The 55,913-nt window shown below is 61.8% G+C and carries 56 protein-coding genes and 3 pseudogenes (2 of these 59 only partly in view); 33 read left to right on the top strand and 26 right to left on the bottom strand.

The features are described 5' to 3' along the window. The 7 genes and pseudogenes from GNZ13_RS31330 to GNZ13_RS31300 all read left to right on the top strand — a co-directional run. A pseudogene (locus GNZ13_RS31330) lies at positions 1–763 on the top strand (alpha/beta fold hydrolase) (its annotated part extends 77 nt beyond the left edge of the window); the annotation flags it as partial. 137 nt (positions 764–900) lie between these two features. Continuing rightward, entirely contained in the window at positions 901–1,470 is a 570-nt protein-coding gene (locus GNZ13_RS31325) for a methyltransferase family protein (RefSeq protein ID WP_172171805.1), read from the top strand. Positions 1,471–1,479: 9 nt separating this feature from the next. Then, positions 1,480–2,820: a glycosyltransferase gene (locus GNZ13_RS31320; RefSeq protein ID WP_172171803.1), complete on the top strand. Its 1,341-nt coding sequence runs from the start codon at positions 1,480–1,482 to the stop codon at positions 2,818–2,820. Next, entirely contained in the window at positions 2,817–4,430 is a 1,614-nt protein-coding gene (locus tag GNZ13_RS31315) for a DHA2 family efflux MFS transporter permease subunit (protein ID WP_172171801.1), read from the top strand. The genes GNZ13_RS31320 and GNZ13_RS31315 overlap by 4 nt, the downstream gene beginning before the upstream one ends. A gap of 10 nt (positions 4,431–4,440) precedes the next feature. Then, positions 4,441–5,481, top strand: coding sequence for a glycosyltransferase family 2 protein (locus tag GNZ13_RS31310; protein WP_172171799.1), 1,041 nt, complete (start codon positions 4,441–4,443; stop codon positions 5,479–5,481). An 8-nt stretch (positions 5,482–5,489) separates the two neighbouring features. Beyond that, the gene (locus GNZ13_RS31305; RefSeq protein ID WP_236002270.1) at positions 5,490–7,031 is read left to right on the top strand and encodes an efflux transporter outer membrane subunit; all 1,542 of its coding nucleotides are present in this window, start codon (positions 5,490–5,492) and stop codon (positions 7,029–7,031) included. After that, positions 7,032–8,270, top strand: a complete 1,239-nt coding sequence (locus GNZ13_RS31300) for an HlyD family secretion protein (protein WP_172171795.1) — start codon at positions 7,032–7,034, stop codon at positions 8,268–8,270. Between the two features lie 31 nt (positions 8,271–8,301). Here the strand turns inward: GNZ13_RS31300 and GNZ13_RS31295 are convergent, their stop codons facing one another. The 3 genes from GNZ13_RS31295 to GNZ13_RS31285 all read right to left on the bottom strand — a co-directional run bounded on the left by GNZ13_RS31295 (position 8,302) and on the right by GNZ13_RS31285 (position 11,001). After that, positions 8,302–8,844 (bottom strand): hypothetical protein, encoded by a 543-nt coding sequence (locus GNZ13_RS31295; protein WP_172171793.1) that lies wholly within the window; start codon positions 8,842–8,844, stop codon positions 8,302–8,304. A 97-nt stretch (positions 8,845–8,941) separates the two neighbouring features. After that, positions 8,942–9,589, bottom strand: coding sequence for a response regulator (locus GNZ13_RS31290; RefSeq protein ID WP_172171791.1), 648 nt, complete (start codon positions 9,587–9,589; stop codon positions 8,942–8,944). Positions 9,590–9,591: 2 nt separating this feature from the next. Continuing rightward, the gene (locus tag GNZ13_RS31285; RefSeq protein ID WP_172171789.1) at positions 9,592–11,001 is read right to left on the bottom strand and encodes a cache domain-containing protein; all 1,410 of its coding nucleotides are present in this window, start codon (positions 10,999–11,001) and stop codon (positions 9,592–9,594) included. A gap of 274 nt (positions 11,002–11,275) precedes the next feature. On the opposite strand from GNZ13_RS31285, the gene GNZ13_RS31280 reads away from it, so the two are divergent. Further along, positions 11,276–11,473 carry a DUF3311 domain-containing protein gene (locus tag GNZ13_RS31280; RefSeq protein WP_172171787.1) on the top strand — a complete coding sequence of 66 codons (198 nt, stop codon included), beginning with the start codon at positions 11,276–11,278 and terminating at the stop codon, positions 11,471–11,473. Continuing rightward, positions 11,470–12,951, top strand: coding sequence for a monocarboxylate uptake permease MctP (gene mctP / locus GNZ13_RS31275; RefSeq protein ID WP_172171785.1), 1,482 nt, complete (start codon positions 11,470–11,472; stop codon positions 12,949–12,951). Before GNZ13_RS31280 ends, mctP begins: the two co-directional genes overlap by 4 nt. Positions 12,952–13,341: 390 nt before the next feature. Here the strand turns inward: mctP and motB are convergent, their stop codons facing one another. Both motB and motA read right to left on the bottom strand, forming a co-directional pair. Beyond that, entirely contained in the window at positions 13,342–14,331 is a 990-nt protein-coding gene (motB, locus tag GNZ13_RS31270; protein ID WP_172171783.1) for a flagellar motor protein MotB, read from the bottom strand. Positions 14,332–14,345: 14 nt separating this feature from the next. Next, complete coding sequence (gene motA / locus GNZ13_RS31265; RefSeq protein WP_172171829.1) at positions 14,346–15,203, bottom strand: flagellar motor stator protein MotA; 858 nt, start codon at positions 15,201–15,203, stop codon at positions 14,346–14,348. Between the two features lie 415 nt (positions 15,204–15,618). Here motA and GNZ13_RS31260 point away from each other — a divergent pair, with 415 nt between their 5' ends. Then, positions 15,619–16,632 (top strand): hypothetical protein, encoded by a 1,014-nt coding sequence (locus GNZ13_RS31260; RefSeq protein ID WP_172171781.1) that lies wholly within the window; start codon positions 15,619–15,621, stop codon positions 16,630–16,632. Between the two features lie 74 nt (positions 16,633–16,706). Next, positions 16,707–18,116: a DUF2252 domain-containing protein gene (locus GNZ13_RS31255; RefSeq protein ID WP_172171779.1), complete on the top strand. Its 1,410-nt coding sequence runs from the start codon at positions 16,707–16,709 to the stop codon at positions 18,114–18,116. Positions 18,117–18,235: 119 nt separating this feature from the next. Here the strand turns inward: GNZ13_RS31255 and GNZ13_RS31250 are convergent, their stop codons facing one another. Next, positions 18,236–19,093, bottom strand: coding sequence for a polysaccharide deacetylase family protein (locus GNZ13_RS31250; protein ID WP_172171777.1), 858 nt, complete (start codon positions 19,091–19,093; stop codon positions 18,236–18,238). Positions 19,094–19,331: 238 nt separating this feature from the next. Here GNZ13_RS31250 and GNZ13_RS31245 point away from each other — a divergent pair, with 238 nt between their 5' ends. The 7 genes from GNZ13_RS31245 to GNZ13_RS31215 all read left to right on the top strand — a co-directional run bounded on the left by GNZ13_RS31245 (position 19,332) and on the right by GNZ13_RS31215 (position 24,834). Beyond that, positions 19,332–20,096 (top strand): SDR family oxidoreductase, encoded by a 765-nt coding sequence (locus GNZ13_RS31245; protein ID WP_172171775.1) that lies wholly within the window; start codon positions 19,332–19,334, stop codon positions 20,094–20,096. Between the two features lie 166 nt (positions 20,097–20,262). Beyond that, on the top strand, positions 20,263–20,502 hold the full coding sequence (locus tag GNZ13_RS31240) for an oxidoreductase-like domain-containing protein (RefSeq protein ID WP_172171773.1): 240 nt from the start codon (positions 20,263–20,265) through the stop codon (positions 20,500–20,502). A gap of 50 nt (positions 20,503–20,552) precedes the next feature. Then, complete coding sequence (locus tag GNZ13_RS31235) at positions 20,553–21,422, top strand: NAD-dependent protein deacetylase (protein WP_172171771.1); 870 nt, start codon at positions 20,553–20,555, stop codon at positions 21,420–21,422. 47 nt (positions 21,423–21,469) lie between these two features. Beyond that, a complete protein-coding gene (locus GNZ13_RS31230) occupies positions 21,470–22,075 on the top strand; it encodes a pyridoxamine 5'-phosphate oxidase family protein (protein ID WP_172171769.1) in 606 nt (201 codons plus the stop codon). 12 nt (positions 22,076–22,087) lie between these two features. Next, on the top strand, positions 22,088–22,738 hold the full coding sequence (locus tag GNZ13_RS31225; protein WP_172171767.1) for a DUF938 domain-containing protein: 651 nt from the start codon (positions 22,088–22,090) through the stop codon (positions 22,736–22,738). 103 nt (positions 22,739–22,841) lie between these two features. Then, on the top strand, positions 22,842–24,251 hold the full coding sequence (gndA, locus tag GNZ13_RS31220; protein WP_172171765.1) for an NADP-dependent phosphogluconate dehydrogenase: 1,410 nt from the start codon (positions 22,842–22,844) through the stop codon (positions 24,249–24,251). 265 nt (positions 24,252–24,516) lie between these two features. After that, entirely contained in the window at positions 24,517–24,834 is a 318-nt protein-coding gene (locus GNZ13_RS31215) for a DUF4148 domain-containing protein (protein WP_172171763.1), read from the top strand. A gap of 133 nt (positions 24,835–24,967) precedes the next feature. On the opposite strand, the gene GNZ13_RS31210 is transcribed toward GNZ13_RS31215, so the two are convergent. The 5 genes from GNZ13_RS31210 to phaP form a co-directional block, all read right to left on the bottom strand. Then, entirely contained in the window at positions 24,968–25,738 is a 771-nt protein-coding gene (locus GNZ13_RS31210; RefSeq protein ID WP_172171761.1) for a DUF2968 domain-containing protein, read from the bottom strand. A 173-nt stretch (positions 25,739–25,911) separates the two neighbouring features. Next, positions 25,912–26,232, bottom strand: coding sequence for a hypothetical protein (locus GNZ13_RS31205; RefSeq protein ID WP_054041885.1), 321 nt, complete (start codon positions 26,230–26,232; stop codon positions 25,912–25,914). 306 nt (positions 26,233–26,538) lie between these two features. Then, positions 26,539–26,811, bottom strand: a complete 273-nt coding sequence (locus GNZ13_RS52890) for a hypothetical protein (RefSeq protein ID WP_236002269.1) — start codon at positions 26,809–26,811, stop codon at positions 26,539–26,541. Between the two features lie 105 nt (positions 26,812–26,916). Then, positions 26,917–27,246 (bottom strand): hypothetical protein, encoded by a 330-nt coding sequence (locus GNZ13_RS31200; RefSeq protein WP_172171759.1) that lies wholly within the window; start codon positions 27,244–27,246, stop codon positions 26,917–26,919. 492 nt (positions 27,247–27,738) lie between these two features. Continuing rightward, the gene (gene phaP, locus GNZ13_RS31195; RefSeq protein ID WP_172171757.1) at positions 27,739–28,320 is read right to left on the bottom strand and encodes a phasin family protein; all 582 of its coding nucleotides are present in this window, start codon (positions 28,318–28,320) and stop codon (positions 27,739–27,741) included. A gap of 231 nt (positions 28,321–28,551) precedes the next feature. Here phaP and GNZ13_RS31190 point away from each other — a divergent pair, with 231 nt between their 5' ends. Beyond that, on the top strand, positions 28,552–28,890 hold the full coding sequence (locus GNZ13_RS31190; protein WP_172171755.1) for a hypothetical protein: 339 nt from the start codon (positions 28,552–28,554) through the stop codon (positions 28,888–28,890). Between the two features lie 70 nt (positions 28,891–28,960). On the opposite strand, the gene GNZ13_RS31185 is transcribed toward GNZ13_RS31190, so the two are convergent. After that, on the bottom strand, positions 28,961–29,479 hold the full coding sequence (locus GNZ13_RS31185; RefSeq protein ID WP_172171827.1) for a hypothetical protein: 519 nt from the start codon (positions 29,477–29,479) through the stop codon (positions 28,961–28,963). 284 nt (positions 29,480–29,763) lie between these two features. Here GNZ13_RS31185 and GNZ13_RS31180 point away from each other — a divergent pair, with 284 nt between their 5' ends. From GNZ13_RS31180 to ltaE, 3 genes are all read left to right on the top strand, one after another. Beyond that, complete coding sequence (locus tag GNZ13_RS31180) at positions 29,764–30,474, top strand: lysophospholipid acyltransferase family protein (protein ID WP_172171753.1); 711 nt, start codon at positions 29,764–29,766, stop codon at positions 30,472–30,474. Between the two features lie 288 nt (positions 30,475–30,762). Further along, positions 30,763–31,527: a peptidoglycan DD-metalloendopeptidase family protein gene (locus tag GNZ13_RS31175; RefSeq protein WP_172171751.1), complete on the top strand. Its 765-nt coding sequence runs from the start codon at positions 30,763–30,765 to the stop codon at positions 31,525–31,527. Positions 31,528–31,703: 176 nt separating this feature from the next. After that, positions 31,704–32,711, top strand: coding sequence for a low-specificity L-threonine aldolase (gene ltaE, locus GNZ13_RS31170; protein ID WP_172171749.1), 1,008 nt, complete (start codon positions 31,704–31,706; stop codon positions 32,709–32,711). Between the two features lie 71 nt (positions 32,712–32,782). On the opposite strand, the gene GNZ13_RS31165 is transcribed toward ltaE, so the two are convergent. Further along, a complete protein-coding gene (locus GNZ13_RS31165; RefSeq protein WP_172171825.1) occupies positions 32,783–34,150 on the bottom strand; it encodes an MFS transporter in 1,368 nt (455 codons plus the stop codon). 750 nt (positions 34,151–34,900) lie between these two features. On the opposite strand from GNZ13_RS31165, the gene GNZ13_RS31160 reads away from it, so the two are divergent. After that, complete coding sequence (locus GNZ13_RS31160; protein ID WP_172171747.1) at positions 34,901–37,354, top strand: glycogen/starch/alpha-glucan phosphorylase; 2,454 nt, start codon at positions 34,901–34,903, stop codon at positions 37,352–37,354. A gap of 96 nt (positions 37,355–37,450) precedes the next feature. Here GNZ13_RS31160 and GNZ13_RS31155 read toward each other — a convergent pair whose 3' ends face one another. The 3 genes from GNZ13_RS31155 to GNZ13_RS31145 all read right to left on the bottom strand — a co-directional run bounded on the left by GNZ13_RS31155 (position 37,451) and on the right by GNZ13_RS31145 (position 39,718). Then, on the bottom strand, positions 37,451–38,566 hold the full coding sequence (locus GNZ13_RS31155; RefSeq protein ID WP_172171745.1) for a hypothetical protein: 1,116 nt from the start codon (positions 38,564–38,566) through the stop codon (positions 37,451–37,453). A 264-nt stretch (positions 38,567–38,830) separates the two neighbouring features. Further along, positions 38,831–39,184 (bottom strand): hypothetical protein, encoded by a 354-nt coding sequence (locus GNZ13_RS31150; RefSeq protein WP_172171743.1) that lies wholly within the window; start codon positions 39,182–39,184, stop codon positions 38,831–38,833. Positions 39,185–39,328: 144 nt separating this feature from the next. Then, positions 39,329–39,718 (bottom strand): DUF6232 family protein, encoded by a 390-nt coding sequence (locus tag GNZ13_RS31145; protein ID WP_172171741.1) that lies wholly within the window; start codon positions 39,716–39,718, stop codon positions 39,329–39,331. A gap of 159 nt (positions 39,719–39,877) precedes the next feature. Here GNZ13_RS31145 and GNZ13_RS31140 point away from each other — a divergent pair, with 159 nt between their 5' ends. Together GNZ13_RS31140 and GNZ13_RS31135 are read left to right on the top strand one after the other, a co-directional pair. After that, entirely contained in the window at positions 39,878–40,129 is a 252-nt protein-coding gene (locus GNZ13_RS31140; protein ID WP_063499892.1) for a hypothetical protein, read from the top strand. Next, positions 40,119–40,442, top strand: coding sequence for a type II toxin-antitoxin system HicB family antitoxin (locus GNZ13_RS31135; RefSeq protein ID WP_172171739.1), 324 nt, complete (start codon positions 40,119–40,121; stop codon positions 40,440–40,442). The genes GNZ13_RS31140 and GNZ13_RS31135 overlap by 11 nt, the downstream gene beginning before the upstream one ends. Before the next feature lie 136 nt (positions 40,443–40,578). On the opposite strand, the gene GNZ13_RS31130 is transcribed toward GNZ13_RS31135, so the two are convergent. Further along, on the bottom strand, positions 40,579–41,742 hold the full coding sequence (locus GNZ13_RS31130) for a porin (protein ID WP_172171737.1): 1,164 nt from the start codon (positions 41,740–41,742) through the stop codon (positions 40,579–40,581). Positions 41,743–42,041: 299 nt separating this feature from the next. On the opposite strand from GNZ13_RS31130, the pseudogene GNZ13_RS31125 reads away from it, so the two are divergent. Beyond that, positions 42,042–42,167 (top strand): annotated as a pseudogene (locus GNZ13_RS31125) (metal ABC transporter substrate-binding protein); the annotation flags it as partial. 193 nt (positions 42,168–42,360) lie between these two features. Here GNZ13_RS31125 and GNZ13_RS31120 read toward each other — a convergent pair. Together GNZ13_RS31120 and GNZ13_RS31115 are read right to left on the bottom strand one after the other, a co-directional pair. Continuing rightward, on the bottom strand, positions 42,361–43,476 hold the full coding sequence (locus GNZ13_RS31120) for a succinylglutamate desuccinylase/aspartoacylase family protein (protein WP_172171735.1): 1,116 nt from the start codon (positions 43,474–43,476) through the stop codon (positions 42,361–42,363). A gap of 319 nt (positions 43,477–43,795) precedes the next feature. Beyond that, the gene (locus tag GNZ13_RS31115) at positions 43,796–44,578 is read right to left on the bottom strand and encodes an ABC transporter substrate-binding protein (protein ID WP_172171733.1); all 783 of its coding nucleotides are present in this window, start codon (positions 44,576–44,578) and stop codon (positions 43,796–43,798) included. Between the two features lie 692 nt (positions 44,579–45,270). Here GNZ13_RS31115 and GNZ13_RS31110 point away from each other — a divergent pair. The 6 genes from GNZ13_RS31110 to GNZ13_RS31085 all read left to right on the top strand — a co-directional run bounded on the left by GNZ13_RS31110 (position 45,271) and on the right by GNZ13_RS31085 (position 50,761). Next, positions 45,271–46,425: an ABC transporter substrate-binding protein gene (locus GNZ13_RS31110; RefSeq protein ID WP_172171731.1), complete on the top strand. Its 1,155-nt coding sequence runs from the start codon at positions 45,271–45,273 to the stop codon at positions 46,423–46,425. Then, on the top strand, positions 46,425–48,188 hold the full coding sequence (locus GNZ13_RS31105; RefSeq protein WP_172171729.1) for a sensor domain-containing diguanylate cyclase: 1,764 nt from the start codon (positions 46,425–46,427) through the stop codon (positions 48,186–48,188). The genes GNZ13_RS31110 and GNZ13_RS31105 overlap by 1 nt, the downstream gene beginning before the upstream one ends. Positions 48,189–48,426: 238 nt before the next feature. Continuing rightward, positions 48,427–48,735 (top strand): hypothetical protein, encoded by a 309-nt coding sequence (locus GNZ13_RS31100; protein ID WP_236002278.1) that lies wholly within the window; start codon positions 48,427–48,429, stop codon positions 48,733–48,735. Then, positions 48,732–49,100 (top strand): hypothetical protein, encoded by a 369-nt coding sequence (locus tag GNZ13_RS31095; protein ID WP_216675093.1) that lies wholly within the window; start codon positions 48,732–48,734, stop codon positions 49,098–49,100. The genes GNZ13_RS31100 and GNZ13_RS31095 overlap by 4 nt, the downstream gene beginning before the upstream one ends. A 99-nt stretch (positions 49,101–49,199) precedes the next feature. After that, entirely contained in the window at positions 49,200–49,625 is a 426-nt protein-coding gene (locus GNZ13_RS31090) for a lytic transglycosylase domain-containing protein (RefSeq protein WP_172171821.1), read from the top strand. A gap of 128 nt (positions 49,626–49,753) precedes the next feature. Next, a complete protein-coding gene (locus GNZ13_RS31085; protein WP_172171725.1) occupies positions 49,754–50,761 on the top strand; it encodes a lysylphosphatidylglycerol synthase transmembrane domain-containing protein in 1,008 nt (335 codons plus the stop codon). 46 nt (positions 50,762–50,807) lie between these two features. On the opposite strand, the gene GNZ13_RS31080 is transcribed toward GNZ13_RS31085, so the two are convergent. Both GNZ13_RS31080 and GNZ13_RS54420 read right to left on the bottom strand, forming a co-directional pair. Continuing rightward, on the bottom strand, positions 50,808–51,302 hold the full coding sequence (locus GNZ13_RS31080; RefSeq protein WP_236002267.1) for a hypothetical protein: 495 nt from the start codon (positions 51,300–51,302) through the stop codon (positions 50,808–50,810). Positions 51,303–51,338: 36 nt separating this feature from the next. Further along, positions 51,339–51,536 (bottom strand): annotated as a pseudogene (locus GNZ13_RS54420) (glycosyltransferase family 2 protein); the annotation flags it as partial. Between the two features lie 135 nt (positions 51,537–51,671). Here GNZ13_RS54420 and GNZ13_RS31075 point away from each other — a divergent pair. Continuing rightward, complete coding sequence (locus GNZ13_RS31075) at positions 51,672–51,962, top strand: hypothetical protein (RefSeq protein ID WP_172171721.1); 291 nt, start codon at positions 51,672–51,674, stop codon at positions 51,960–51,962. 9 nt (positions 51,963–51,971) lie between these two features. On the opposite strand, the gene GNZ13_RS31070 is transcribed toward GNZ13_RS31075, so the two are convergent. The 5 genes from GNZ13_RS31070 to GNZ13_RS31050 all read right to left on the bottom strand — a co-directional run. Next, positions 51,972–53,105: an alpha-D-ribose 1-methylphosphonate 5-triphosphate diphosphatase gene (locus GNZ13_RS31070; protein ID WP_172171719.1), complete on the bottom strand. Its 1,134-nt coding sequence runs from the start codon at positions 53,103–53,105 to the stop codon at positions 51,972–51,974. A 111-nt stretch (positions 53,106–53,216) separates the two neighbouring features. Beyond that, positions 53,217–53,984 (bottom strand): phosphonate C-P lyase system protein PhnL, encoded by a 768-nt coding sequence (gene phnL / locus GNZ13_RS31065; protein ID WP_172171717.1) that lies wholly within the window; start codon positions 53,982–53,984, stop codon positions 53,217–53,219. Between the two features lie 8 nt (positions 53,985–53,992). Then, a complete protein-coding gene (gene phnK / locus GNZ13_RS31060) occupies positions 53,993–54,763 on the bottom strand; it encodes a phosphonate C-P lyase system protein PhnK (RefSeq protein ID WP_172171715.1) in 771 nt (256 codons plus the stop codon). Next, complete coding sequence (locus tag GNZ13_RS31055) at positions 54,760–55,683, bottom strand: alpha-D-ribose 1-methylphosphonate 5-phosphate C-P-lyase PhnJ (RefSeq protein ID WP_172171713.1); 924 nt, start codon at positions 55,681–55,683, stop codon at positions 54,760–54,762. Before GNZ13_RS31055 ends, phnK begins: the two co-directional genes overlap by 4 nt. Further along, positions 55,680–55,913: the 3' end of a carbon-phosphorus lyase complex subunit PhnI gene (locus tag GNZ13_RS31050; protein WP_172171711.1), read on the bottom strand. 918 nt of this gene lie beyond the right edge of the window; 234 of the gene's 1,152 nt are visible here — the last part of the coding sequence; its start codon lies beyond the right edge, outside the window; it ends in the stop codon at positions 55,680–55,682. Before GNZ13_RS31050 ends, GNZ13_RS31055 begins: the two co-directional genes overlap by 4 nt.

Genomic DNA, 55,913 nt, shown 5'->3' with positions numbered 1-55,913 from the left:
CTTTGAGAGTGTCATCCTGATCAACGGCGCGCTGGCCACCACGGCGTCGTTCGGACAGACAATCAAATACCTCGGCGAACGCTATAACCCAATTTGTTTCGATTTACCTTATGCGGGTCAATCGAAAGCGCATAACGTGTGCGACTTCGTTCTTACAAAAGACGATGAAGTCGACATTCTGCTGCATCTAATAGGCTTATTCGAGCCGAGCTTCCTGTTGTCGGTGTCGTGGGGCGGGGTGGCGTCGCTGCTTGCGCTTTCGCGGGCGCGCACCAGCGTGAGGCGCGCGGTGATTGCGTCGTTTTCGCCGCGCTTGAACGAGCCGATGACCGCGTACGTGACCGCGGCACGCGACCACATCGCCGCCGGCGAAAATCTGAAGGCCGCGCAGCTGCTCAACGATACGGTTGGCCAGCATCTGCCGCGCATCATGAAGCTCTATAACTACCGCTACCTCTCTACGCTGCCACGCGACGAGCAGGACCAGGTGGCGTTTCACGTCGACCAGATTCTGGCCATCCGTCCCGAGGACTATCTGCACGAGTTTCGCAACATTGACTGCGGATTGAAATTCCTCAACGGCGAGCTCGACGACTACACCACGCCTGAGGACGCCCGTTCGCTCAGCGCGCATCTGAAGCGCGCCGAGTTTCTCACGATCGAGCAGGCCGGGCATTTCCTCGACCTCGAAGGCCGGTCCGCGCTGCGCCAGGTTCGGACGGCGATTTTCGATTACTTCGGCGCCGCGCGGGTGCAGCCGGCAGGCCGTGCGCTCGGCTGCTTCGATGCGTTCGCCGCCCGCTCGCCCATCATGCCGGGGCAGCAACCCGCTATCGCGAACGTCGCGAACGTCGCGTTGCAGGCCACCGCCGATCACTCGCTCCAACAGGTCGAACTACCGTGAATATCGCTCAGAGCATTGCCATTGTCGTGCCGTGGGCGCTGTGGCTGCTGTATTGGGTCGCAACGTCGAACCGCGTCAAGGAGACCGCGCGCAAGGAGGCGTCTTTATCGCGCACGTTGCAGTCAATTCCGTTGATTGGCGGTGGCGCGCTGATTGTGCTGCCGGACTTCAATACAGCGGCGCTGTCCGTCGATCCGCATGCGATCGGGCCGTTGCAGCTTGCCGGCTTCGCCGTGCTATTGGCCGGCCTTGCGTTTTCCGTGTGGGCGCGGCTGCATCTCGGCACCAACTGGAGCGTGTCGGTCACGCTGAAGGAGGGGCATGAGCTGGTGCGCAGCGGACCGTATGGACTGGTTCGTCATCCGATCTATACCGGCTGCCTGCTGGCGCTTCTGGGGGCCGTGCTGATCGGTGCGCAATGGCGCGGCGTGGCTGGGCTATTGCTGATTTTCGCGTCGCTGGCCTACAAGGTGCGGGTCGAAGAGAGCTGGCTGACCGGTCACTTCGGCCGGGCGTATTCGCACTATCGTCGCGACGTCGCCGCACTGATCCCCGGTCTCTTCTGAGCTACCTGAATGACGAAAGTCATCATCACCGCGATCGGCTCGGCGGGCGACGTGCATCCGTTGCTCGGCATCGGCGCGGCGTTGGCCGCGCGCGGCCACGAGATCGTTTTTTGCACCCATCCGCCGTTCGCGGAGGCTGTCTCGCGCCAGGGATTCGCCTTCGTGCCGATCGGCACCGCCGCCGAATATGAGGCAGCGATGGCGAACCCGGCGCTATGGCATCCGCGTACGTCGTTCCGTACGCTGTGGGCGGTGATTGCACCGACGCTGCGACCGCATTTCGACACGCTGGCTGCGTTGACCGATAACGACACCGTGCTGGTCGGCACGTTGTGGGCTTTTTCTGCACGGTTGATGCAGGAGCTGTATCGCGTGCCGTTCGTGTCGGTTCAGGTATCGCCGTCGACCTTGCTCTCCGCGCATGCGCCGCCGACACACCCGCGGCTGACGATTCCGCATGGCTTACCGCTGGCTGTAAAAACGGCGCTGCTGCGGCTGATCGAGCGACAAGCGCTCGACAAGGTCTGTGGCCCCGCGTTGAATGCGTTGCGTGCGGAGCTGGCGCTCGCACCGGCGCGACGCATTTTCGGCGAGTGGCTGCATTCGACCGACGGCGTGCTGTGTCTCTTTCCGGAATGGTTCGCGCAAGCTCAGCCGGATTGGCCGGCACCGCGCTGCCTCAGCGGTTTTCCGCTATTCAACGACACGAGCGTGCCCGCGCCCGATCCGCAACTCGACGCTTTTCTCGCAGCGGGCGAGCGGCCCGTGGTGTTCACAGCGGGATCGACTTTGATCGATCAGGAGCGCTATGTGAATGCAGTAAGCGCGGCGCTGATGGAAAGTGGGCTGCGCGGCATTCTTTTGACGCCGGATGCGCCGCCAGCGGACGCGGCCGCTGTTCAGGCAGGTGTGCGGGCAGATGCACCGGGCGTGCTGCTCAAGCGGCGTTACGTGCCGCTGCAGAAGCTGTTGCCGCGCTGCCGGGCGCTGGTGCATCACGGCGGCATCGGTACGGCAGCACTTGCGTATGCCGCCGGTATTCCGCAAGTCCTGACGCCATTCGCGCACGACCAGTTCGACAACGCGCAGCGGGTCGTCGCGAGCGGCTGTGGTGTGCGGCTCGATAGGCCACTGCAGCCGCAGGCTCTCTCGCGTGCATTGAAGCATGTGCTTGGCAGCCCGGCGATCGCGACGCAGTGCGGGCGCGTGCTGGACCGGCTCGCGTCGTCGCCGGATGGGTGCGAGGCGGCCGCACGTTATATCGAAGGTTTCATGCCGACCGGTGTGTGCGAGCACACCGTCGGCCGCACGTCTTCGCCGGCATTGGCAGGCAGCGGGCATAGCGTATGAGCGCCGCCACGCCGTTGCCGAAGCGCGCCGCGTCGGCCGACGCGGCGCATGGTGTCGGCCCCGGCCCGGATTCCGCCGGCGAGCGCAGCGTACCCAGCATGCGCGGCGTGCGGCTCGCCTTGCTGACGTTCGCGCTGTCGCTGGCCACATTCATCGAAGTGCTGGATTCGACGGTAACGAACGTCGCGGTGCCGGCTATTTCCGGCGGCCTCGGCGTCTCCAACAGTCAGGGCACGTGGGTGATCAGCTCGTACTCCGTGGCCGCAGCCATCGCCGTCCCCTTGACGGGCTGGCTCTCGCGGCGGCTCGGCGAAACGCGGCTGTTCCTCGGGGCGGTGATCCTTTTCACGTTGACATCGCTGCTATGCGGCGTGGCCGGCGATTTTCACCTTCTGGTGGTATGCCGGGCATTGCAGGGGCTCTTTTCGGGGCCGATGGTGCCGCTTTCCCAAACTATCCTGCTGCGGACCTTTCCGCCGGATAAGCGCGTTGTGGCACTCGCTCTTTGGGCGATGACGGTGCTGCTCGCGCCGATTTTCGGCCCGGTGGTCGGTGGCTGGATCATCGACAATTTTTCGTGGCCGTGGATCTTCCTGATCAATCTGCCGATCGGCATCTTCTCGTTCGCGGTGTGCATGACGCTGCTGCGCCCCGACGCATCCGCCGGCAAGGCGGCGCCCATCGATCTGCCAGGCATTCTCTTGCTGGTCGTCGGCGTCGGTTCGCTGCAGACGGTGCTCGATCTCGGGCACGATCGCGGCTGGTTCGATTCCCCTTTGATCCTGACGCTCGCGATCATCGCCGGGTTGGCGATCGTGTCGCTGTTGATCTGGGAGGCGGGCGAACGGCATCCAGTGATCGATCTGAACCTGTTCCGCGACCGCACGTTTTCGTTCTGTGTGCTGATCATTTCGCTTGGCATGATGAGCTTCTCGGTGGTCGGCGCGATCTTTCCGCTCTGGCTGCAGGCCGTGATGGGTTACACCGCATACCAGGCCGGACTCGCCACCGCGCCGCTCGGCGTGCTCGCACTGGTGTTCTCAATTCTGGTCGGCATTTACGCGGCCCGTTTCGACGCGCGCGTGCTCGCGACTTTCGGCTTTCTCGTGTTTGCGGCCGTGCTGTGGTGGGATGCGCATTTCACGCTGACCATGACCTTCACGCAGATCATCACGCCGGGTCTGATTCAGGGCATCGGCTTGCCGTGCTTCTTCATTCCGTTGACCGCGGCGACGCTCTCGCGCGTGTCTGACGACAAGCTCGCCGCGGCCTCCAGCCTGTCGAATTTCTTGCGCACGCTATCGGCGGCGTTCGGCACGGCAATGAGCGTCACGCTATGGGATAACCGCGCGCTGTATCACTACGACGTCGTCGCGCAGTCGGTGACGAAATCGTCCGGCAATACGCAGCGCTTCGTTCAGAGTCTGCAGGGCATGGGTATCGACGGCGCGCGCGAACTCACCACCTTGCATCACGTCGTGCAGCAACAGGCTTACATGATGGCGACCGGCGACATGTTCTACATGGCAAGCATCACCTGCCTCGTGCTCGCCGCGATGATGTGGCTCACGCGTCCGAAGCGCGGCGCGGCGATGGCTTTAGGTCACTGAGGAGCTTCCAATGACGATCCTTGGCGCATTGATCATCCTGTTTCATCCGAGTGAAGAGCAGCTCGCGCGCGCGGTGGCGATGCGCTCGGCGTGCGACCGGTTATTGGTGGTGGACAACTTGCCATTGCCGGACGCGCGTGCCGCGATGATGCTGGGCGAGGCGGGCGTCGCGTTGCTGCATCACGGTAATCGCAACGGCATTGCCGGCGCCTTCAATTGCGGTTTGAGTGCACTGTTCGACGAAGGCGTGGATGCGGTCGCGCTGTTCGACCAGGATTCCGAGGCGCCCGCCAGCTACTTCACGGTGATGCGCGACCGGTGCGCAGCGATGAATGGCCGGGCGTTTTTGGCCGGCCCGCGTATCTTCGATGAAAACGACCAACGCTTCTTGCCCGAACTCGCGACGAGCGGCCTGACGGTCGAAAGACTGTCTATACACGCCGACGCGGCGCTGCAGCGCTGCGCCTTTCTGATTTCGTCCGGCTGTGTCATTTCACGCGAGGCGTTCGCGCGGCTCGGCCGCTTCGACGAAGCGCTTTTTATCGACCACGTCGATACCGAATACTGCTTCCGTGCGCTGCTGAACAATGTGCCCGTGTACGTGGTGCCGTCACTCGTATTGCTGCATCGGATCGGCTCACGGCGCCGTCACAAACTGGGCTCTTTGGAATTGACGACGATGAATCACCCCGGTTTCCGCCGCTATTACAGCGCGCGAAACGCGATGCAACTGGCGCTGCAATATGGAATGCGCCTGCCGGTCGCAATTGTGCCGAACGTGCTGACGCTCTGGCAAATCGTGCAGATCGTGCTGCTGGAAAAAGACAAACTGGCGAAGCTCACCGCGATTGCGCTGGGCCTTTTCGATGGGTTCTTCGGGCGAATGGGGCCGCTCCAGCGGACGCGTCCGCGACTTGCGGCCAAAGTGGCTAAGATCGCCAAGGCGGCTGATGCGGCTGATGCGGCTGATGCGGTTGACTCGGTGAGGCTTGGCGAGATGAACGCTCAGGTGGCAGGAGAGCGTGCAATGCCTCTTACCCGGCACTCATGAGGCGGCCTATGCGATTTCCTCTGCCGCGCGCCTGGCCGTTGCTGCCGCTGCTGCTAATTGCAGCGGCGCTGACGGGTTGCGTGAGCGATTCGGGTCTGCACACCAACGTCAAGCCGATCAAGCCATCCGCCGACGCGCTCGCACAGAGCATCGGGCCAGGCGCGAACGGTGCATGGCCCGCGCCCGATTGGGTCAAGCGCTACCGCGATCCGCAACTGGACGAACTGACCGCCGAAGCGTTGCAGAACAGTCCCGACCTGCAGATCGCCAAGGCGAGGGTCGGCGCCGCGCAGGCGCAACTCGAACAGTTTGCTTCGCTCACCGGCCTCACCGGCACGGCGGGCGCGACGGTGAGCAAAGCCCGTTTACCGCAGCCGAATGATGCGGCCAATGTATCCGTCGGCGGCCAGCAGATTCCGGTGCAATTGTTCAACGATCCGGTGGTCTCGCCGGCCGCGTTGTTCGCCGGCTTGAGCTACCAGCTCGACTTGTGGGGCAAGAATGCCGCGCTGACTGGCAGCCTGCTGTCCACGCGAGACGCGGCACGAATCGATGCGGAGCAGGCACGGCTCACGTTGACGGTCGCGCTCGTGACGCTTTACTGCGAGCTCGACCGCGCCTTTGCGATGCAGGACATTCTGCTGCAAAAGCAACAGGCCGCGGATAGCGTCGATACGGTATTGCGCGAGCGTGGTGCGCGCGGCATCGATAACGCATACGACTCGGCCGACGCCACACTCAAGCGAAGCCGGCTCGCTTCACAGCAGGCGCTCAACGACGAGCGCATCAAACTGACCGAGTTGCAGATCGGCGTAATGACGGGGCGCGGAGCGGAGCGGGGTTTGTCGCTGCGTCGTCCGCAACTGGCTGCGGCTGCCGATGCGCCGATGCCCGCGCAACTGCCGGCGGACCTCCTGGGCCGCCGGCCCGACATCGTGGCGGCGCGTTTGCGGGCCGAAGCCGCGCTCGCCAACATCGACGCCACGCGGGCGCAGTTCTATCCCGACGTGAACCTGGTGGCCTTTGCCGGACTGACAGCCTTGACGCCCGCAGCGCTTTTCTCGCGTGCGGCGCTGACCGGCTCGGTGGGGCCGGCGATCTCCTTGCCGATTTTCGACCGGACCCGGTTGCGCGCGCAACTAGGCGGCGATTACGCCAATGTCGACGTCGCGATAGGCCTTTACAACAAGACCGTCGACGAGGCGCTCGGCGAGGTCGCGCGGCAACTGACTTCCTTGCGCACGGTCGATACGCTCGCTACCGAGCAGACCCGCGCGGTGGAAGCGGCCTCACGCATCGTCTCAATTGCAGAAGAGCGGCATCGTCGCGGTATCGGCATGCAGAAGGACGTGACGCTAGCCGACCTGTCTTTGCTCGACGAACGCGCGCAGCAGGTCGATTTGCAGGGCCGCCGCAGAATGCTGCAGGTCGCGCTGGTCGGCGCGCTCGGTGGCGGCTTCGATGTACGCAAGGTGGCCGGCGCGCCGATCTCTCACTACCAGCCGACCTTTCCCTCTCACGCACGCATCACGGATACGCACTTCGATTGAATGCACAACGATAAACAGGCACAGCAAGCTGCTGGCTGGACCGAGGGGCAGGCAAACCCGACAAACGCGGCAGGCATAGCGAGCGACGCGCACGATTCGAAGCGGGCGGCGCGCCGGCGCCGTTTTGCCGTTTTCTTCGGCGTGGTGGCGCTCGCCGGCGTGGCGTGGCTGACGTATTGGGGTTTGAGCGCACGCTTCTACGAAGAGACGGACGACGCCTACGTGGCGGGCAACATCGTGCAGATCGCCGCGCAAATACCCGGCACGGTCACCGATATTCTGGTGGACAACACACGGCAGGTGCACGCGGGCCAGCCGCTCGTCAAACTCGACGACGCCGAGGCGGCCGCCGCGTTCGCGCAGGCCAAAGCGCAACTGACGCTCGCCGTTCGACAGGTGGCGAATGCGACGATCTCGCGCAAGCTCTACGTGCAATCCATCGACGCGCGCCGCGCCGAACTCGCGTTGGCGCAACGTGCTGTGGCGGCGCGCGATCATGCGTCGGTGGAAGTGGTGTCGCCGGAGGAATTGGCGCGCGCCCGCGAAGCGGTGGCCGTCGCGCAAGCGAACCTTGCGTCAGCGGAAGTCCAGCTCGACGCCGCCCGAGCGCTCGGCGGAAAATTTCCGGTCGAAGCCAGCCCGCCGGTTCTGCAAGCCGCCGCGCAATTGCGGCTCGCTTATCGGAATCTGCAGCGCACCACCGTCGTTTCTCCCGTCGACGGCACGGTCGGGCAGCGTTCGGTGCAGATCGGCCAGCAGGTCGGGCCGGGGCTCGCACTCATGTCGATCATCCCGCTCGAGCGTCTGTGGGTCGAGGCGAACTTCAAGGAAGGCCAGATTCGCAGCATGCGCGTGGGCCAGCCCGTGCGCATCGTGTCGGATGTGTACGGCTCGCAAGTGGTGTATCAGGGGCACGTGGAAGGTTTTTCGGCAGGCACAGGAAGTGCGTTTTCGATGCTGCCCTCGCAGAACGCAGCCGGTAACTGGATCAAGGTCGTGCAGCGCGTGCCGATCGTGATTTCGCTCGACCCCATCGAACTCGCGGCGCATCCGTTGCGGCTTGGCCTCTCGATGCAGGTGTCAGTGGATACGCATGTGCGTAGCGGCCATCTGATCGGCAACGATACGCCGGCGGCCACCCAAAGTACCCGCGTTCACGATAACGTCTCGCGCGACGCCGATGCGTTGATCGCGCAAATCATTCGGGACAACAGTGACCGTGGCGGTGCCGCTGATTAGATTAGCGTTCTGCTCTACTGAGAGACTGTGGCTAGTTGCCCGGATCGACCACGGGTTTATCCGGGGCTGCAAGCGTTTTATAGGGTAGTGACGCAGCGTGCGGGTTGGTTGTGGTGTCGTCGATCACGCGATCGACGTCCGCGGTTTTCGCGAGTTCCGCGAGGAAGGTCTGTTTGTCGAAGCCCGGCGCGACGCAGCCTTGCACGTAAATGAAGCGGCGTTGCAGTATGAGCCACAGCGTCGACTGTTCGCGCCAGTGAGTGGCGTAGTTGATATTGGTCAGACGCCGTTGGACGGCGTCGGCGATTTCCGTGTCGTAGAGGTACGCGTTCGAGAGACGGCAACGGCCTTCCACCCAGCAGCTATTGCCGCGCTCGATCCGGTAATGACTGTCGTCAAGCCATTCCTGCTCAGTCTCGAGTGGGCCTAAGGGCACAGGGCAGTCGCTGATCGCTTTGGATATCTGAAGGAACGGGTCGTGGCCGCGGTTGATGCGCTGCGCTTCGGCATTAGCGTGCGTCGCGGCCATGCAGATTAGCAGACTCGCCAGTTGCTGTTGGATCAGGCGTTTCATCGTCTTGAGCTCCGGCATTTTTGAGCGAGGGGTAGACGGATAGACGGTTTTGATTCTCGGCTGCTCAGTCGAGATTATGCAGTGGCGGCTCAGTACCTCAGCGGCTCTTGCGACGATTCTCGACGGCGAACTTGATCAACTCGGCCTGACCTTCGATATCGAGCTTGCGTTTCAGATTCAGCCGATGCGTCTCTACCGTGCGCACCGACAGGTCGTTGCGTTGAGCGATCTGCTTGCTCGAAAGACCTTCCGCGAGCGCGTCGAGAATATCGCGCTCGCGCGGTGTGAGCCGCTCAATGGGCGATTGCGTGGCCGATGCCTGAATCAATCGCGCGCCCAGCCCTGCGCTGAAAAACGTCTTGCCTTCCAGCACCGCGCCGATCGCCTGGATGATTTCGGTGGCGGGTGAGTCCTTGAGCACGTAACCGCTGGCCCCCGCGCGCACCGCCTGGGTCACGTACTCGAGGTTGTCGTGCATGGACAGCATCAGCACGCGAATCGCCGGGAAGCGCTCATGAAACATGCCGGCCAGCGCGATGCCGTTCATCCCGTTCATGCCGACGTCCATCAGCACCAGATGAGGCTCCTGGGTGGCGGCGAGCGCGAGCGCTTCCTGCGCATTACCCGCTTCGCCGACGATCTCGATGTTGCGCACGGCTTCGAGCCGGGCGCGCAAACCGTCGCGTACAAGCGGGTGGTCGTCGATCAGAATTAAACGTGCTGTGGCGAGTGACATGTCGTTCATGGTCAGATTTCCTGCGAAGCTGGCGATTGAAGCGCGGACGCTGCCACTGGCACGCGTGCGGTCACAATCGTATGACCGGCTTGCGAACTGAGCGACAGCTTGCCACCGAGGGCGTCCAGCCGCTCGCGCATATTGCGCAGACCCACGCCCGCGCGTGGACTGGCCAATGCATGCGCCACATCGAAACCGCGCCCGTTATCCGAGATTGTCAGCGTGACGGCGTCGCTCGATACCTCCAGCGATAGCGCCGCGCTGGACGCATGGGCGTGCCGCACGATATTCGTCAGCGCTTCCTGGGCGATACGGAACAGCACCGTATTCACGGCTTCCGGCAAAGACGCTGCGTGGGTGTGCGCGATCTGCGTGAAACCGATCTGGATACCGGACTCGTCGCTCAACTCGCGCGTGAGCTGCTCCAGTGCGGCAGCTACGCCGAGGTCATCGAGCATTGACGGACGCAGTGCGTGAGAAATGCGGCGCACTTCGCGCAAGGTATCGCCGATACGCGCAACGCTCGTCGATAGCGCGGCTTCGGCTGCCGGCACGCGCACCTCGCTGCGCTCGAAACGCGCCAACGCCGATTCGAGCAGCAGCTTCACGGAGACCATCATCTGGCTGATGCCGTCGTGCAATTCACGCGACAGGCGCGCCCGTTCGTTTTCCTGCGAGTCGACCACCTGTTGCGCGAGCCGCTTCAGTTTTGCATCGGCACTGCGGTATTCGGTGACGTTGAGCACCAGTGCACACAATGCGATCACGGCGAGTCCGGCGAGCGCGATGGCATCGATCCACTGCATTGTGCGGTCGATGTTGGCCGCCGCGCCCTGATCGATGTGCGCGAGTGTGGCATCGACATCGTCGAGATAGATGCCGGTACCGATCATCCAGCCCCAGCGTTCGAGCGGCACCACGTAGCCCAATTTCGACGCGAGCTTGCCCGTCGACGGACGATGCCATACGTAACGCACATAACCACCGCCGCGCGAGGCCGCGGCGAGCAGTTGCTGGATCGTCGGCGTGCCTTGCGGATCGCGCAGCGCCCATAGGTCACGTCCGACGAGGTCGGGCTCGCGTGGATGCATCAGCGAGCGGCCATGCATGTCGTAGACGAAGAAGTAGCCGTCCTTGCCGAAATCCATTTTCTCGAGGATGTCGAGCGCGCGGGTGCGCAGCATCGCATCGTCGCGCGCGTTGTCGCGGCCGGCGTTGTAGAGCGGGGCGATCGCCGTGGTCGCGAGCTCGACGTAGTGTTTGAGTTCGATCTCCTTGCTGGCCATGTACGCGGCCTGGGTGGTCGCGTGCTGCGTTTCGGCGAGCGCCGTCGCTTCCCGGCGCACGCCGGTTTCAATGCTGGCGATGGCCGCCAGAAAGGGCACGATCGCCAGCAGGACAATCTTTGCTTTGAGTTTCATCGTAGACAGGGCGGCCGACGAGCTACGTAGTTTTACGTAGCCGGCTTACGTAGTTGCGCGCTTGTGAGGACGCTCACGAAGGCGAATACTACATCCCCGCGGCGTACCGCGCCTTCTGGCGTGCGTTGTTGCGGCGCACCGTGCAAAAAGCAAGCTCCGATTTTGCCGCTTATTTTGCTGCTTATTTTGCTGTTTAATATCAGGTAACCGGTTTTCCGCGTGCCCGGCCACAAGTCGTGGGGCGCGGTTTCAATAATAGACTTAGGAGACGTTTGTGGAGACCTCCCCATCTTCCGGCCGTTCATGGCTGTGGATTATCTTGCTGATCCCGTACATCGCGTTGCTGTGGTTGCCGTTCTATAACGACACGCACCCCTCGTTCGCCGGTTTTCCGTTCTTCTACTGGTATCAGTTCTTGTGGGTTCCGTTGACCTCGCTACTGATTTACGTTGTGTACCGAGGTGTCAAATGAGCGATACCAATCCCGTCAACCCGGTCGCGATGACCGTCTTTATCGCGTTCTTTGTTCTCGTCACCGTGATCGGTTTCTTTGCCGCGCGCTGGAAGCGGGGCGACCTGACCCAATTGCACGAGTGGGGCCTGGGCGGCCGCCAGTTCGGCACCGTGATTTCGTGGTTCCTGGTGGGCGGCGACTTCTATACCGCCTATACCGTGATTGCGGTGCCCGCGCTGGTGTATTCGGTGGGTGCGTATGGTTTCTTTGCGCTGCCGTACACGATCATTGTCTATCCGTTCGTGTTCGCTGTGATGCCGAAGCTGTGGAAGATCGCCCAAGCGAAGAATCACATTACGGCAGCGGACTACGTGCAGGGTGAATACGGTGGCAAGTGGTTGCCTGCTGCGGTTGCGATCACGGGTATTGTCGCGACCATGCCGTATATCGCGCTACAGCTTGTTGGTATGCAGGTGGTGATCAAGGGGCTCGGCGTGACCGGTGAAATGCCGCTGATCGTCGCCTTCGTGATTCTTGCGCTGTACACGTATGCAAGCGGCTTGCGGGCTCCGGCGATGATCGCGTTCGTCAAGGACATCATGATCTATATCGTCGTGATTGCGGCGATCTGGCTGATTCCGGCGAAGCTCGGCGGCTATGCGCATGTGTTCGATGCGGCCGACACGTATTTCAAGGCCAAGGGTGGCGCAACGGGGATCATTCTGAAGCCGACGCAGTTCACCGCTTATGCATCGCTGGCTTTGGGTTCGGCGCTGGCGGCGTTCATGTATCCGCATACGATGACGGCGGTGTTGTCGTCTTCGTCGGCTAACACGGTGCGCAAGAATGCGATTTTTCTGCCGGCTTATACGTTGTTGCTGGGGTTGATTGCGTTGCTTGGGTATATGGCGATTGCAGCCGGTGTGCATGTGAAGTCGGCGTCCGATATGGTGCCTGCGTTGTTTAATACGCTGTTTCCGTCTTGGTTCGTGGGTTTTGCGGCTGCGGCCATTGCGATTAGTGCTTTGGTGCCTGCGGCGATTATGTCTATTGGTGCGGCTAATCTGTTCACGCGGAATTTGTGGCGTCCGCTTGTCTCGCCGGATATCACGCCTGAGGCTGAGGCTTCTACGGCGAAGATTGTTTCGCTGGTCGTGAAGTTTGGGGCGCTGTTGTTTATTGTGTTTCTGCCGACGCAGTATGCGATTGATTTGCAGTTGCTGGGTGGGGTGTGGATTTTGCAGATCTTCCCGGCTATTGTGTTTTCTTTGTATACGCGGCGGCTGAATACGGCGGGGTTGTTTCTCGGGTGGCTTGTCGGGATCGTTCTAGGGACGGGGCTGGCGATTTCGCAAGGGCTTAAGCCGGTGTTTGCTTTGCATATCGGGGATGCTATCTATCCGGTTTATATTGGGTTGATCGCGTTGGCGGCTAATGTTGTCGTGAGTTTTGTTGTTTCGGTTTTGTCGCCGCGGAGGGTTGTGGCGGCGGTTTGAGGTTGATGGTTGGCTGGCGCTGTGGGGGTGGATGCCTGCGGCGTTGGCCTTTCCTTGTTTTCTTGTTGGTTTATTAGCGTCGCCCCTGTGCGGGGCAGGCGCTTACTTTCTTTGCCGCCGCAAAGAAAGTAAGCAAAGAAAGCGGCTTCACACCGCTAATTCTTAAGCGGGTCCCCTGGCTTGGAGGGGGTAGTGGTGCATCTGGAATCTGTGTTCTCGCACATTCCGCCCTAGTGACAAGGCAGTCATTCTTCCGGCGGCGCTGCGCGCGCCGATGAGTACTTCATAAAACCAGTGCTTCGTTGTACTAGTCTGGACTTGATCTGACAGCTAGTCGGAAAGCGAAGTAACGAAGCCGATCCGAACCCGCTCTCTGCCCGATAAAAAATACTACGGCGTGCTACGCGAAACACTAACCGGCTGCAAACGCCCAATCACCTCGGGAATCGCTGAACTCGCCGGCGACGTTTCATCGATCGCAGTACGGCCGCCGTCGTGGAAGAACGCGAGTTCCGCAGCCTTATTCAGTGCGAGGATACTGATGCGGCGATTGGTCGGTTCGTCGGCGACATTGCTGTTCAGCGGCAATACGTCGGCGAGCCCGCGCACCTGCAACAGCTTCTCGCCGTGCATGCCGCCGGCTACCAGTGCGCGGCGCGCGGCATTGGCTCGCTCTGCCGACAACTCCCAGTTCGAATAGCCTTCAGGCCCAGCCGTATAAGGGACCGCGTCGGTGTGGCCGGCAATCGAAATGCGGTTCTCCACGTCGTTAAGCGCGGCGCCGATCTGCGTCAGGATCGTCACGGCGTAAGGCTGCAACTTCGAACTGCCGGACGGAAACATCGGCCGGTTCTGCGAATCGACAATCTCGATGCGCAAGCCTTCATTGGTGATCGAAATGCGGATCTGATCCTTGAATGCCTTCAATGCCGGGCTCTGTTCGATCAAGGCGGTAAGCTTCTCTTTCAACTGCCGAAGCCGTGCCGCGTCCGTGGGCGCCGCGATCGGTGGGACCGTGGTCGGCGGCGTCGGCTCGGTCTGGCTCTTCCCGCCGACGCCGGGCCGGGTGTCGGAGATGTCGCGGCCGCCGCCTTGTACAACGCTCGGACGCGCCGCTGCCGTGCCCTCGTTGCCGCCGAGCAAACTCGACAGCGGGGTGTTGAAATAGTCCTCGATGCCCTGCTTGTCGTACTTCGATGTCGAGCCGAGCAGCCACATCAGCAGGAAGAACGCCATCATCGCGGTGACAAAATCGGCGTAAGCGATTTTCCATGCGCCGCCGTGATGTGTGCCATGACCGTCGCCCTTTTTCGAGCGGCGCACAATCACGGGAGCGGGTGTCTCGGCCTGCTGGGACGCGCGCGATCTTCTTTCACTCATGATGCCGCTTCCCGTCAGGCCGATTTCGGCATCTTGGTGGCGCGCACGGCGTCGTCGAGTTCCTGGAAGCTCGGACGGTCGGCGGTGAACAGCACCTTGCGGCCGAATTCGACGGCTATCGGCGGTGCGTAGCCGGAGAGCGAGGCGAGCAGCACGGCTTTCACGCACTGATAAGGTTTGGCTTCGGCGCGGCCCTTGGCATTGAGCAGATCGGCAACGGGGCCGATAAAGCCATAAGCGAGAAGGATGCCGAGGAATGTGCCGACCAACCCCATCGTATGAACCACGCCCATCACCGCAGCCACAATGCCGAATGCAGGCAAGCCGTCGGCCATTTTCTGAATCGCGTTGGCCGCGACCGACGCTTCCGCGTGATGCGTGGCCAGTTCTTCGTCCATCAGGTCCTGCACCTCAAGCACGTTCACGTTGCCGCCGGACATCATGCGCAGATAGTCGACGATAAAGTCGAGCAGATGATGGTCCTTCAACACGTGCGAATACTTCTGGAACAGCACGCTTTCTTCCGGTGCGGCGACGTCGGCTTCGAGCGACATCATGCCTTCCTTACGTGCTTTCTGAAGCAACTCGTAGAGCAACGCGATCAGTTCGAGATATTTTTCTTTCGTGTAGCCACCGCTTTTGAAGCACGAAGGAATCGCCTTGATCGTTTTCTTCAGCGTGGAGGTCGGATTGCTCACGACAAAAGCGCCGATCGCCGCGCCGAAAATGCAGAGTAATTCAAACGGCTGAACGAGGGCGGGAAGATGTCCACCCACGCCGACAAAACTACCGATGACAGAACCGATAACCACTATCCAGCCGATTGCGACAAACTTGCTTTCTCCGTTTACCTTGCGCGGCGCACGTTCGATAGAACAGGCCCTATTTCAAGGGCTATTTCGAGTACGTCACAAAATTTCCGTATGTACCGGTAAACGGCCAGATTCGCGATGTCTTAAGTGTCAGCACCCGTGGAAATTCAAATATTCACCATATGGTTAGTCCATCGAATTGGTTTCCGGTAATTTTGTCCGCATGATGGCCAGTCGTTGCAGCTGCAACCAATTGTGGAGATTCGAAGACTGGATGATTGAGGACGTCGGCGTGTGGCCGGACTATTCGGCCGGGCTATTCAAAATGCATGACATAGCATTTTTACCGAACGGTCTGCTAGCATGACAAACAATTTGTAATGACAGCCGGCTCCGGCGCTCAACGCCGCCATCTGGCTTTCGTCGAATCATGAATGCCGGCAGCAACAGCGGCCCATCCGGAGATATGAGCAGTATGCGGAATCTGAATTCTGCGGTGAGCCGCCGGCTGGCAATCCAGGCGGCCTCCAGCATTGCCGGTCTCGGACTTCTGTTCGTGTCCAACGTGGGTCACGCCCAGGAGTTTTCGTTATTCGGCGGCGGCTCGCGCGCGGGCAACACGAACACCTACACGTGGGCGATCAACTATCAGGAAGGGCTCGGGCAATACTTTGCCGCGAGCTTCACGTGGCTCAATGAAGGACACATTCCGGACCATCATCGCGACGGCCAGATGATCCAGCTATGGGGCCGCATTCCCGTGGGGAGTCCGCAGTTCGTCCTGCAGGCGGGCATCGGCCCATACCGTTACTTCGACACCACCACCGCCGTGCAAGGCGGAAGTTATTCGGACACGCACGGTTGGGGCGTCGTGTATAGCTTGCGCGCGGCGTACTACGCGTCGAGCCGGTGGCTCACGCAACTGCAGTTGAATCGCGTGCATGTGCAACGCGGGCCGGATGCCACAAGCGTGATGTTCGGCGTCGGCTATCAGCTCGATGCCCCGGGCACCCCCGGTCCGCGCGACTGGGCGAGCGGCAGCAACCACAAGGTCACCAACAACGAAGTGGCGGTGTATCTCGGCGAGACCATCATCAATTCGACCAGCTCGCCGACCGCGCTGGGTGGCGCGATCGAGTACCGTCGCGGCCTTGCGAAATACCTCGAGGTGACGGTCGGCTATCTTCACGAGGGCAGCAGCAAGGTGTCGCGCCGCGACGGTATCACGAGCCAATTGTGGGCGACCCGCGCGTTCCTCGATGACAAGGCTACGCTGGCGCTCGGCGTCGGCACTTACTACGCGATCAACGAAAACGAGAACAGCCTGACGCCAGGGCCGGGCGCCGGGAAGTTTTCCGGCCTCGTCACGATCGCGGGCTCGTATCGTTTGACCGATCACTGGGATACGCGAATCGAATGGAATCGTGTCGTGACACGTTATGATCGCGATTCAGATGTGATTTTCGGCGGTGTGGGCTACCGTTGGTGATAGCTCATCGTGCCAGCAGAAGCAGTGTTCTAGAACCGATAGTAAAGATTCCAACAAAAAAACCGGAGAAGTGCATGAGAGCCAGCACCATCGCCGAGCGGGAGGCCCGTGGCCGTGCCGCCCGCGAGCACTCGAAACGTTCGAGCCATCGTACGGTAGGCGAATTGCATCGCAACCCGATCGAGTTGCTTAAGCAAAGCAGCGAGGGGCGGGTCGAAAAGCTCGTGCCGCTGCGCTACGGGCGCATGTCTGTGTCGCCATTCACGTTCTTTCGCGGTACCGCGATCATTCAGGCACATGACCTGAGCCTGGTCCCCGACACCGGCCTCACCATGCCAATATGCGGCGACGGCCATCTGATGAATTTCGGTGGATTCGCGACGCCTGAGCGTCAACTCGTATTCGATCTGAACGACTTCGACGAAGTCGCAACGGGTCCTTTCGAATGGGACCTGAAACGCCTGACCGCAAGCCTCGTGGTCGCCGCGCGTCACATGCGTTTGAGCCGCGGCACGGCCGAGCATCTGGTGATGACCGCCGCCACCGAATACCGCGACCGCATGGCGCAATACGCGCAGTGCGGCGCGCTCGAACTCTGGTACGACCGCATCACCTTCGATCTGATGGCGGAAACGGCGCTGACGCCCGAGCGCCGCCGCATCGTGCGCCGCGGCATGGAGAAGGCGGCGGGCCGTACCCACGAAAGCCTGCTCGAGAAAATGGCCGAGTTCGACGGCAGCCGCTGGGCGATTCACGACTCACCGCCCGGGCTCTTTCATGTGCATGGCACCAATACGCTTTTTTCGCCCGATGACGACTGGTTCACCATCGGCAATTGGGAGAAGTTGATCGAGCGGACGTGGAGCGAATACCTGAAGACCTTGTCGCACGACCGGCGCGAGCTGCTCGGTCATTTCACGGCACAGGACCTGGTGTTCAAGGTGGTGGGCGTCGGCAGCGTGGGGACGCGTTGTCTCGTGCTGTTGAACGTCGATCACATGGGCAAGCCGCTGTTCATTCAGATCAAGGAAGCACGGCCATCGGTGGTCGCACAGTACTACAAGTCGCCGTCGCTCAAGCACGAGGGCGAGCGGGTGGTTCGAGGGCAGCGCATGCTGCAGGCGGCGAGCGACATCTTTCTCGGCTGGGCGAGCGGGCCCTCAGGGCGCCATTTCTACTTCCGGCAACTGCGCGACATGAAACTGTCGGCGAACATCGAGTTGTTCGACACCGACCTGCTGGAAGGTTACGCGAAACTTTGCGGCTGGATCATGGCGCGCGCGCATGCGAAGGCGAGTGGCCAGGCGATCGAAGTCAGCGCGTATATCGGCCGTGGCGATCAGTTCGCGGAAGCGCTCACGGGCTACGCCACCAGCTATGCGGACCAGGTGGAACGCGATTACGACGTGTTTCTGAAGGCCTGCCGCAACGGCGAGCTCGAGGCGCGTACGGACGAAGACATGGCGGCGGATTTCCGCGTGTAATGGTCGATCGTGCTTGAGCCGCGCTTGAGCCGTGCCTGGGCCGTGCTTGAATAGCGTAAGCAATGTCTGCGTGGCTCGCCGCGTGCCGGCGGCCGAGCCTCGCGGGAAGGGGGCTCGGTTCAGTCGTCGATACGTGCTTCACGCAGCGTAACGAAGCGCAAGTGCTGCCGGCGAGCCGCGTCGATCACGCGCGGCAGGACGGCGAGTATCACCGGTTTACCCTCGATGGTGAGCGCGGCATTGCCGTCGTGCAGCAGCAGAATGTCGCGCGGGCCAAGGCCATTGAGCAGCCGCTGCGCGACCACTTGCGGATCGCGCTCGCGCGTGTCGTAGCCGCGCCGCGTCCAAGCCGCGAGCCGCAAATCGAGTTTGCGCAGCACGGGCTCGAGAAAGATGTTGCGCAACCCCGCCGGGGCGCGGAAGAACATCGGCCGCTCGCCGCTCAATGTCTCGAAGGTGCGCTGCGCCGCGTCGATCTCGCGCGTGAGTGCGCCCGGGAACGTCACCGAAAACGTGTGCACGTGAACCTGCGAATGGTTTTCCACCGCATGGCCGCGTGCGACGATTTCGCGTGTGAGCTCCGGGTAGCGTTGCGCGTTCGCGCCGATACAGAAGAACGTGGCGCGCACGCCGAACGCGTCGAGCAGATCGAGCACTTGCGGTGTGACGACTGGATCGGGACCGTCGTCGATGGTCAGTGCGATCGCGTCTGCGTTGCGCTCGCCGACGGGCAGGCGCGTCCAGTTCGGGCCGAGCAGCGAGGTGCGCGGCAACAGGCCGGCCACCGTGAAAATAGCGTGATTCGCGAAGATCGCGGCCAGCCACCACGGCCATGAGGCGGGCGCCAGCAGCCATCCGGCCAGCACGAATACATGCCAGGCGGCGGTGGCCGTGAGCATCGCGGGATAGCCGGTGCGCGGCCAGCGGCGCTGCGGCGCGGCCTCACCGCCTTGCGGCGGCGTGGAGAGTTCGTTCATAAAGCGTGCTTCCTGTCTTCCTTCCTCCGTCCTGGGAAGGCCTTGAATTGCGCGCGTGACGCGCAACGGCAAACGATACCATTGATGCGCGGTTCGACGCTGTTGCGGACGGTAACCATACGTAATGAAAGCATGCTGAAAGACGCTATGTTTCGCGACGGCCGCGACGTTGCATTTGTGACGGGCGATCCGCTGTTGTATGGTGCTAAGGCCAAAGAAATGGAGCAGGAGACGCGCTGTGACAGGAACCGGAATCAAGAAAGTGGCGCTGGTGACGGGCGCGGGCAGCGGCATCGGCCGGGCCTGTGCGCTCAAGATGCTGGGGCACGGCTATAGCGTGGTACTTGCCGGCCGTCGCCAGGCGCCGCTCGACGCCGTGGTCGAAGAAGCGCAGCAACTGGGCGGTGACGCGCTCGCCGTGGCCTGCGACGTGACGGACGCCGACAGCGTCGCCGCGCTGTTCGACACGATCCGCGCGCGGCGGGGCCGGCTCGACGTGCTGTTCAATAATGCCGGCCGCAACGGCTCGCCCGTGGATATCGACGAACTCGATATCGACGAATGGCGCTCGGTGGTCGACACCAATCTCACCGGCGTGTTTCTCTGCACGCGTGCCGCCTTCGGTCTGATGAAAACGCAGACGCCGCGAGGCGGCCGCATCATCAACAACGGCTCGATTTCCGCGCATGCGCCGCGGCCGAACAGCATCGCCTACACGGCGACCAAACACGCGATTACCGGCATCACGAAAGCAGTTTCGCTCGACGGTCGTAAATACGACATCGTGTGCGGGCAGATCGACATCGGCAATGCCGCGACGGAAATGGCCGAGCGGATGGCGCGCGGCGTGCCGCAGGCGAACGGCGAAATCGCGGTCGAGCCGTTGATGAACGTTCAGCACGTTGCCGACGCGGTGTTGCATATGGCGGAATTGCCGCTGTCGGCGAATGTGCAGTTCATGACCATCATGGCGAGCAAGATGCCGTTCGTCGGCAGGGGTTAAGCGCGGCGCCGGGCGTTTGTGGCGTGAACGGGTTGAAGGGAAGGGCCCAGGGCGTGAATTGATGGCACGGGTTCAGGTCGCGGGTTCAGGTTGAACCACCGCCGCACGCATCGCGGGAGATCAACTTATACTGACCGCTTCCCGCCTTTCGACAAAGCGATTCGCCGTGCCCCGTGCCTCACCCAAGGACGACCCGCAGCCGGTGCCGCCCGTGCAGCCCGACCTCGAGGATTGTTGTCATAGTGGCTGCAATCCGTGTGTCTTCGACCTTTACGATGATGCGCTCGAGCGCTACCAGTCAGCGCTCGCCGAGTGGCAAGCGCGGCAGGCAGCGCTGACGGTACGGGCGGGGCGAACGGTGCGAACGGCGCACGCGCGGCAGAGCAAACCGCGCACGCGCCGCTGAACGGCGTTTCAGGTTTTACGCCAAGGCCGCAGCCATACCCCATCCCCGTCATGACCGACCCTCAGCCCGCGCACATCGAACCCTTCAACGAATCGCATACGCTGGACGACCTGCATACCTTTGTGCAGCGTTATCCGCGTCTGTTCGTGCTGACCGGCGCGGGCATCAGCACCGACTCCGGCATTCCAGGCTATCGCGACGACAACGGCGAATGGAAGCGTTCGCCGCCAATCACCCTGCAGGAATTTCTCGGCACGGCCGCGATGCGCCAGCGCTATTGGGCACGCAGCATGGTCGGCTGGCCGGTGGTGGCCGACGCGCAGCCGAATGCCGCGCATACCGCGTTGGCGCGGCTCGAGGCAGCGGGACATGTGCCGACGCTCGTCACGCAGAACGTCGACGGTCTACATCAGCGGGCGGGCAGCCGCGAGGTGATCGAGCTGCATGGCGGCATCGACGGTGTGACGTGTCTGGACTGTGGCATGGAGCATTCGCGCGCGTCGATCCAGCAGACGCTCGAGGCCGACAATTCCGCGTTGCTGCACGTCACCGCCGAAACCGCCGCCGACGGCGACGCGCATCTGGAGTGGCACGATATCGAATCTTTCCGCATTCCGGCGTGCACGAACTGCGGCGGTTTGCTGAAGCCCTCGGTGGTGTTCTTCGGCGAAAGCGTGCCGCGCGAGCGTGTCGAAGCGGCTACGCATGCGCTCGACGCGGCGGACGCGGTGCTCGTGGTCGGCTCCTCGCTGATGGTTTATTCTGGCTACCGTTTCTGCGTGTGGGCGCAGAAGCAGGGCAAGCCGATTGTCGCGATCAATCTGGGGCGCACGCGCGCCGATGCGCTGCTCTCGCTGAAAATTGCCGCACCCTGTGCCGATACGCTGACCGCGCTGGCGGGCCGTCTGGCGCTGGACTGAGCAGCGCCGCGCTCACGAAAAGCAACCGCCACGCAAAAGGAACGCCGATGTTGACGACGATCGAACAGCTCGAAGCAATCTACGGTCAGCCGCATGAGCGCGCAGTGAAGAAAGAGATTCCCTACGTCAACGAAGACTATCGCGCGTTTATCGAAGTCGCGCCCTTCGCTGTGCTCGCCACCGCCGGTCCCGATGGCCTCGACTGTTCACCGCGTGGCGACGCGCCGGGCTTCGTGCGCGTGATTGACGAACGCACGCTCGCGCTGCCGGACCGCATCGGTAACAACCGCATCGACAGTCTGCGCAATATCATCGCCGAGCCGCATCTGGCACTGCTGTTCATCATTCCGGGCGTCGGCGAAAGTTTGCGCGTGAATGGCCGCGGCCGCATTTCCAACGATCCGGAAATGCTGGACAGTTTCGCCGTCGAAGGTAAACTGCCGCGCACCGTGCTGCTGATCGACGTCGATGCAGTGTACTTTCATTGCTCGAAGGCGCTGGTGCGCTCGAAACTGTGGGACCCGGCGCATCATGTCGAACGTTCGCGCCTGCCGAGTGCGGGCGAGATCCAGCGGCGTATCAATGGTGAGAGTTTCGATGCTGCGACCTACGACCGTGAACTCGCCGAACGCGTGCGCACGGCCCTGTACTGAAACAAAGTCAACATGACTGATTCCCATCCGGCGCTGCGGCAACGCTCGCCGTCCGCCGAACGCAATCGCGAACCGATCCTTGCAGTATTGCGCGAGGTGCTGCCCGCCACCGGCCGCGTGCTGGAAATCGCGAGCGGCACGGGCCAGCACGCAGTGTGCTTCGCCGGCGCGTTGCCTGGGCTTGACTGGCAACCGAGCGATCTCGATGCGGATGCGCGTGCGTCGATTGCCGCGTGGATCGCACACGAAGGGCTGGCGAACGTGCGCGCGCCGCTCGCTCTCGACGTGCATCAGACGGACTGGGGCGTGCATACGCACGATAAGCTCGATAAGCTCGGCGCCGTAGTCTGTATCAACATGATTCACATCTCGCCGTGGAGTGCGACGCAGGCGCTATTCGCCGGTGCGAGCCGCCGCCTGGCCGTTGGCGGTGTACTGTATCTGTACGGTCCTTACAAACGCGGCGGCGCGCATACCTCGGTGAGCAACGATGCGTTCGATCAACAGTTGCGCAGCCGCGACCCTGCATGGGGCGTGCGCGATATGGAAGCCGTAGTAGCGTTAGGCGCATCGGTCGGGTTGGTGTGCGACGAGCCGATCGCGATGCCGGCCAACAATTTCAGTCTGGTGTTCAGGAAACGCCTCGACGCGGCGCGGGTCTGACGAGCGGCAAGCCGGCATTTCTTTTATCCTTTCACCCTCGACGTCCCGCCGACGTTCCTTCCGGCGCGGCGTCTCGACATTTTTTGGACTCTGGAGAATTCACATGGGCAAACAGGCAATCGGCGTGGTGGGGCTGGCGGTCATGGGCCGCAATCTGGCGCTCAACATCGAGAGCCGCGGCCACGCGGTGTCGGTGTACAACCGCAGCCGCGAGAAAACCGACGAACTCATCGCCGAATATCCGGACAAGAAACTGGTGCCGGCCTTCACGCCGGAGGAGTTCGTGGAGTCGCTGGAAAAACCGCGCCGCATTCTGCTGATGGTCAAGGCAGGCGAGCCGACCGACGCCACCATCGCGCAGCTCAAGCCGCTGCTAGACAAGGGCGACATTCTGATCGACGGCGGCAATACACATTTCACCGACACCATCCGCCGCAATCAGGAACTGGCAAAAGCCGGCCTGCATTTCATCGGCACGGGCGTGTCGGGCGGCGAAGAGGGCGCATTGAAAGGCCCGTCGATCATGCCGGGTGGCCAGCGCGACGCCTATGACCTGGTCGCCCCGATCCTCACCGAAATCGCCGCCAAGGCGCCGGATGGAGAGCCGTGCGTCGCGTACATGGGACCGGACGGCGCGGGCCACTTCGTGAAGATGGTGCACAACGGCATCGAATACGGCGACATGCAGCTGATCGCCGAGAGCTACGCAGTGCTCAAGCAGGTCGTCGGTTTGTCGAACGAAGAGTTGGGCAAGGTCTACACCGAATGGAATCAGGGCGAACTCGATAGTTACCTGATCGAAATCACCTCGAAGATTTTCGGCAAGAAAGACGAGGAAACCGGCAAGGACCTGGTCGACGTGATCCTCGATCGCGCAGCGCAGAAGGGCACGGGCAAGTGGACCAGCCAGAACGCGCTCGACCTCGGCGCGCCGCTGCCGCTGATTACGGAAGCCGTGTTCGCGCGGGTGTTGTCGTCGCTGAAAGATCAGCGCGTTGCGGCGAGCAAGGTGCTGGAAGGGCCGGTGGCGAAGCCGCTCGGCGTCGAGCGTGACGCGTTCATCGAGTCGGTGCGCCGCGCGCTGTACTTCAGCAAGGTGATTTCGTACGCGCAAGGTTTCGCGCAATTGCGGGCGGCATCGGAAGAGTACAAGTGGGATCTGGACTTCGGCGGAATCGCGAAGATTTTCCGCGCCGGCTGTATCATCCGCGCCCGCTTCCTGCAGAAGATCACAGACGCCTATGCGAAAGACAAGGCGATCGCTAATCTGCTCCTCGATCCGTACTTCCGCGACATCGCGAAGAATTATCAGTCGGCGTTGCGCGAGGTCGTGATTGCCGCCATCAATGCGGGCGTGCCGGTGCCGGCATTCGCGTCGGCGGTCGCGTATTTCGATGCGTATCGTTCGGAACGCCTGCCGGCGAACCTGGTGCAGGCACAGCGCGATTTCTTCGGCGCGCATACGTTCGAGCGTACCGACAAGCCGGGCAGCTTCCACGCGAACTGGAGCTAAGCGTTTGAATTGCGGCCCGGCGCGCGCTTGCCGTAAGGCGCGCCGGGCTACGCGACCGATTGAAATCGAGATGGGCAATTATTGCTGATAGCTATCGGACAGATAGCGTGGCGGCGCGGCAAGCCGTCTACTGTTGCGAAAATCGAAATAGAGTTTCGTCGTTTAAGGGGTTTCCCCTAGATGTAGACGCTCCTAAACTTCTACTTAAGCGCTACGGGACAACGAGCCCAAAGCGCATTAAATATAAGTTCTGGAGGTTTACATCATGAAGACCCTTATCTCTGCAGTTGTCGTCGCCGCCGCTCTGGTTGCTCCTGTTGCTTCGTTTGCTCAATCGAACCAGCCGGTGACGCGCGCTGAAGTACGCGCTCAACTGGTGCAACTCGAAAAGGCGGGTTACAACCCGAACGGCGATCAAATCGACTACCCGGCTAACTTGCAAGCCGCACAGGCACGTGTTGATGCACAGAACGGCACCGCTCAAGCTGTGAACAGCGGTTACGGCGCACCGATCGCAGGCAGCTCGCAAGCCGGCCGTCCGGTGAGCGGCAACGACCGTAACTCGGTCTACTTCGGCAACTAATTCGCCGAAGCTGATGGAAACGCCGCCTTGCTGATAGGCGGCGGGTAATAAAGAAAACGCCGACCGGAATTGCCGGGCGGCGTTTTGTTGTTTACGGCTCTGCTTGGACGTCAGATCGGTTTCACAGCACGCATCAACGGTTCGGCAAATGCGGAATCCCTTCGTTGCTGGTCAGATTGAGCTGGTGAATCTGCCGATGCGCCTTGTTCAGATGCGCCTGCGCGGCCACGCGTTGCGCTTCGAGTTGCGACACCTCCTTGCGCACCTGATGCTGCCGGTTCGACACAGTCTGTTCCTGCGCGCCGCGCCGTTGCAGATCCGTGCGCAGCCGTTCGGCCTGCGCTTCTGAACGCGCGATCATGCGCGCAAGCTGTTCGTTTTGCGCTTCCAATTGCGCGCGACGCGTTTCGCCTTCCGAGAGCCGCGTCGCCTGTTCCTCGAAGTGATGGAAGGCCGCTTCCGCGGCTTCGAGGTCGGCGGCTTTGAGCGCGCGCCAAAGCGAGCCGTCCTGATACAGCGCGACGTAGTAGGTCAGTTCCTTCGCGTGGAACAGCAGGCTCACCGAATAGGCGAAGCTGCGGAACACGCAGAACGGCGTCAGCGCTTCTTCTTCGGCAAGCCATTCGATCTCGGCGGTGTCGGCCATCTGCACGCCGCGCGCGCTGACCTGCGAGGGCACCACCGGCACCGGCCGCAACGCCGTCACCGGCCGCGCCGGCTCGGCGACTGGGGCGGCGGCGGGTGTGCCAGCGGCAACGGCAGCGGGCGTGACGTCGGCCGCCGTGGCCAGCGCCGCCTCCTCGCTGTCGTCGGGCGATACGGGATCGGCGGGGTTCTCTCGCGCGACCTGCACGAGATGCGATGGGCCTGCCAGCACGCTGCGGCGGTTCAGGAGACTTTTCACGGCGGTTCCTCCGGTTGACTCGCCCGAAACCTTCAGACGGCGCCGACGGTCAAGCATGCCGGGCAATCTGGCGGTTCAAGCGGTGAGCGAAAAGTGGCGGACCGGCGGCGCGAGGCGGTGAGCGCCGGGGCGCGCGGCACTGCGGATGCGTTTGCGTTTGCGCGAGCGCAGCTTTAATGCAGGGTGCGGTGCCGGCGGCCTATTTCGTCGAACAACGCGCGGCTTGGTTCCAGGGCAAGCAGCCAGGATTCGTCGTAACCGCTGAGATTGTCTAGCGCCTCGCGCAGCCGTTCGATCGCCAGAGCCGGAATCTCGACGCTGGCTTCGACGCCGCTCGACAATCCCGCGATGCTGGCCAACTGGACCAGCGCGTCGGCGGCTTCGGCGACGTCTGCCGCGAAAACCAGATGTGTGTTCAACAGCTCGACCAAACCGGGCGACGCCGCAACATCGTCCACGTTGAGTTGCACGGCCAGAAAGGTGGCTTTGTTCATCCTCAACTCCTCGCAGGATCCAGGCTTTTGTGTACGGTGCGTTGCGGCAGCATGACTGAGTATAGGCGAGGGTTGAAAGGATTCAATAATCACACGAATGCGCTCGGCGGCCCCGTGGCGGCGGTCGTGCCTGCCGCAACACCTGTAATGGGCCCAGTCGAAACGCGTGATCTTGCTGGGTCGGGTGGTCCGGTATGCGGCATGGATAACGCGTCGATAGCGTCTGCTTCTCAACCGGCTATCCGCCATGAAGATCATTCTTGTTCGTCGCTGTCCGATGCGAAGTGTTGTTCAAGAATGGCCTCGCTAACGGTCGACCGACGTCACCGGCATAACGGGGCGCTCTGCGGCCGACTTCCGCCTGTTGGCAGTCTGCGGGAATACGCACCAACTGCCGTCATCGTGCCTGAAGAAGAACAATGCGCGCGCTCCGCTCGGTGACGACGTCTCGACGCACACGTAGCGTCGGCCGCCCAATCTGGTGCGGCTGAAAGCGGTCACATGAACTGGCCTCGCGGGCGCCGGTGCGAGCCATTTTTCAACCTGACAACGCAGGGATTGCTCATTCGTGTTCTTCATGTCCGCCTCCAGCAAGTGTGAAGGTCACTAACGTTGGGTAGGATGCAGTCCGCAAACGCCAGCGCTGGTCTTATCCCGAGTTGTCGCTGGCGTTTGTGACACACGCTATTGCCCGATTTGCCGGCTTACGTGATTCTCTTGCTGGTTCAGCGCGTAATCCTCGTGCCTCGTGATATGGCTGCCGTTCTGACTTGCCATGTCACGCTCCTCCTGGCGGATCTGATGGTCATCGCGATGCAGTCTCGCCGCCTCGGCGTGGGACATTTCGCCCTCCCTTACTTCTTGATGGATGCGACGATCCTGATTCGCGAGGCGATGGTTGATCTCAGCACGGCGTGGGTGCGTCGCATTCCAGTTTGTTTGAGCCGACGCTGTGCCCGCAAACGACAAGGCCAGTGCTGCAATAGCGGCGAGTTTGTAGGCAACGTTGTGCATGTTCGTCTCCAATCCAGTTGAGGGGACGGCTTCGGGCCGTTCATCTCCTCAACGTCTCGGACGACCACGATGTTGACCATGGAGTTGTGAGTTGTGAAACCGAATATTTCGTGTTGGCTGGACTTCAGAGAATCGTGCGAACGGAGGCAGGTGTTTCAAACTACACGTCTCGTTACACACAAAAACACCGGTAATCTGCCGGCTCAATATAGTGCCTTCACAACTGACAAGTGAGGCGCGTTATGAAAAGAATTCTTGTGCTGATGCTGATGGCCGTATGTCTCGGAAGTGCGCTGGGCGGCTGCATCGTTGTGCCTGCAGGCGGGTACTATCACCGCTATTAACCGTAACTGACTCGCTGCGTATTGCGCTGTTGTCCGGCAGTCAACGGGTCGAAGACGAGCAAGGCGAGAGCACGACTGAGCAAACTAGCGGGCCTGCGTGACAATCGCCGAGGTTCAATTCTCGTTCTTCCCCCGTCGCTTGTTAAATTCAATGCTTCACCGCTTTCGCCGCGCTCTCCACCGCCGGTATAGCCGGTTCAACCGGTTGAGCCGGCTCCAAAGCCGTTTCCGTTGCAGCGCTCACGGTACTTTGCGCAAAATCAACTGTCTGCTTCGCGGCTTTGCGCACGCTGTCGTGGGCGGTATTGGCGAACGTAATAACCTGCTTCAGAAATGCAATTGCTGCCTCGGAACTGACGGGGGCGTTTTGTCCGGCACTCTCGACAAACCGTTGAAACTGGCGATTAGCTTCCTGGTACTGGGCATCGATAACCTCTCCCAGCTGCGTTTGCATAGTGGAAGCGATTTCCACAAGCTGACGCTGGTACGTAAGGACCCGTTCCGTCGAAGGCAGCGCCAGCGCAGCCTGTAAGCCAGAAGCGCTATCGCCATTCGTTTTCGTCAGCCCATCCTGCATGCGTTGGTGCCAATCGGCGAACGTGGTTTTTGCCGCGTCCAGATTCAGCCTGGTTAGCTTCTCCTCAGCCTCGAGCACCTTGCCGGCTACCCCAAAGCAGAAGTCAAGACTTGCGTGTTGTACTACAGCAGCTTGCCCGTTGAAATCGCTCATGTCCGTCTCCTGAAAACGAATGTCCGACATCAAGCGTGCTCGCGAACAATGACCGTCTGATGAAGCTCGGGGGCAGGAGAGGCTACGCTGTCGGCACACATGTGCGAACCTGCTTCTCGTTGGACGTTCCAATATGTCCCGCATTCGAACATGGGCGCTTATAGTGGAGCCAGCGACGCCCGAGGGCGAGCTTCCTGTTCACGACCGACGCATTTGACGGGGGACGGCAATATGGCTGCTGATTCTGATTTGGCTTACGACCCGAAGGGACAGATGCGAGGGTCATTGCTGACGCTGGTCGAATATCTCGAACTCTCACTGGATGAGGGTGCGTGCGTCGTCATGATGCGCCGCGGTACAGACGTCTGTGCTGTCTATATCGGCGACCCAGCGGACGAGGACAACGAGTTGACTGGTCACGGAACTATCGCGGCCGGCGTGGCTGACGAGATACTCGAACTGACGCACGCCGGCTTAAACCGGATAACGGTCGGCGACCAGACGTACCGGTTTTTTCGAAGCTTCACGCATATCGCTGACGTTGGAGCAGTGATATTTGCTCCGGCGTAGGCTGGTGAGCAACCGGTCATCCTGCTTTCGGGACGCGGAAAGACGCCCGCGCAGAACACTTTGAACGTGGCTACGTCGGCCTTGGCTCGGGCCAAGGCCAACCCTTCTTCTCGGTGGGGGCATCCGACTCGGCGGGCAGCGTGTTCACGACCGACGCCTCGACCGGAGTTGCATCCGTTGCGGCATCGTGAACTGGTTCTGCCAACGCGTCCGCTTTCATCCTCGGAAGCCCGGTGCCGAACCACTTCACCGTTCTTTGGACGTGCGTGACATACGCTTTCCAGCCGTCGAGGTTACCGTCAAAAAGATTGTGCTGAACGCTTGACGCCAGCGCGTCCCGGTTGAGTTCCGCCTCAAGCAGCTCCTTTGGCCACGGGGAGAACGCGCTGGCGATGCGTTTGGTAAATTCGGCCACCGTCATTTTTGGTGCCAGCGCCCGGAGGAACTCGAAGCGCTGCAATGAATCATCTTCCTGCAAAAGGTGCGCCACCGACGCGGTCGGCCTGCTTGTCCTGGATAAACGGTTCAAAGCTTCGAGCATGTCCCCGAGATGAAGCAGTAATTCTCGCCTGTCAAATCGGTCGTCCATTGCGGTATGTTCGTTCATTGCGTACTTGGTTGGAGATGGTTGGCTTCGGTTGAACGCCAGGTTTCGTCGTCGCCCAATGTTAGCGCGCTCCCGACCAGCGTCAACAGTCACCTTCGTTTCTGCGTCGCATCCGACACGCTTGTCGACTTTGTAGCGCTTCGTGTGCCACGTTTCAGGTGCGGCGTTGCCGACTTCGGTCTGGGGAACGAACGCATCGCTCACGGTATAGTCTCAACTGTCAACGGTGAAATGTTCCGCCGCAAACCAATCTGAATCAGACCCCGATGCGCTCGGCTTTCACTAAATGGATTTTCATCGTCTACCTTCTCGGTAGCGGGACGCTGTATTCAATGGCGATACTGCTCCTGTTTCCTTTCGTCGGCAGGGCTGGACGATACTGGTTGGCAAAACAATGGTGTCGTGCACTGGTGGTTGTGATGCGCTGGCTGCCGGGAGTCTCATGTTCGATAGAAGGGCTTGAACATATTCCCGACGGGCCAGCGATCCTGCTGTGCCGTCACGAATCGACCTGGGAGACACTCGCATTTCTTGCACTTTTTCCACGGCGCATCAGTTTTGTTTTCAAGGAAGAGCTTCTTCGCATCCCTTTTTTTGGATGGGTGCTGCGTGGCCTCGATATGGTTAGCCTGAACCGCGGCTCCGCTCGACAGGCTCATCAGGCCGTGACGCAGGAAAGCGCTGAGAGGCTGGCGAAGGGAGATGTCGTCGTCATTTTCCCGGAGGGGACCCGGGTGCCACACGATGCCCCGTTGAGGATGACATCGGGAGGCGTTCGATTGGCTTGCGCGACTGGCGTACCTGCTGTTCCTGTGGTTCTCAACGCGGGCAAAGTTTGGCCGGCGAAAGGCTGGCCCAGCGGCCGTGGACAAATTCGTGTGGTTGTCGGCCCGGCATTCTCTCCCCAGGACCTGTCACAGCAGGAACTGAGTCGGGCCGTCCACGAGTGGATGAAAGATGAACTGCTGCGGCTTTGATACGCTTGTAGCAGGGTAAATCCCACGAATGGCCCGGCTGACGGTACGGATGTGGTCCAAGGCTGCCCCGACCGTCGGCGAAGATTCCGATATCCGATCGGCGTGGCGCGCATTCTGGTGGTCGAGGCCGGGGGCCGTGTCTGACGATTCCCGGGCCTTGGCCCGTGCCGAAGCCTTTGGCGATGCGCACGGCGGCATAATCGATACGTGCCATGGCGCCCCCGCACCGAGCGGCAAATGCTTGAGGCTGATTGAATCTGATTGAATCAAAGTGTCGAGGAAAATCACATGACAAGACAATGGCAATTCACGGCGACCCGGTTGCTGATCTCGGCGACCCTCGGCGTGATGTTCAGCGGTTGTACGACGATGCCGTGGGAAAGCACACCGTTCTACAGCAGCGCGCCGTCGCGCCCGACTACCCTTGCCACGGTCCCTGTGCCGGCCGGTTACTACCGCGCCAATCCGGGCGACACGCTGGCGGGGATTGCATCGGCGTACGGCCGTAAGCCGCAGGAGATTGCGGCGTGGAACGGTCTTGCGTCGAATTCGGCCGTCAATCCGGGGCAGGTGCTGCGGGTGGCTCCGCCGATGGCGTCGGGTAGTGTGGTGACACCGCCGGTCAATGTTGCTGGTCAGAATGGTTCGGCCACGGTGCCCGGCGCGGCTGGCGTTGCGCAGCAAGGCGTGCTGCTGTGGCCGTTGCGTGGCCCGGTGCTGAAAGCCTTTGCGCCGGGCAAGTCGAACGGCATCGTGATCGGTGGGCATCCGGGCGAGCCGGTCAAGGCGGCCGCTACCGGCCGGGTGGTCTATGCGGGCACGGGGATCGAAGCTTACGGTCCGCTCATCATCATCAAGCACGACGACTCGCTGATTACCGCCTACGGGCAGAACAGCACGCTGCTGGTCAAGGAAGGCGACGCTGTCGCGCAAGGGCAAACTATCGGCGAAGTCGGCGTGGATAGCCGGGGCGTGGCCTCGATCCAGTTCGAAGTGCGCCAGAACGGCCAGCCGGTCGATCCGCTTGCGTGGTTGCCGAAGTCGGGTGGCTGAGCTGCTTTTTTGCGCGGTTTTCAGCGCCGTGTTAATTAATTGAATACACTGTGTGGCTCAACAGCCGGAGCCGCGGCCGTCCATCGAAGCAGATGAAGCGGTGCGCGGGCCGCATGTCACCGGCTGTCACAGGCTGTCATGCATTGACACAAATAGGGACACACGAGGCTCTCACCATGATCGATTTGCGCAGCGACACCGTAACCCGTCCAACTCCGGCCATGCTCGCGGCGATGTCGGCCGCCGAAGTGGGCGACGACGTCTGGGGCGACGACCCAACCGTGCTGCGCCTGCAAGCAACGGTCGCGGAGCGCACCGGCAAGGAAGCAGGCCTGTTCTTCCCGAGCGGCACGCAAAGCAATCTGGCGGCGTTGATGGCGCATTGCGCACGCGGCGACGAATACATCGTCGGCCAGTTGGCGCACACCTATAAGTACGAAGGCGGCGGCGCGGCGGTGCTGGGCAGCATCCAGCCGCAACCGCTCGAGAATGCCGCCGACGGTTCGATCCCGCTCGAGAAGATCGCCGCCGCGATCAAGCCGATCGATAACCACTTCGCTCGCACGCGGCTGTTGGCGCTGGAAAACACCATCGGCGGCAAAGTCCTGCCGGCGGGTTACGTCGACGAGGCGGTGCAGTTGGCGCGTCAGCATGGGTTGTCGACTCACCTCGACGGCGCGCGGGTCTACAACGCTGCGGTTGCATCGGGCAAGCCGGTCGCGGCGCTGTGCGAACCGTTCGATTCGATCTCGATCTGTTTTTCGAAGGGCTTGGGCGCACCGGTCGGCTCGGTATTGGTCGGCAGCCAGGCGCTGATCGACGTGGCGCATCGCTGGCGCAAGGTGCTGGGCGGCGGGATGCGCCAGGCCGGCGTGCTGGCGGCGGCTTGCCTGTACGCGCTGGATCACAACGTCGAGCGCCTCGCCGACGATCACGCGAACGCCGCGCATCTGGCGGCCGGTCTGGAAGCGATCGACCATGTCAAGGTGCAATCAATCGCGACCAACATGGTGTTCGCGCAGTTTCCGCAGCAGCATTGCGCGCCGCTCGAAGCGTGGCTCAAGGAGCGCGGCATCCTCACGCAAATGCTCTACGCGTCGCGCTTCGTCACGCATAAGGATGTGTCGCGTGCGGATATCGATACGTTTATCGCCGCAGTGAAGGGGTATTTCGCCGCGCGTTGATCGATCGCTCAGGCGGATTGAAAGCGGAATAAAAAAACGGGCGCACTGCCACAGCAGTGCGCCCGTTTTGTTTATTCCGCCGACGCTTTCGCGTGCACGCCCGCGCGGTGCGACGGCGCGAACAGCCGCAGTCCGCTTGCAAGGCTCGCCGCGCCGGCGAAGAAGGCGCCGGCGCTGAGCGCGAGTGTCGGTCCATTCCGGCCGGCGATGCTGAAGCTCAGCGCAACCAGCGCAGCGCCGGTGGTCTGCCCGAGCAGCCGGGCAGTCGCGACGATGCCGCTGGCGCCGCCACTGCGCTCGGGCGGCGCGCTCGCCATCAATGCCTTCAGGTTGGGTGACTGGAAGAAGCCGAAGCCCGCGCCGCAAATCGCCATGCGGATACCGATATCGAGCACATGCGGATGCACCGGCAGCAACGCCAGCGATGCCATCCCTGCCGACATCACCGCAAGGCCGATCGCACCGAGCAAGCCCGGCGGATAGCGGTCGGACAGACTGCCCGCCAGCGGCGCGGCCAACGCGACCACCACGGGCCACGGCGTCATCAGAAAGCCGGTCTCGACCTGGCTGCGATGCAGCACGTCCTCGAAGTAGAAAGGCAGCGACACGAACGCCAGCCCTTGCGCGGCGAACGAGCACACCGCGGTCACCGCCGACAACGCAAATACCGGCCGCTTGAACAGATCGACCGGCAGCATCGGTGCCGGGTGGCCCGCTTCACGGCGAATCAGCAACACCCCGAACACCACCGCAATCGCCGTCGCGCTCAACACCAGTTGGGTCGAGGCGCGTTGGGCCGCCTCGCCGAGCGCGAAGATCAGGGCGGCGAAGGTGATCACGTTGAGGAGCGCCGCAAGCGGGTCGAAGTTGTGTTTGCCGCGCTCGGTGTGCGGCAGCGCGGGCCACGCGAAGGCTAGCGCCAGCAGACCGAGCGGCACGTTGACCGCGAACAGCCAGGGCCATGCGGCAACGGACAGAATCAGCGAGGCCACCGTCGGCCCGACCGCGAACGACACGCCGACGATCAAGGCGTTAGTGCCGAGGCCGCGTCCGAGCCGATGCGGCGGATACAGATAGCGGATCAGCGCCGTGTTGACGCTCATGATCGCGCTCGCGCCGAGACCTTGCAGCACGCGCGCGGCGGCCAACATCGGCAGCGTCGACGCTAGCGAGCACGCTAGCGACGCCAGCGTGAACAGCGCAATCCCGCCGATATAAATCTTGCGATGCCCGACGATGTCGCCGAGTGCGGCGAGCGGCAGCACTGTCGCGACCACCGCGAGCTGGTAGGCGTTGATGATCCACACCGACGCCGCGGGCGCGGCGTGCAGATCCTGGGCGATGGCGGGCAGGGCGGTGTTGGCGATCGCCGTATCGAGTGTGGCGAGCGCGACTGCGAGCATGATCGCGGCCATTGCGCGGCGGTTGGCGGCAGTCATCGGGCCGTCCGCTGGAAGGGTCTGGTCGAGCGTGGCGCCACGGATGGCGCTGGGTTTGTCGGACAAGGCGTGGCTCGTCGGGTTATGCATGCCGCAGCGCCGGGCGCGTCGGAGGGGCGGCGCGGCGCACAAGCGGCAGGGTTGCGTGGAGTGAAGCGCACGGGGCCTGAGTCCAGCGGTCAGGGCGGCTCGCGCAGTGAATGGAGCGATTGTTACAGAGACGTCGAAATCGTGCTGGGAAGCGGGCAGGGCGGGGCGCTTTGTCGGGCGTTCGCAATGCAACTAACGGTCAAGTCCGTGCGGCATCTTCGAACCGGCACTGGGCCACGCTGTCACACACCACTTCGGCTATAACCGTTCAGCAGACGAGGTGCCCCGATTTGACCACGCATCGAACCGGTCAACGCATTCATCGGCAAGACACACGTTGGAAAAGATAATCGTGCTGCCTCTCCCATGCTGGTGGCTTGCATCGCTCGCCATCGTTTCGCCAGTGTTTGCCTGTTTTACGGGCCGATGCACGCGCGCAGTGCTGCGCACCGGCCGCCTGCACCGCGTACGTGCGCAAAACCCGTGAAGCAGCGTGTGTCGGCGGGCATGGCATGTGCGTGAGCCCCCGCTCGCGCTCGCCGATGTCCGCGGGCCGTAAAATGTCGTACTCTGTTTGTTAACCCGCCTGACCGGCACGCGCCTCCCGTCCGTCATCTATGCGGTTCGCGTATGCCGCGTCGTTTTTCCCCGGAGGCTTCGATGACAGCCGTCGATCTGGAATTCGACCAGCTCAACAGTACCGTCGACGCGCTACGGCGCTCAATTTCCAATCGCATGATGTACGGCGTCGGCAAGGACGCCGTCACCGCTCACCCGCATGACTGGCTGCACGCCGCGGCGCTCGCCGTGCGTGACCGGCTGGTCGCGCGCTGGATGAAGACCACGCGCCTGCAGTACGAACAGGACGTCAAACGCGTCTACTACCTGTCGATGGAATTCCTGATCGGCCGCACGTTTACGAACGCGTTGCTCGCGCTCGGCATCCACGATCAGATGAAGGAAGCGCTCGCGAGTCTCGGTGTCGACATGGACACGCTGGTCAATATCGAGCCGGACGCAGCCCTCGGCAACGGCGGCCTTGGGCGGCTCGCGGCCTGTTTTCTCGATTCGATGGCGACGCTCGGCATTCCGGGCTTCGGCTATGGCATTCGTTACGAATATGGGATGTTCCGCCAGGAGATCGTCGACGGCGAGCAGGTCGAAGCGCCGGACTACTGGCTGCGCGCGGGCAATCCGTGGGAGTTTCCGCGGCCCGAGATCAAGTACATGGTGCATTTCGGCGGCCGCACGGTGCAGCGCGGCGAGCATGTCGAGTGGATCGACACGGAGCATGTAAATGCCACGGCCTACGACACGGTCATTCCGGGTTACGCGACCAGTGCGACGAACACGCTGCGCCTGTGGTCCGCGCGCGCAACCGAGGAGCTCGACCTCGGCGCGTTCAATCGCGGCGATTACCGCAACGCGGTCGACACCAAGAACATGTCTGAGAACGTGTCGCGGCTGCTCTATCCGGACGATTCGACGCCGGCCGGCCGCGAGCTGCGGCTGCGTCAGGAGTACTTCTTTGTTTCAGCGACGATGCAGGACTTGATTCGCCGCTATCAGCGCACGCACAGTACGTTCGGACGCTTCTCCGAAAAGGTCGCGGTGCATCTGAACGATACGCACCCGGTGCTGGCGATTCCGGAACTGATGCGTTTGCTGGTGGATGTTCATCATCAGCCGTGGGACAAGGCATGGCAGCACGTCACCAAGATCTTCTCGTACACGAACCACACCTTGATGCCCGAAGCGCTCGAAACGTGGGACGTCGAGATGCTTGCGCGCCTTTTGCCGCGACATCTTGAGATCATCTTCGAGATCAACGCGGGGTTTCTCAAGCATGTCAGCGAACAATTGGGACATGACGGCGAGATGATCCGCCGCATTTCGCTGGTCGACGAATATGGCCAGCGGCGTGTGCGGATGGCGTATCTGGCGATCGTCGCGAGTCACAAGGTGAATGGCGTATCGAAGTTGCACTCGCAACTGATGACACGCGATATTTTCGCCGACTTCGCGCGCCTCTATCCGGACCGTTTCACCAACGTCACCAACGGCATCACGCCGCGGCGCTGGCTGGCGCAGGCGAGTCCGTCGCTGTCGTCGCTGATCGACCAGCAGATCGGCACGCATTGGCGCAGCAACCTGTTCGAGCTGGAACAACTACGCGCTCTGCGCAACGACAGTGCGTTCATCGACGCCTTCCGTGAAGCGAAGCGGCAGAACAAGGTGCGGCTCGTGCAGCGGCTCGCGCATCACACCAAACTGCACTTCGATCCCGATGCGTTGTTCGATCTTCAGGTCAAGCGCATTCACGAATACAAGCGGCAGTTGCTGAACGTGCTGCACGTGATCGTGCGCTATAACCAGATTCGCGCGAATCCGGAGCGCGATTGGGTGCCGCGCGTGGTGATGTTCGCCGGCAAGGCCGCGTCCGCGTATCGCATGGCGAAGACGATCATCAAGCTGATCGGCGATGTTAGCGAGAAGGTCAATCACGATCCGTTGATCGGCGATCGCCTCAAGGTGGTGTTCGTGCCGAACTACGGCGTGAGCGTGGCCGAGTTGATCATTCCGGCGGCCGATCTGTCGGAGCAGATTTCGATGGCCGGCACCGAAGCATCAGGCACCGGCAACATGAAACTCGCGCTGAACGGCGCGTTGACAATCGGCACAATGGACGGCGCCAACATCGAGATCTGCGAAGCAGTGGGGCGCGAGAACATCTTTATCTTCGGCCATACCGCCGACGAAGTGGACGACCTGCGCGCCACCGGCTACCGGCCGCGGCACGTGTACGAGGAGAATCCGGAACTGCGTATGGCGCTCGACCAGATTCGCACGGGCTTCTTCTCTCCGGATGATCCACTGCGCTTCTCGGACATCTTCCACACGTTGGTGGATTGGGGCGATCACTATATGGTGCTCGCCGATTTCGCCGCGTTTGCGAAAGCGCAGGACGAAGTGGATGCGCGTTTCGTCGACAAGCGCGCGTGGGCCGAGAGCGCGATCGAGAACGTCGCAGGCATGGGACAGTTTTCTTCGGACCGCACCATCGGCGAATATGCGCGCAACATCTGGCACGTGAATCCGCTCAGTATGGAGTGACGCGGGCGCGTTTGTGGCGCTTGCTCAAATGCGTGTTCAAATAAGAAAAGGCCGTGCGAATTTTTTCGCACGGCCTTTTTTATCGATTGATGAATATCACGGGGCGAATCGTTCGCTCTCTTTTTCCGCATGCAAACCGAATTGCCCACGCGGGAAATCGAACAGCACGTCGATATTCTGCATGGCCATCAAACCGACCACGATGCGGTTAGCGTCCGGCTTCGCCTTGACGATCGTGACTTGCGCCTTCTCGTAACGGTGCACCCATGAACCCGTGCCGATGGCCGTCGCATAGTTGCCCTGATCGAGCACATTGCCGACCTCGCCGTCTCCGGTCCAGTTGGGCGCTTTGTCCATTTCGATGCGGATCATGCCGGTGCTGCCGGTTGCGAACACCAGCGGCGCGCAGAAGGTCATCTTGTCGCCCACATTCACGCAGCCTCGCGGCCATTGCGCCGTGCCGTCTTTCGACACCGTCATCGGCACCATGGTGTAGTCCTTTGTAATGGCGCTCGAGGGGCTCAACACCATGTACGGCTTCGCGAAGTTCGAGTGCACCAGATAACGTTGGCCGATGTTGCCGGGCAACGCGCGTAACGGTTGGGTACAGCAGCTATCGTCCGGTTGCGCGGCGCCGACGCCGACGATGCCGGAAAACGCCCAGCCGAATTCACCGGTGTAGCCGTCCATCCCGACGCACTTCCGCGCGTTCGGCAGGCAGCGCACGACGTCCACCGCTTGCGCGGCGATCGGCGTTGGCGTGGTGCCGGCGAGGCTGAACGGCACCTTGACGGCCGAGCCGAGAATCTCCACGCCGTTCGCGAACGACAACGACGTCACGCCGCCGGCGCTTGCATAGTTCGAACCCGGCAGCACCGACTTCAACACCCGCGTGCCTTGCGTCCCGGTGTCGAGCGCCATGTATACCGGCTTGCCGTCGAGCTGGACCGGTAGGCCGAGGCGTGCGTGATCTTCGTCGGCGCGCTCCACGTGCAGCGGAATTAGCAGGCCATCGTTGCCGCCGTTGATCAGCGCGGCATTGGGGGCCGGCGGCGTGGGGGTGGGAAAGGTGGTGGAGCAACCGGTCAGCGCGGCGAGCGCGCCGGCTACGACCAGCGCCGCTGCGGCTGAACGACGAAAATGAAGTCGGAAATGAGGACCGAAATGAAGACCGACATGCCGGCGCGCGGCATCGAGAGACGACAGGAACATAGGATCACGCTTTGCAAAAAGGCGGGTCCCTGGCGAAGGCGATGCATCGTGAGCTGCCGGTTGGACAACTCGAACAGCACTGGCGGCAATCTCAGTGGATTGCCGCGGCGTGGGCGGGGAAACCGGGACGCTTGCGGGGGCCTGCGGGAGGGAACACGCGATAACAGGAGCGGCGACTCTACACGGCCACCCGCGGGCAATTGCAAAGATGTGTAAAGGTTTGGGGGAAGGCTAGCAAGTTGCCCGTGCAAGCATTGATCTATGTCAATAGTCGCGCGGACGGCGGATCACGGTGACTTCCGCGCGACCGAGCGTTGCGCGGTCGAGGGTGGCCGTCAGCAGGCCGATCACGTCGTCGAGCGAGCGCGAGGTGACTTCGACACGAAAGGTCACGCGCTCGTGCTGTTGGTCGACGGTCACGACGTAGAGACGCAGATCGTCTCCGAGGGCGGTATGCAACGCGCGCCGTCCGTTTGCCGACGAAGTGCCGGGCACGGTAACGTCGATGATGACGAGGGGGACGACGACATGCGTGCGGCGGGGAATGTGCGATTCGCGTGGTGCGCGCTGTGTGCGCGGGGCGGCGATTTCAGACGTTGCTACGGACGTGAGCATCATGATTGCACCGATTCGGCGAGGCGGCGCGCGTTGTTGATACCCAACCACTCTAGCGGCGCGAGCCTCAACGAAGCGCAAAAGCTGCCGCGTCGCGAATCAAATTTGTGTTAACGCGACGCCTGGCGTTTTGCGGATGGCGGCCGCTCAGGCCTTGGCCGCCCCAGCGGCTGCCTTTGCTTCATGCACGGCCGCGGCGACGCGTTCGACGAACTCGCGGTCGGTGCTCATGAGCGCTTCACGCAAGCCATTCGCGGTCTGCACCATCAAACGATGCGTGATGTCCTGAGTCGCCCACGTGAGCCAGCCGACCACGATCAACATCGTGCCGCATACCATGCCGACGGGGGAGCGCAATATCCCGCCGACAATAACGCCCACGAGTCCGACGAGCGAGATTGCGCGCGGCAGGACTTTGTTCTTCTGCACGGTGACGACTTGCACGTCGACGATATCGCGCAGCGGAAAGACCTGGCCGGCCGACGAGAGTGCGTTACGCGTGACCGACACGCCGCGGTCATTGAAAGGGGTTTCCATCGAGTCCAATGCAAGCGGTAGCAAAGGCCGCAGCGTACCAGATGCAGCGGCAGCGCTGGAAGTGGCGGGGTGGCGCAAGGCCGCTACTGATAGATTTGATCAGTATCACACTTCAGCCTGACGCTTGAAAAATGGTGTCACTAATGGCACCATTGATTCATGACGGAGAAAATTCTTGGCCAAATGCGCCGCGAGCCGACCAACGTCCGTTTCTCGGCGTTGCTCAAGGTGTGCACGCAATATTTCGGCGAACCACGCCGCTCGGGCACGAGCCACGCAGTGTTCAAAACACCATGGCCAGGAGATCCTCGCGTCAACATTCAAAACGATAACGGCAAAGCCAAGGCGTATCAGGTGCGTCAGGTATTACAAGCCATAGAAAAGCTCACGGAGAGTCAACATGCCCGCTGATCACTACACCTATCGCGTTACCTGGTCGCCGGAGGACGGCGAACATGTCGGCTTGTGCGCGGAGTTTCCGTCATTGTCGTGGCTCGCGCGCACGCCGGATACCGCGTTGAAGGGAATTCGCGCTGCTGTCGCCGAAGCAGTCGCGGATATGCAGGAAAGCGGTGAGGCGGTACCCGAACCCTTGGCCGAGAAGCGCTACAGCGGCGAGTTCAGAGTTCGGATTCCGCCGGAGCAGCATCGCGCGCTCGCAATGCAAGCGGCTGAACAGGGCGTCAGTCTGAATCGGCTAGTGAGTATGAAGCTCGCGGCGTAAGTGTCGGCGTGGGCGCGTGGAGTACGTCGAATAGCACTCGAACCGCCCCCCCAAAAGAAAAACGCCCCGCAGGGCGTTTTCCAGAACCTCAGCACCGCAAGGAACTTGCGCTCCTCGTCGGCAAGGCAAGACTCGCTTAGAACTTGTGACGGATACCGACGCGGAATGCCAGTTGGTTGTCCGCACCCGTGCCCGACGTGTTGAAGTAGCTCGTGCTCGAACCGATCTGCGCTTGCAGATCTTGCGTGCCGTTGTGGCCAGCAGCGATCTGATAGATGCCCAGTGCGTAGACGTCCGTGCGCTTGCTCAGTGCGTAGTCGACGCTCAGGTCAGCCTGGTTCCAGTGGCCCGTGTTCGCGTTGCTCAGGTGCATGTACGTATAGCCCGCACCAGCCGTCAGCGCCGGCGTGAATGCGTACTTCGCGCCCGCTTCGTACGCAGCGAACGTGGTCGCGCCGCCCGTGATCGGAGCGAAGCGCGTGTTCGTGTACAACGCCCACAGCGTAGCTGCGCCGATCGAGTAACGGCCGCCGACGCCGAACGTGCGCAGATCACGCACGTTGCCCGTCGACACGTTGGCGATAGCCGTCGAGAACGCCGGGGTTGCCTGGCTCGGGTAACGGATGTCCGTGTACGCTGCGCCGACGCCGAACGGGCCGTTCGCGTAGTTCACGCCAAAGCTGTATGCACGCGACGAACCTGCGACCGGTGCTGCGACCGTGCCGGTTGCCGGTGCGCCGGCGAATGCGCCAGCCTGGTTCGAGAAGCCGTACATCGCGCCGAAGGTCAGGCCTGCGAAATTCGCGCTGCTGAACTTGACTGCGTTGTTGATACGGCTCGACGTCAGCTGGTCGACGTCGTTGATGTGGTAAGCGTAGTTACCTGCGACGGTTTGGCCACCGGTCGAGTAGTTGCCGCCCAGGTAATCCGTCGAAAACGAGTACTGGCGACCGAACGTCAGCGAGCCGACGTTGTTCTGCGACAGACCGACAAACGCTTGACGGCCGAACATCGCGCCGCCTTGGCCGAGCGTGCCGTTGCCGCTGTTAAAACCGTTTTCCAACACGAACAGCGCCTTCAGGCCGCCACCGAGGTCTTCGGTGCCGCGCAAGCCCCAACGGCTGCCTTGAGCAACGCCGTCGTCGTACTTGAAGAGCTTGTCGTGGCTGGTGCCAACCTTCGAGTTGTTCACGTAGCTAATACCAGCATCGATCAGGCCATACAGCGTGACGCTGCTTTGCGCATGGGCGGCGCTGGCGAAGACGGCGAGAGTAGCGGCGGTCAATACTTTCTTATTCAAGGCAATTCTCCGATTAAAAATTAAGCGATCGCCACGCCGTGCTCTTTGGCGAGGTCGTGGGATGGCCCGAAATTTAAGGGAACGCAGAGTAAGGTATGTGACAGCTTTGCTTATTTTTGAAATCTGTCGCGCCGGCGCGACACTCACATAGCTTCGCTAGTTGAAATCACGCAAGGCACGCCGCTCATAAGCTTTTTCCGGATCGTGCATATAAGCGTGTGAAAAACGATTGGTTTTCGGGTGCATCGGCTGCATGCGACGATCCGCGCCTATCAATCAAAACCGCACGAGGGGAACGCATGCAACGCCGGACAATTATCCAGAATCTGCTCGCTATCGCCGCTGTTTCGCTCACGGCAACGTTTGCGCATGCCGATGACAAACAACTCAAGATCGGCACGATGAGCGGCCCGGACGCGCAGATCAAAGGCGCGATCATTCCGGCTTTCTGAGCGGTTTTATAAGCGGTTTCCAAGCAACTCGCCCGCCTCCTTTGAACAACCCGTTCTTGCGCAACAGACGCGTAAACGCAGATCGCCCGCTGAAACAGCGGGCGATCTGCTTTGCGGGCACAGCTTTTACGCAGGCAAAACCGGGAAGCGCTGCCCTAGCTGTTCCTTAGTTGCTCAACAACGACCCGCTTCTGAACGCTTTCGCACCGGCAATGCGCGCGAATTCCAGCCCGGCCGTCGCGAAGCGCGTCAAATGCCGCGCGTACAGCACGCCGGCCACGCTGCTCTTCAGCGTCACGACGCGATCGCTCAACGGATCGACGATATCGGCGATCTCATGGCCGACATCGACCCAAGTTCCGACTTCGCAGCGGTAAACCAGCACGCCGCTAATCGGCGCGACGATCGGCTCGGCGCCGGCCAAAGGCGTGGCCGCGAATTCGAGCGTCGGCAGCGGTGCTGGCGTGCCGTCGATTACGCCACGCGTGGTCAGGTACTCGATGATCGCCTGGGCGTCGCGCTCCGCGTACTCGTACGACACTTCGCGTTGACCGCGCAGTTCGATCGTGACCGAGATCGAGCCGTTCGGAATCGGGAAACGGTCGCCGTAATGGCCGCGCAGATCCGACCAGCAGAAGCTGTGGATTTCGTCGAACGGATTGCCCACCGAATTCAGCGCCAGCAGCGACGCCTTGGCGTCCAGATAGCAGGCGAGCGGCTTGACTTCCGGCCACAGGTCCGGGTTCGTGTAGAGGTGCATCGCAGCTTCCCAGTCGCAGTGCAGATCGAGCACGACATCGGCGTCGCATGAGAGTTTTTGCAGCGCCAGTCGTTGCGATTCGAGTTCGGTTTCCGGCTTTTGCGCGTCGAGCGCTTCACGCATCGCCGCGCGGATTGCCGTGCGATTGGCGTCGACGTTGTCGGTCAGACGCGCTTCGATGCCGGGCTGAATCAGCGCCGCCAGTTCGTAGAAATTGCGGTTGAAGTTCTGCGCGCTGTTGGTCTCGAAGCGGCCCGACAAATGGCCGAGAAAGTGCTGATTCAGGCCGATCGGATTGGCCACCGGCACGATCACGACTTCGCCGCGCACCTTGCCGGCGGCTTCCAGCGCCGCGAGCTTGCGGCGCAACGCCCACGAGACCAGCATGCCGGGCAACTCGTCGGCATGCAGCGACGACTGGATGTAAATTTTCTGCCCGCCGCCCGGACCGTAGTGAAAACTCGTCAGATTACGGGCGGTGCCGAGCGTCGGGGCAATCAGCGGATGGGTTTGGGTTTGCATGGTTTTCAAATCCGCGGGCAAGTGGGGCGTGCCACGCTATGTCGTTGATTACAGGGGGAAAGGGTGTCTCAAGGTCGGTCATTGGCGGGCTGCTTCGCCGCGCCTCTATCGCACGATCTTAGCCGATATGACACAACGCGTGGTCTTATGCGGCGTCGTCCGGAGTCCGGATCGCGCGCGGCAAGCGGGCAGGCCTGTCCGGTTCGATCGCTGTCCGGGCGGCGCGGCAAAGCGGCCCCGCAAACGAAACGGGCTCCGCGTGGTGCGGAGCCCGTTCCTCGCAAGCCGGCAAACGCGTCGTCAGACGCGCGTGGCTGGCTTAGCTGCCGTACACGTCGAAGTCGAAGTACTTCTTCTCGAGCTTCTTGTACGTACCGTCCTTGATGATGTCGGCAATCGCCTTGTCGACCTTCGCCTTCAGATCGGTGTCTTCCTTGCGCATGCCGATGCCTGCGCCGTTGCCGAGGATCTTCGGATCGTCGATGTCCTTACCGACGAAGTCGAAGCCCGCGCCGCGCGGCGTCTTCAGGAAGCCGATGTCAGCTTGCACGGCGTCTTGCAACGCTGCGTCCAGACGGCCCGACAGCAAGTCTGCATAGACCTGATCCTGGTTCTGATACGGCACAACCTTCGCGCCCTTCGGTTCCCAGTAGGTCTTCGCGTACGTTTCCTGGATCGTGCCTTGCTCGACGCCAACCGACTTGCCCTTCAGCGAATCGGCGGTCGGCAGGATGCCCGAACCCTTCTTCGCGACGAGGCGCGTCGGCGTGTTGAACAGCTTCGCCGAGAAGGCGATCTGCTCAGCGCGTTGCGGCGTCATGGACATCGACGACAGCACGCCGTCGAACTTCTTCGCCTTCAGGGCCGGAATCATGCCGTCGAAGTCGTTTTCGACCCACACGCACTTGGCCTTCAGGCGCGCGCAGATTTCATTGCCGAGGTCGATGTCGAAGCCCGCGAGCTTGCCGTCCGAGCCCTTGGACTCAAACGGGGGGTAGCTGGCGTCAACGCCGAAACGGATAGTCGACCAATCTTTAGCGTGTGCGCCAATCGAGACGGTGGCAAGCAGAGCAACCGTCAAAGCCGCTAGCAGTTTTTTCACTGTTTAACTCCTCGGTGTAGTTCAAATACTCCCGTATGCGGTTGTGCCGCTGCGGGACGCCTGGCGCGACTCACGACCAGGCTTGGGTTGAAGCTGCCGGCCGGGGCAGCCAGCAGCGCGCGCCAAGCTTATCAGTTCAAAAAGATTGGGTAGCTAGTGAAACACCGGATGGCGAACCGCAATAGCTTTTAAAGCCTGAATGTGGTGGAGATTCGACGGCGCCGTCATGCGTATTGCATGGCCTCGGTGCGCTGTCTTTTGTCTTGTAACAATGTCGTAATGAAGTTGACTACTGGCGGAGTTTTGCCCGGATACTTCGCAAGATGCGTTGTGCCGGCAAAACCGGTATCGAGAATAGCGCTAATTAGCGCCGTATATTGCAGGTTATAACGGCGCTCGCGATTGTTTCAAATGGCTGTCGATGAGTTAAAGATTTCGCACGAACAACCGTTAAATACAGATGAGCGCATTTGTTAAATCACACCTGACAGATTGTTGTTCTGGATTGGGGCGATGCCGGGACCAAAAATGGATTGCTTGGCGCTATTATCAACGCTCTGCACGCCTGCCTTTGCAGCGTGCGAACGTATCGGTATCTGTCTGAACAAAGCCATCGAGGACGACGCCCGCGGTTAAACACCGCGCGCCTGTTTGCGTTCGTCTTAATGGCCTTCTGCTAAGCGGTGTTGTATATGCACACGATTTCGATGGCAGATGAAATGCGCTGTTTCAAACCATCGCTCTGGCGCCGAATTGCAGACGCGGCGGGGCGCGTGCATTCGCTGCGCTGCTGCGGGTTTTCCGGCTTTTTGACGCTGCTGATAAACGCCGCATTCTGCTGTAGCCTTTTGTCTTCAGCACCCGTCGTGGCCGCCGACAAAGTTCTGCGCGTGCTGGCATGGCCCGGCTATGCAGATGCCGACGTCGTCAAGACTTTCGAAGCGCGCTACCACGCGAAGGTCGAAGTCACGTTGGTCGATTCCGACGAAGCGTTATGGGCGCAGATGCATGCCCAGGGTACGCCGCAGTTTGATGTGCTCGCTGCGAATACTGCTGAAATCGAGCGCTATACCCGAGCGAATCTGCTGGCGCCGCTCGATCTGGCCAGTTTGCCGAATACGAAAAAACAGTTGCCGCGGTTTCAGGCGTTGTCGTCGATTGAAGGGCTGACCTCGGCAGGTAATGTGTACGCCATTCCATTCACGTATTCGTCAATGGGGCTGATCTATGACCGCAAGCAGATTGCCGTTGCGCCGCGCTCGATGCGCGAATTGTGGAACCCGCGTTACCGCGGCAAGGTTCTTGACTTCAATAGCGCCCAGCATAATTTCTCGTTCACCGCGCTGGCGCTGGGATATCCCCATCCCTTCCAACTCGATGCCACACAGATGCGCGTGATTGCTCACAAGCTCGTGGATCTGCGCCGCAACCTGCTGACCTATTACACGCTGCCGGAAGAAGCGACCGCGTTCTTCATCCAACATAAAGTTGCCTTGATGTTCGGTAACTATGGCACCCAGCAGGTTGAATCGTTGCGCCGCGCCGGCGCCGACGTGGGCTACGTGATTCCCGACGAAGGGGCGCTCGCCTGGCTGGACTGCTGGTCGATGACGCGAACCGCCAAGGATCGCGCGCTCGCACTTGCGTGGATCAATTACATGCTCGAACCGGACGTCAGTGCATTGTTGACGCAACGCCAGGGGCTCGCCAACACGTTGACGGCGCCGGCGGAAAACAGCGACAGCGGCAACGCGCACATCGTCTGGATCGGCCCAGTGGAAGATATTCAGCGGCGCGAAGAACTGTGGAACAGAATCGTGTCCGGCGACCGGTCGGAGCGTTTTTGATGATACGCCCCGGCTTGACATTCAAGTTATCGATTCTGCTTGCGTGCATTGGCGTGCTCGCGTCCGGTGCAACCGGTTATTACACGTATCGTGCTAACCGTACGATGCTGGTGAACGAAGCCGAACGCAGCCTGCTGACTTCAACGGAACTGCTGGGTCAGCGCTTTTCCGTGGCGATCGACGATGTCGGCGCAGACGCGCTGGTGCTCGCGAGCTTGCCGTCTTCGTCGGATGTCTTGCAGACCGACAACGGCATTGGCCCGAATGCGCCGCGCGAACAGCTGGCGCAGGTGTATGCCAGCTTCATGGTTCACCGCCCCGAGTACCTGCAAATCCGCTTGGTTACCCGCAAGCACTACGGACTCGAACTGATCCGTTTCGACCGTGACGCGGACGGCCTGGTGCGGGTCGAGGGGAACAGCTTGCAGGAAAAAGGCCAGTTCGCGTATGTGTTCGACACGCTGGCGTTCTCGCCCGGGCGCATTTACATCTCGCCGATCTTGGTGAATCACGAGTACGGTACGCATGCCGCCGAGGGCAAACCGACGCTGCGACTCGGCACACCGGTGGCGGACGCGAGTGGGGCAGTGGTGGGCGTCGTGATTATCGACATCGATCTGGCCCGCCTGCTCAACCGTTTGCAGAGCGATTTGCCGAGCGACTATCGGGTCTATCTCGCCAACGAATGGGGCGATTTCCTGGTCCATCCGGATGCCTCGAAAACGTTCGGCTTCGACAGGGGGCGCCGCGTTCTGATGCAGGACAGCTTTTCCGCCACCCAGCCGCTCTTCGATCAGTCAGAAAGCGAAGTTCTGCTGAACGGTCTCGTGCGGCCGGGGCAGGCGGCCGGTCAGGTACTGGCTTTCGTGCGCAGGCCGTTCGGCGCGTCAGAGGGCAACCGCTTTATCGTGCTCGGCCTCGCCAAGCCGCTCGAGGATGTGCTGTCCGGTGCGACCCAGCTGGGTAACAGAATCATTCGCATGGTGTTGATCTTCAGCGTGTTGGCGCTGCTTCTCGCGATTCTGTTTGCGCGTGCCCTGACCAAGCCTTTGCACTTACTCGCGTACGCTGCAACGCATCTATTCGCCGAGCACGCGATGGAAACGCTGCCGCTCAAGCGTACCGACGAGATCGGCATACTGGCGCGCTGCTTCGATCGTCTGCGCCGGGAAATCAAGGCGCAAATGGACGTGCTGCACAACAAGCAACGTGAGCTCGTGCATCTTGCCACGCACGACGGGCTGACCGGCCTGCCGAACCGCATGTTGTTCATGCAGAAACTCGAGGTGGCGATCGAGGAAGCGACACGGCGCGAAGAAGGACTCGCCGTGCTGTTCGTCGACCTCGACCGCTTCAAGCAGATCAACGACCAGTTCGGCCATTCGATCGGAGATAAGGTGCTCGCCGCGGTGGCGGATCGGCTGAAGCAGGTGCTCTGCGCGGCGGATGTTGCCGCGCGCCTCGGCGGCGATGAGTTCATCGTGCTGATCGAGGGTCCGCGTTCCGCCGAGGCTGCGCCGGGGATTGCCTCGCGGATCGTGGGCGCGTTAAACGAAGAACTGCTGATCGACGGACAAAGCATGACGGTGGGCGCGAGCATCGGCATCAGTCAGTTTCCAGACGACGGCGCCACGGCAGAGGAGCTGCTGCTCAATGCCGACGCGGCGATGTATGCGGCCAAATCCGGCGGGCGGTGCGGGTATCTGCGCTATCAGGATGTGATCCAGGCGCAGAAGCTGGGCGCACAATCATCATACGAATAACCCACCGGAAACGCGAGGCAACTTCGCCTCGTTCGACGCTTCATCGAGCGCCGAAGCAATCGTTTGCGCCGATCTTGAGGCAACTCTTTTTGATTTTCGCGGGCGCGTTTTCCACCTATCAACTTTTCCCGCAGGCCTGCCGACAACCTCGCTATAGCAACGGGATTGACTGGAGATGGGTGTGAAGCGACAGGTGTGGTTTTTGGTAGCCGTTCTCGCGTTGGCCGGATGCGCACAGATGCCCGCGCAGAATGCCGCGCGCACGGACAAGGCGCCCAACGAAGTCATTAGCTTCGAGATTCCGCCGGACGCGCTCGGGGCGCATGACCCGCAACTTACCGCCGTGCTGACCAAGGCAGGCGCATTGGCCGCCGCGCAGCAGCAGCCCACGGTCGTGCTGGTCACCGCGCTGGGTCAGGATTTCGCGTACCTGAACCAGGCGGTGTGGAAGGGCGTGCCTGCGCAACGCATGTCGAAGGTGAGCTTCGAAAATCGAACCGCTGGTCTTGGTCAGCCGTATAGCGTATCGATCAGGACGGTGCAATGAAGGAGGCCATCGCGATGCTTCGAATCACCTTACTGACGTTGGCCACGCTGCTTGCCGCGCCTGCCTTTGCGGGCCAGCCGGGAACGGATCTGCAGTCGGCCGGCGCGTTTTCCGCTGGGCCCCCCGCGGCGGCGGACAAGGTTTATCCGCCGTTGCCATCGCTCGCGATGCTGCCGCCGTCGAGCGGCAGTGATGATGACTTGCCTGTGAAGCAGGCGCCGCATCGAAAGAAGTCGCGTGCGCCGATACAGATGCAGGATCACAGAGGGCCGCCGATGCCGGCTGTCCGGCTCGTGGTGTCTGATGCTTCACATGCGTACCTCGACTCCGTGCAACGGCAGATCGATCAGGCTCTGGTCAAGTAATTCGGCCGGCCATCTGCTGCCCCCTATTTTTATCGCGATCAAGCGGAAGGATGAATCGTGTCCTTGAAAATCTTCTGTTTTGCGCTGGCGTGGCTGTCTATGTCCGGTGCAGCACACGCGGCTGACGATTGCTTCAATGAGGCCGCAGCTTACCAGGGCGTCAATCCGTGGGTATTGCGCGCCGTTGCATGGTACGAATCGAAAGGGGATCCGGGCGCGATACATCAGAACGCGAACGGTTCGATCGACGTCGGTCAGTTGCAGATCAATTCGATTCATTTCGGCGATCTCGCGCGAGAGGGTGTGCCGCATCGTGCGTTGACCGACCCGTGTGTGAACGTCTATGTGGCCGCCTGGCTGCTGAAGCAGAAGATGGTCAAATACGGCAATACCTGGCGCGCGATCGGCGCGTACCACTCGGAAACACCGAAGCAGCGCGACGCCTACGCCCGAGGTATCCAGCAAGTACTGGTCGGATGGGGGCAGTTGCCGTCCGCTCGCCAGTCGCTGTTGGCTAGTCGCTAGTCACGAAAACGCAGCTTCGAGTGGTTATCATGAGGCCTCGGACGGCCTCGATTTCACTCGCGACGCAGCGCTTCCATGCTGCATCGCGCGGAGAAAGCAGGGCCAGGCTGTACTTGCTGAGGCCCTCGTTGATCAGATCTCATACGCACAAAGCGGCAGTGTTGGTGGCGCTTGCCGGTATCGGCCTCGCCGTCGGCGCGCCGTTCGTCCTCAATTCGCATGCGGCCCTCGCGGGGCTGAGCGACATTTCTCTCTACGTGTTCCTCGCGCTTGCCGCGAGCGCCGCGGTCAGTGCGCTGGCAAAGGCCGGCAAGCTGCATCTGATGCAGGCCGCGCTCGGGTTTCAGGTGAGTTTTCTACGCACTTTCGCCATCACGTTGGCGACCGATTTTGCGTTTCTGGCTTCTCCGCTCGGCGCGGCAGGCTATGGCGTCAACATCGGCCTGCTGCAGCGCGCCGGGGCATCCTGGTCGCTCGCGACGACGGTTGTCGGTGCGGATCAGGCGCTCGATCTCGCGTTCTTCGCGACCGCCGTACCGGTCTCCCTGCTATTCACCTTCGGGCCGCTGACGCAGTTGATACCGCACGCGAGCGCACCGCTCGTGTTCGCCGTATTCGCAGGCGGTGGGTGTCTGGCGGGCGTCGTCTGGCTGAACCGTCAGCGTGTGGCGGCGGCGTTGGACGCCACCGGGCGCCGTGTCCGGTGGCTGAACGAGCGTCGGGCGAGGCTGTCGCGGTTTTGCGACAGCGTCGGGCGGCAATGGCGGGAGCTGGTTGGCGGCCCCAAGTGGCGGCTTGCCGCGCTGCTGCTGCTGACCACCCTGCAGTGGCTGCTTCGCTATGGCGCGCTTTGGTTTATTTTGCGCGAGCTTGGGTACCGTCTGCCCTTGGGTTTTGTTCTGGCCGTGCAGGCGGTGGCCCTTCATGCCGCCCTATGGACCGGGGTGCCCGCAGGAGGTGGCACCGGCGACATCGCGCTCGCGGCCGCGTTCGCGAACTGGGTGCCCCGGGCGAGCATCGCGACGGGTCTGGTTCTGTGGCGCTTCGCGACGCTCTACTGTCCGTTGATGCTCGGCGCGGCGAGTTTCATTGCGCTTGCAACGAGGGGGCGCAACTCCTTGTCGGCAGCGGAATGAGCCGTCGAGGCTAGGTGCGAACGGATGGCTCCGCTCCGTGAGCGCATCAGCGTGGACTATCGGGCACTTTTTTCATGCGTGCCGCAAAACTCGCCCGTGGGCCGTGGTCGATGCGTAAGTAGAGTAATTGAAAGGTCTGTGAAATCAGCGCAAGCGGATAAACAGCCTTGAAGAGGTCCGCGATCATGCGCCATTCCGCGCGCAAGCCTTTCCAGTAGCCGAGTTTTTCGGTTTTGCGAGCCTGCGTGACGCGCGGCCAGTGAGTGACCGCGATAGGCAGGCGGCGCTCGATGATGCGGCGGTTCATGAACACTTCGACCCCGAAGCGCGGCAAGCCGTGAACCTCCTGCAGGACCTCGCTTAGCAGCGCTTTTCTGACGACCCGTTCACCGGAGACGAAATCGAGACCGATGGCGCGAAACGCCAGCAGGCTGTTCTGGCGCAGGCTCAGGCTGACTTGCGCTTTGCCTTGCAAAACGGGAAGGGCGAGCGCGCTGATGCACTCGGCGGTCAACCCTTTCAGATCGGCATCGAGCAGCATGAGCAACTCGCCTGTTGCCGCGGCGATTCCGGCTGCCATAGCGGCGCTTTTGCCACGGTTCTCCGAGCATCGAATCAGCCGCACGGACGCGAAGCGTTCGACTATTTCAGCGGTGCCGTCGGTTGAACCGTCGTCCACCACGATGATCTCGCCGAGCAAAGGGTGGGCGCAGGCCACGGCGAGCACCGTGCCGATGCGAGGTGCCTCGTTATAGGCGCAGATCACGCAAGACATGCGCGGAAAATGACGGTTTAGAGCGCGAGCAGTCATAGAAAGGGGTGTAGTGAGCAGGTAATGGTGCGGTGCAGCACAAGTCTTACTTTTTCAGCTATAGTCGGGATACGGCATATATGCCCAGAGAGGTACAAAATGTACGACGCCGAAATCGCCGCCACCCTCCTGAATCGTTGGGCTACACGTTCATCAACAACTGACTTCGACACCTATCTCGACTTGTTGCGGGAAGGCAATCTCAGTTTCACCTACCAATCCGGTCACGTGCGCGAAGCCGGCATTGAAGATGGGATCGCATGCAATATCGAATCTCTCGTATTCGGGGACGGCTCGCGCACCCTGCGCGTCGAAGCGCCTGACCAGACGCCCCGCTGGACGCGCTGGGCCGCGGTTGAACCGCTGTTGCCCGCAACCAGCGAGGCCTGAACAACATCGTCAGACAATCCGCGTTCCGGCGCGATACGTCGCGCGTGGCACCGGCAGTGTGTCGAGCATCGTGACGCGCACGAAGTCCGCGCGCAAGCCCGCTTCGATCGCCCCGCGGTCATGCAAGCCCGCCGTGCGGGCGGGTTCGGCGGAGACCGTCGCCATGGCGCGCGGCAGGGTCCAGCCGGCCTTGCCGACGAGTTCGAATACGGCGGTCATCAAACTGGAAGGAACGTAGTCCGAGGACAGGATATCGAGCAAGTCGGCCTTCGCCAGTTCGAGCGCCGACACGTTGCCTGAATGGGAGCCGCCGCGCACGATATTCGGCGCCCCCATGATGGTCGAAATGCCGTGCTCGCGTGCCGCCTCGGCAGCGATGCGGGTGGTCGGAAATTCCGCCAGCACGATGCCTTCGGCCTTGGCCTGTTCGACGTGCTCGATCAGCGTGTCGTCATGGCTTGCCACCGGAATGCCGAGCCGGTTGCAGCGTGCGACGATCTCGCGACGGTGCGCGTCGGCGTAACGTTCCTGCTCGATGGACAGTTCGGTCAACGCGGTCGCTACGTGTTCGTCAGTCAGCTTGCCGTTGCGCTCCTGGAAGCGGCGCCATTGTTCGCGGTCGTGCCATTGACGTTGGCCGGGCGTGTGATCCATCACCGAGGCGAGCCGCAGCAATGGATGCGCGCACAACGAATCGAACACCTCGACCACGTCGGCGGTGGCGATTTCGCAGCGCAGATGCAGAAAGTGTTCGGCGCGCAGCAGCTTGCGCTCGGAGAAGCGCGTGAGGGATTCGGCGCATTGCGTTTGCAGATCGCGGCCGCGCAGCCCGACGTTCGAGCGCGAACCGATCGCGAGGGCATCGAACACCGTGGTGATGCCGGCCGCCGCCACTTGCGCGTCGTGGATCACGAAGGCGGCATCCGTATTCCACTGCACGCCCGGCCGCGGCGCCAGATGTTTCTCGAGGTTGTCCGTGTGCAGTTCGATCAGTCCCGGCAAGAGATAGTCGCCGTTCCAATCTTCCGCTTCACGCGCCGAGGTCGTGCCACGCTCGACGTCGCGAATCACGCCGTCTTCAATGCGTATCACACCGGTAAATACTTCGTCTCGCGTCACGATGCGAGCGTTCCTGATCAACATCGACTTGCTCCGTAGTCTGTCTTGATTGAGTGTTGCGCCGCAGTGCTTCGATTAAGTGCTTCGACTCAATGTTTCAACTCAGTGGTTCAGTTTAGTGCCGGTTCGTGTCAGTTAGTGACGTAGCGGCGGCTGGAGTTCAAAACGGCGCGTGGCCACTTTGCTGCGGGTATCTTCGTCGTGAAAGATGCCGACGATCGCCGCGCCACGCTCGCGTGCTTCGACGATCAGATCGGCGACCACGTCGCGGTTCTCCGCGTCGAGCGAGGCGGTGGGTTCGTCGAGCAGCAGCAGCGGATGCCCGGCGATCAAACCGCGGGCGATGTTCACGCGCTGTTGTTCGCCGCCGGAGAAGGTGGCGGGCGCGAGCGACCACAGTCGCTCGGGCACGTTCAATCTCGCCAGCAGGGCAGCAGCACGCGCGCGGGCTTCGTCTTCCGCGACACCGCGTGACAGCAGCGGTTCGGCGACGAGCGTAAGCGTCGGCACGCGCGGAATCACGCGCAGAAACTGGCTGACGTAGCCGACCACCCCGCGGCGCAGGCGCAGCACATCATGCGGCTCGGCGCCGGTGATCGACACCGGCGGCCCGTCATTCGCCGCCGCGTCGCGAATCGCAATGGAGCCCGTACTGGCCAAGTAATTGCCGTACAGACAGCGCAGCAGCGTACTCTTGCCAGCGCCTGAAGGCCCGACCAGTACGACACACTCGCCGCGTTCGACATTGAGCGACACATCCGCGAGCGCTTCGATCTGCACGCCGCCCTGGCCGTGCAGCGTGAAAGTCTTGCCGATGCCGACCGCGCGCAGCATCAGTGCGTTGTTCTCGCTGAACGCGCGTTCAGCGGCCTGTGATTCCTTGCTTGTTTCAATGGATCGCATTGTGAGCCTCAAACCGGCAGAACCGAGGAAACCAGCGTTTGCGTGTACGGATGCTGCGGATCGTCGAGCACCTGGTCCGTCAGACCGGCCTCGACCACTTCGCCGCCTTGCATGACCATCAAGCGATGCGCAAGCAGGCGCGCCACGCCGATATCGTGCGTCACGATCAGCACCGACAGATGCAGTGTGGACGTCAGCGTGCGCAGCAGATCGAGCAGGCGTGCCTGCACCGATACGTCGAGACCGGCGGTCGGCTCGTCCATGAAGACGAGGCGTGGACCGGTGACGAGATTACGCGCGATCTGCAAACGCTGCTGCATGCCGCCGGAAAACGCGGCCGGAAATTCGTCGATGCGTGTGGCGTCGAGTTCGACGCGCTCCATCCACTGCGTTGCCGTGCGGCGAATATCGCCATAGTGGCGGGCCCCGACCGCCATCAATGGCTCGCCGATATTCGCGCCGGCGGAGACGCCGCTGCGCAGGCCATCGCGCGGATTCTGCTGCACGAAACCCCACTCGGTGCGCATCAACAGACGCTGGCGCGGTTCGGACAAGGCGAACAGATCGAGCTTTTCGCCATGCGTGGCCGTGTAGTGGAGCGAGCCGCTATCGGCTTCGGTTTTCAGGGCGAGTGCATTGAGCAGCGTAGTCTTGCCCGAGCCGGATTCGCCGACGATGCACAGCACCTCGCCCGGATAAAGATCGAAGCTGACGTTCCTGCAGCCGTTGCGGCCGCCAAATTGTTTGGTGAGCGAACGGGCGCTCAACAGCGGCGTCATGCGGTTTCTCCTTTGCGCGCTTCGTATGACGGCAGCTCGAGATCCTGATCGCCGCGGCGTTCATGGCAGTAGTCGCTATCCGAGCAAACGAACATGCGCTTGCCGGCGTCGTCCACTATCATTTCGTCGAGGAAGCTTTCCGTCGATCCGCACAGCGCACACGCGTGCTGCCACTTCTGCACCTCGAACGGATGATCGTCGAAGTCGAGACTGCGCACGGCGGTGTACGGCGGTATGGCGTAAATGCGCCGCTCGCGGCCGGCGCCGAACAATTGCAGCGCGGGATTCATATGCATCTTCGGGTTGTCGAACTTCGGAATCGGCGAGGGCGAACTCAGATAGCGGTGGTTGACCATCACCGGGTAATCGTACGTGGTGGCGATGCTGCCGTGATGGACGATGTCCTCGTACAGCTTCACACTGATCAACCCGTAATCGGCTAGTGCGTGCAACTTCTTGCATTCGGCGACGCGCGGCTCAAGGCGAAATAACGGTTCGGGCATCGGCACCTGATAGACCAGAATCTGCTTATTGGTGAGCGGCGCTTCGGGAATCCGATGACGTGTCTGGATGATCGTCGCTTCGGTCGCGCGGCGCGTGGTCGCGACGCCCGTGGTGCGCGCGAAGAAGCGGCGGATGTTGACCGCGTTGGTGGTTTCGTCGGAGCCCTGATCGATGACCTTCAGCGTATCGCTCTTGCCGATGATCGCCGCGGTCACCTGAATGCCGCCCGTGCCCCAGCCGTATGGCAAGGGCATTTCCCGCGAGCCGAACGGCACCTGATAGCCCGGCACGGCGACCGCCTTGAGCAGCGCGCGGCGCAGCATGCGCTTGGTCTGCTCGTCGAGGTAGGCGAAGTTGTAGCCGTGGGCGGCACTGTCGTATGAAGCGGTGGTGAGGCAGGTGTCCGGCGCGTTCATGCGGCTTGCTCCTGCTGATCGTGGTCCTTGCTTTGATCGTTGCTCTGGGTTTTACCCGTCGTGCCGTGTTGCGCGCGCAGGCGTCTTACGAGTTCGAGCTCGGACTGGAAGTCGACGTAGTGAGGCAGTTTCAAATGCTGAACGAAGCCGGATGCTTCGACGTTATCGCTATGCGAGAGCATGAATTCGATGTCCTGCGTCGGCGAGCCGAGCGTTTCACCGAGTTCCTC

It is taken from the genome of Paraburkholderia elongata, assembly GCF_013177735.1.
Classification (GTDB): Bacteria; Pseudomonadota; Gammaproteobacteria; order Burkholderiales; family Burkholderiaceae; genus Paraburkholderia; species Paraburkholderia elongata.
The sequence above is the reverse complement of the archived record's forward strand: the minus strand, read 5'-3'. Positions and strand labels throughout refer to the sequence as shown.

Coding starts and splice junctions, on each gene's coding strand:
- GNZ13_RS31160 (WP_172171747.1), top strand. CDS start 34,901: ATGACAGCCGTCGATCTGGAATTCGACCAGCTCAACAGTACCGTCGAC.
- phnL (WP_172171717.1), bottom strand. CDS start 53,984: ATGCGATCCATTGAAACAAGCAAGGAATCACAGGCCGCTGAACGCGCG.
- mctP (WP_172171785.1), top strand. CDS start 11,470: ATGAGCGATACCAATCCCGTCAACCCGGTCGCGATGACCGTCTTTATC.
- GNZ13_RS31055 (WP_172171713.1), bottom strand. CDS start 55,683: ATGAACGCGCCGGACACCTGCCTCACCACCGCTTCATACGACAGTGCC.
- motB (WP_172171783.1), bottom strand. CDS start 14,331: ATGAGTGAAAGAAGATCGCGCGCGTCCCAGCAGGCCGAGACACCCGCT.
- GNZ13_RS31100 (WP_236002278.1), top strand. CDS start 48,427: ATGCCCGCGCAGAATGCCGCGCGCACGGACAAGGCGCCCAACGAAGTC.
- GNZ13_RS31080 (WP_236002267.1), bottom strand. CDS start 51,302: ATGCTGCTCGATGCCGATCTGAAAGGGTTGACCGCCGAGTGCATCAGC.
- GNZ13_RS31225 (WP_172171767.1), top strand. CDS start 22,088: ATGACTGATTCCCATCCGGCGCTGCGGCAACGCTCGCCGTCCGCCGAA.
- GNZ13_RS31320 (WP_172171803.1), top strand. CDS start 1,480: ATGACGAAAGTCATCATCACCGCGATCGGCTCGGCGGGCGACGTGCAT.
- GNZ13_RS31165 (WP_172171825.1), bottom strand. CDS start 34,150: ATGACTGCCGCCAACCGCCGCGCAATGGCCGCGATCATGCTCGCAGTC.
- GNZ13_RS52890 (WP_236002269.1), bottom strand. CDS start 26,811: ATGAAGAACACGAATGAGCAATCCCTGCGTTGTCAGGTTGAAAAATGG.
- GNZ13_RS31110 (WP_172171731.1), top strand. CDS start 45,271: ATGCACACGATTTCGATGGCAGATGAAATGCGCTGTTTCAAACCATCG.
- GNZ13_RS31315 (WP_172171801.1), top strand. CDS start 2,817: ATGAGCGCCGCCACGCCGTTGCCGAAGCGCGCCGCGTCGGCCGACGCG.
- GNZ13_RS31295 (WP_172171793.1), bottom strand. CDS start 8,844: ATGAAACGCCTGATCCAACAGCAACTGGCGAGTCTGCTAATCTGCATG.
- GNZ13_RS31090 (WP_172171821.1), top strand. CDS start 49,200: ATGTCCGGTGCAGCACACGCGGCTGACGATTGCTTCAATGAGGCCGCA.
- GNZ13_RS31200 (WP_172171759.1), bottom strand. CDS start 27,246: ATGCACAACGTTGCCTACAAACTCGCCGCTATTGCAGCACTGGCCTTG.
- GNZ13_RS31175 (WP_172171751.1), top strand. CDS start 30,763: ATGACAAGACAATGGCAATTCACGGCGACCCGGTTGCTGATCTCGGCG.
- GNZ13_RS31215 (WP_172171763.1), top strand. CDS start 24,517: ATGAAGACCCTTATCTCTGCAGTTGTCGTCGCCGCCGCTCTGGTTGCT.
- ltaE (WP_172171749.1), top strand. CDS start 31,704: ATGATCGATTTGCGCAGCGACACCGTAACCCGTCCAACTCCGGCCATG.
- gndA (WP_172171765.1), top strand. CDS start 22,842: ATGGGCAAACAGGCAATCGGCGTGGTGGGGCTGGCGGTCATGGGCCGC.
- GNZ13_RS31070 (WP_172171719.1), bottom strand. CDS start 53,105: ATGTTGATCAGGAACGCTCGCATCGTGACGCGAGACGAAGTATTTACC.
- GNZ13_RS31140 (WP_063499892.1), top strand. CDS start 39,878: ATGACGGAGAAAATTCTTGGCCAAATGCGCCGCGAGCCGACCAACGTC.
- GNZ13_RS31155 (WP_172171745.1), bottom strand. CDS start 38,566: ATGTTCCTGTCGTCTCTCGATGCCGCGCGCCGGCATGTCGGTCTTCAT.
- GNZ13_RS31185 (WP_172171827.1), bottom strand. CDS start 29,479: ATGGACGACCGATTTGACAGGCGAGAATTACTGCTTCATCTCGGGGAC.
- GNZ13_RS31300 (WP_172171795.1), top strand. CDS start 7,032: ATGCACAACGATAAACAGGCACAGCAAGCTGCTGGCTGGACCGAGGGG.
- GNZ13_RS31290 (WP_172171791.1), bottom strand. CDS start 9,589: ATGAACGACATGTCACTCGCCACAGCACGTTTAATTCTGATCGACGAC.
- GNZ13_RS31145 (WP_172171741.1), bottom strand. CDS start 39,718: ATGGAAACCCCTTTCAATGACCGCGGCGTGTCGGTCACGCGTAACGCA.
- GNZ13_RS31150 (WP_172171743.1), bottom strand. CDS start 39,184: ATGATGCTCACGTCCGTAGCAACGTCTGAAATCGCCGCCCCGCGCACA.
- phnK (WP_172171715.1), bottom strand. CDS start 54,763: ATGACGCCGCTGTTGAGCGCCCGTTCGCTCACCAAACAATTTGGCGGC.
- GNZ13_RS31260 (WP_172171781.1), top strand. CDS start 15,619: ATGCGGAATCTGAATTCTGCGGTGAGCCGCCGGCTGGCAATCCAGGCG.
- GNZ13_RS31310 (WP_172171799.1), top strand. CDS start 4,441: ATGACGATCCTTGGCGCATTGATCATCCTGTTTCATCCGAGTGAAGAG.
- GNZ13_RS31205 (WP_054041885.1), bottom strand. CDS start 26,232: ATGAACAAAGCCACCTTTCTGGCCGTGCAACTCAACGTGGACGATGTT.
- GNZ13_RS31285 (WP_172171789.1), bottom strand. CDS start 11,001: ATGAAACTCAAAGCAAAGATTGTCCTGCTGGCGATCGTGCCCTTTCTG.
- phaP (WP_172171757.1), bottom strand. CDS start 28,320: ATGAGCGATTTCAACGGGCAAGCTGCTGTAGTACAACACGCAAGTCTT.
- GNZ13_RS31250 (WP_172171777.1), bottom strand. CDS start 19,093: ATGAACGAACTCTCCACGCCGCCGCAAGGCGGTGAGGCCGCGCCGCAG.
- GNZ13_RS31075 (WP_172171721.1), top strand. CDS start 51,672: ATGTACGACGCCGAAATCGCCGCCACCCTCCTGAATCGTTGGGCTACA.
- GNZ13_RS31190 (WP_172171755.1), top strand. CDS start 28,552: ATGGCTGCTGATTCTGATTTGGCTTACGACCCGAAGGGACAGATGCGA.
- GNZ13_RS31230 (WP_172171769.1), top strand. CDS start 21,470: ATGTTGACGACGATCGAACAGCTCGAAGCAATCTACGGTCAGCCGCAT.
- GNZ13_RS31255 (WP_172171779.1), top strand. CDS start 16,707: ATGAGAGCCAGCACCATCGCCGAGCGGGAGGCCCGTGGCCGTGCCGCC.
- GNZ13_RS31135 (WP_172171739.1), top strand. CDS start 40,119: ATGCCCGCTGATCACTACACCTATCGCGTTACCTGGTCGCCGGAGGAC.
- GNZ13_RS31180 (WP_172171753.1), top strand. CDS start 29,764: ATGCGCTCGGCTTTCACTAAATGGATTTTCATCGTCTACCTTCTCGGT.
- GNZ13_RS31120 (WP_172171735.1), bottom strand. CDS start 43,476: ATGCAAACCCAAACCCATCCGCTGATTGCCCCGACGCTCGGCACCGCC.
- GNZ13_RS31095 (WP_216675093.1), top strand. CDS start 48,732: ATGAAGGAGGCCATCGCGATGCTTCGAATCACCTTACTGACGTTGGCC.
- GNZ13_RS31105 (WP_172171729.1), top strand. CDS start 46,425: ATGATACGCCCCGGCTTGACATTCAAGTTATCGATTCTGCTTGCGTGC.
- GNZ13_RS31305 (WP_236002270.1), top strand. CDS start 5,490: ATGCGATTTCCTCTGCCGCGCGCCTGGCCGTTGCTGCCGCTGCTGCTA.
- GNZ13_RS31235 (WP_172171771.1), top strand. CDS start 20,553: ATGACCGACCCTCAGCCCGCGCACATCGAACCCTTCAACGAATCGCAT.